This window comes from Curtobacterium flaccumfaciens, from assembly GCF_013359815.1.
Taxonomy (GTDB): domain Bacteria; phylum Actinomycetota; class Actinomycetes; order Actinomycetales; family Microbacteriaceae; genus Curtobacterium; species Curtobacterium flaccumfaciens.
Genome location: NZ_JABMCF010000039.1, coordinates 1 through 54,549 on the forward strand (window position 1 = coordinate 1; position 54,549 = coordinate 54,549).

61 protein-coding genes (1 of these 61 only partly in view) are annotated in these 54,549 nt (G+C 71.7%); 18 read left to right on the top strand and 43 right to left on the bottom strand.

All coding sequences use genetic code 11. From position 1 onward, the window contains the following. Positions 1–318: 318 nt before the first annotated feature. From HP445_RS11475 to HP445_RS11500, 6 genes are all read left to right on the top strand, one after another. Entirely contained in the window at positions 319–2,775 is a 2,457-nt protein-coding gene (locus HP445_RS11475) for a phosphoketolase family protein (RefSeq protein ID WP_128780150.1), read from the top strand. 93 nt (positions 2,776–2,868) lie between these two features. Further along, on the top strand, positions 2,869–3,198 hold the full coding sequence (locus HP445_RS11480) for a hypothetical protein (RefSeq protein WP_111024898.1): 330 nt from the start codon (positions 2,869–2,871) through the stop codon (positions 3,196–3,198). Next, positions 3,179–3,394: a hypothetical protein gene (locus tag HP445_RS11485; protein WP_111047860.1), complete on the top strand. Its 216-nt coding sequence runs from the start codon at positions 3,179–3,181 to the stop codon at positions 3,392–3,394. Before HP445_RS11480 ends, HP445_RS11485 begins: the two co-directional genes overlap by 20 nt. Positions 3,395–3,427: 33 nt before the next feature. After that, entirely contained in the window at positions 3,428–4,111 is a 684-nt protein-coding gene (locus tag HP445_RS11490; protein ID WP_128780151.1) for a fumarylacetoacetate hydrolase family protein, read from the top strand. 153 nt (positions 4,112–4,264) lie between these two features. Beyond that, complete coding sequence (locus HP445_RS11495; protein WP_164941139.1) at positions 4,265–5,239, top strand: sugar phosphate isomerase/epimerase family protein; 975 nt, start codon at positions 4,265–4,267, stop codon at positions 5,237–5,239. A gap of 10 nt (positions 5,240–5,249) precedes the next feature. Further along, positions 5,250–5,426 carry a hypothetical protein gene (locus tag HP445_RS11500; protein ID WP_164941140.1) on the top strand — a complete coding sequence of 59 codons (177 nt, stop codon included), beginning with the start codon at positions 5,250–5,252 and terminating at the stop codon, positions 5,424–5,426. A gap of 289 nt (positions 5,427–5,715) precedes the next feature. On the opposite strand, the gene HP445_RS11505 is transcribed toward HP445_RS11500, so the two are convergent. The 3 genes from HP445_RS11505 to HP445_RS11515 form a co-directional block, all read right to left on the bottom strand. Next, entirely contained in the window at positions 5,716–5,871 is a 156-nt protein-coding gene (locus HP445_RS11505) for a hypothetical protein (RefSeq protein ID WP_164941141.1), read from the bottom strand. A gap of 157 nt (positions 5,872–6,028) precedes the next feature. Continuing rightward, positions 6,029–8,563, bottom strand: a complete 2,535-nt coding sequence (locus tag HP445_RS11510) for an ATP-dependent DNA ligase (protein WP_128780153.1) — start codon at positions 8,561–8,563, stop codon at positions 6,029–6,031. After that, positions 8,560–9,450: an SDR family oxidoreductase gene (locus HP445_RS11515; protein WP_128780154.1), complete on the bottom strand. Its 891-nt coding sequence runs from the start codon at positions 9,448–9,450 to the stop codon at positions 8,560–8,562. Before HP445_RS11515 ends, HP445_RS11510 begins: the two co-directional genes overlap by 4 nt. Before the next feature lie 135 nt (positions 9,451–9,585). Between HP445_RS11515 and ku the strand changes: the two genes are divergently transcribed. Further along, complete coding sequence (ku, locus tag HP445_RS11520) at positions 9,586–10,608, top strand: non-homologous end joining protein Ku (RefSeq protein WP_128780155.1); 1,023 nt, start codon at positions 9,586–9,588, stop codon at positions 10,606–10,608. 4 nt (positions 10,609–10,612) lie between these two features. Here the strand turns inward: ku and HP445_RS11525 are convergent, their stop codons facing one another. Beyond that, positions 10,613–11,425 (bottom strand): cupin domain-containing protein, encoded by an 813-nt coding sequence (locus tag HP445_RS11525; protein ID WP_128780156.1) that lies wholly within the window; start codon positions 11,423–11,425, stop codon positions 10,613–10,615. Between the two features lie 142 nt (positions 11,426–11,567). On the opposite strand from HP445_RS11525, the gene HP445_RS11530 reads away from it, so the two are divergent. Next, on the top strand, positions 11,568–12,179 hold the full coding sequence (locus HP445_RS11530) for an antibiotic biosynthesis monooxygenase (protein WP_111028615.1): 612 nt from the start codon (positions 11,568–11,570) through the stop codon (positions 12,177–12,179). On the opposite strand, the gene HP445_RS11535 is transcribed toward HP445_RS11530, so the two are convergent. The 6 genes from HP445_RS11535 to uriH are packed head-to-tail and all read right to left on the bottom strand — an operon-like array spanning position 12,176 to position 17,814. Next, the gene (locus HP445_RS11535) at positions 12,176–12,787 is read right to left on the bottom strand and encodes a TetR/AcrR family transcriptional regulator (protein ID WP_164941142.1); all 612 of its coding nucleotides are present in this window, start codon (positions 12,785–12,787) and stop codon (positions 12,176–12,178) included. The genes HP445_RS11530 and HP445_RS11535 overlap by 4 nt on opposite strands. Then, positions 12,784–13,494, bottom strand: a complete 711-nt coding sequence (locus tag HP445_RS11540) for a DUF998 domain-containing protein (RefSeq protein ID WP_128780158.1) — start codon at positions 13,492–13,494, stop codon at positions 12,784–12,786. The genes HP445_RS11535 and HP445_RS11540 overlap by 4 nt, the downstream gene beginning before the upstream one ends. A 19-nt stretch (positions 13,495–13,513) precedes the next feature. Beyond that, positions 13,514–14,458: a Ppx/GppA family phosphatase gene (locus HP445_RS11545; RefSeq protein ID WP_111089362.1), complete on the bottom strand. Its 945-nt coding sequence runs from the start codon at positions 14,456–14,458 to the stop codon at positions 13,514–13,516. 31 nt (positions 14,459–14,489) lie between these two features. Next, complete coding sequence (locus HP445_RS11550; protein WP_111089363.1) at positions 14,490–15,350, bottom strand: ribokinase; 861 nt, start codon at positions 15,348–15,350, stop codon at positions 14,490–14,492. Next, positions 15,347–16,777 carry a uridine transporter UriT gene (gene uriT / locus HP445_RS11555; protein WP_111039774.1) on the bottom strand — a complete coding sequence of 477 codons (1,431 nt, stop codon included), beginning with the start codon at positions 16,775–16,777 and terminating at the stop codon, positions 15,347–15,349. The genes HP445_RS11550 and uriT overlap by 4 nt, the downstream gene beginning before the upstream one ends. Positions 16,778–16,782: 5 nt before the next feature. Further along, the gene (gene uriH, locus HP445_RS11560; RefSeq protein ID WP_071251777.1) at positions 16,783–17,814 is read right to left on the bottom strand and encodes a uridine-preferring nucleoside hydrolase UriH; all 1,032 of its coding nucleotides are present in this window, start codon (positions 17,812–17,814) and stop codon (positions 16,783–16,785) included. Positions 17,815–17,976: 162 nt separating this feature from the next. On the opposite strand from uriH, the gene HP445_RS11565 reads away from it, so the two are divergent. Beyond that, positions 17,977–18,975, top strand: coding sequence for a LacI family DNA-binding transcriptional regulator (locus tag HP445_RS11565; RefSeq protein WP_239001389.1), 999 nt, complete (start codon positions 17,977–17,979; stop codon positions 18,973–18,975). A gap of 168 nt (positions 18,976–19,143) precedes the next feature. On the opposite strand, the gene HP445_RS11570 is transcribed toward HP445_RS11565, so the two are convergent. The 9 genes from HP445_RS11570 to HP445_RS11610 form a co-directional block, all read right to left on the bottom strand. After that, a complete protein-coding gene (locus HP445_RS11570; protein WP_128780159.1) occupies positions 19,144–20,829 on the bottom strand; it encodes an MDR family MFS transporter in 1,686 nt (561 codons plus the stop codon). Beyond that, positions 20,826–21,446, bottom strand: coding sequence for a TetR/AcrR family transcriptional regulator (locus HP445_RS11575; protein WP_241660378.1), 621 nt, complete (start codon positions 21,444–21,446; stop codon positions 20,826–20,828). The genes HP445_RS11570 and HP445_RS11575 overlap by 4 nt, the downstream gene beginning before the upstream one ends. Before the next feature lie 51 nt (positions 21,447–21,497). Then, positions 21,498–21,980 (bottom strand): GNAT family N-acetyltransferase, encoded by a 483-nt coding sequence (locus HP445_RS11580; protein WP_241660379.1) that lies wholly within the window; start codon positions 21,978–21,980, stop codon positions 21,498–21,500. Between the two features lie 74 nt (positions 21,981–22,054). Continuing rightward, on the bottom strand, positions 22,055–22,744 hold the full coding sequence (locus tag HP445_RS11585; protein WP_128780160.1) for an HAD family hydrolase: 690 nt from the start codon (positions 22,742–22,744) through the stop codon (positions 22,055–22,057). A 54-nt stretch (positions 22,745–22,798) separates the two neighbouring features. Next, positions 22,799–23,440 carry an MBL fold metallo-hydrolase gene (locus HP445_RS11590; protein ID WP_128780161.1) on the bottom strand — a complete coding sequence of 214 codons (642 nt, stop codon included), beginning with the start codon at positions 23,438–23,440 and terminating at the stop codon, positions 22,799–22,801. Positions 23,441–23,498: 58 nt separating this feature from the next. Continuing rightward, on the bottom strand, positions 23,499–23,924 hold the full coding sequence (locus HP445_RS11595) for a MarR family winged helix-turn-helix transcriptional regulator (protein ID WP_128780162.1): 426 nt from the start codon (positions 23,922–23,924) through the stop codon (positions 23,499–23,501). A 79-nt stretch (positions 23,925–24,003) separates the two neighbouring features. Then, positions 24,004–24,576 carry a DUF3618 domain-containing protein gene (locus HP445_RS11600; RefSeq protein ID WP_027467152.1) on the bottom strand — a complete coding sequence of 191 codons (573 nt, stop codon included), beginning with the start codon at positions 24,574–24,576 and terminating at the stop codon, positions 24,004–24,006. Further along, positions 24,573–25,016: a phage holin family protein gene (locus HP445_RS11605; protein WP_051597109.1), complete on the bottom strand. Its 444-nt coding sequence runs from the start codon at positions 25,014–25,016 to the stop codon at positions 24,573–24,575. The genes HP445_RS11600 and HP445_RS11605 overlap by 4 nt, the downstream gene beginning before the upstream one ends. Continuing rightward, complete coding sequence (locus tag HP445_RS11610; RefSeq protein WP_241660380.1) at positions 25,013–25,852, bottom strand: hypothetical protein; 840 nt, start codon at positions 25,850–25,852, stop codon at positions 25,013–25,015. The genes HP445_RS11605 and HP445_RS11610 overlap by 4 nt, the downstream gene beginning before the upstream one ends. A 146-nt stretch (positions 25,853–25,998) precedes the next feature. Here HP445_RS11610 and HP445_RS18670 point away from each other — a divergent pair, with 146 nt between their 5' ends. Continuing rightward, on the top strand, positions 25,999–26,757 hold the full coding sequence (locus tag HP445_RS18670; protein WP_241660381.1) for a glycosyltransferase family 2 protein: 759 nt from the start codon (positions 25,999–26,001) through the stop codon (positions 26,755–26,757). 111 nt (positions 26,758–26,868) lie between these two features. After that, positions 26,869–27,513, top strand: coding sequence for a hypothetical protein (locus tag HP445_RS11620; protein ID WP_128780165.1), 645 nt, complete (start codon positions 26,869–26,871; stop codon positions 27,511–27,513). 9 nt (positions 27,514–27,522) lie between these two features. On the opposite strand, the gene HP445_RS11625 is transcribed toward HP445_RS11620, so the two are convergent. After that, on the bottom strand, positions 27,523–28,140 hold the full coding sequence (locus tag HP445_RS11625) for a helix-turn-helix domain-containing protein (RefSeq protein WP_111028625.1): 618 nt from the start codon (positions 28,138–28,140) through the stop codon (positions 27,523–27,525). Between the two features lie 58 nt (positions 28,141–28,198). Here HP445_RS11625 and HP445_RS11630 point away from each other — a divergent pair, with 58 nt between their 5' ends. Continuing rightward, positions 28,199–29,206 (top strand): NAD(P)/FAD-dependent oxidoreductase, encoded by a 1,008-nt coding sequence (locus tag HP445_RS11630; RefSeq protein ID WP_128780166.1) that lies wholly within the window; start codon positions 28,199–28,201, stop codon positions 29,204–29,206. 60 nt (positions 29,207–29,266) lie between these two features. On the opposite strand, the gene HP445_RS11635 is transcribed toward HP445_RS11630, so the two are convergent. From HP445_RS11635 to HP445_RS18960, 15 genes are all read right to left on the bottom strand, one after another. Next, entirely contained in the window at positions 29,267–29,932 is a 666-nt protein-coding gene (locus HP445_RS11635; RefSeq protein ID WP_128780167.1) for a pentapeptide repeat-containing protein, read from the bottom strand. 34 nt (positions 29,933–29,966) lie between these two features. Then, positions 29,967–30,377, bottom strand: a complete 411-nt coding sequence (locus HP445_RS11640; RefSeq protein ID WP_128780168.1) for a DUF6314 family protein — start codon at positions 30,375–30,377, stop codon at positions 29,967–29,969. Between the two features lie 9 nt (positions 30,378–30,386). Beyond that, positions 30,387–30,641 (bottom strand): hypothetical protein, encoded by a 255-nt coding sequence (locus HP445_RS11645; RefSeq protein ID WP_128780169.1) that lies wholly within the window; start codon positions 30,639–30,641, stop codon positions 30,387–30,389. Next, positions 30,638–30,994 carry an SHOCT domain-containing protein gene (locus HP445_RS11650; protein WP_128780170.1) on the bottom strand — a complete coding sequence of 119 codons (357 nt, stop codon included), beginning with the start codon at positions 30,992–30,994 and terminating at the stop codon, positions 30,638–30,640. The genes HP445_RS11645 and HP445_RS11650 overlap by 4 nt, the downstream gene beginning before the upstream one ends. A gap of 248 nt (positions 30,995–31,242) precedes the next feature. Further along, positions 31,243–32,328 (bottom strand): NAD-dependent epimerase/dehydratase family protein, encoded by a 1,086-nt coding sequence (locus HP445_RS11655; protein WP_128780171.1) that lies wholly within the window; start codon positions 32,326–32,328, stop codon positions 31,243–31,245. Beyond that, a complete protein-coding gene (locus HP445_RS11660) occupies positions 32,328–33,521 on the bottom strand; it encodes a zinc-dependent alcohol dehydrogenase (protein WP_071404842.1) in 1,194 nt (397 codons plus the stop codon). The genes HP445_RS11655 and HP445_RS11660 overlap by 1 nt, the downstream gene beginning before the upstream one ends. A gap of 144 nt (positions 33,522–33,665) precedes the next feature. Next, positions 33,666–34,565 (bottom strand): aminoglycoside phosphotransferase family protein, encoded by a 900-nt coding sequence (locus HP445_RS11665; RefSeq protein ID WP_128780172.1) that lies wholly within the window; start codon positions 34,563–34,565, stop codon positions 33,666–33,668. A 98-nt stretch (positions 34,566–34,663) separates the two neighbouring features. Next, positions 34,664–35,251 (bottom strand): TetR/AcrR family transcriptional regulator, encoded by a 588-nt coding sequence (locus HP445_RS11670; protein ID WP_051597141.1) that lies wholly within the window; start codon positions 35,249–35,251, stop codon positions 34,664–34,666. After that, on the bottom strand, positions 35,241–36,761 hold the full coding sequence (locus tag HP445_RS11675; protein ID WP_128780173.1) for an MFS transporter: 1,521 nt from the start codon (positions 36,759–36,761) through the stop codon (positions 35,241–35,243). The genes HP445_RS11670 and HP445_RS11675 overlap by 11 nt, the downstream gene beginning before the upstream one ends. A gap of 72 nt (positions 36,762–36,833) precedes the next feature. Next, entirely contained in the window at positions 36,834–37,469 is a 636-nt protein-coding gene (locus tag HP445_RS11680; protein WP_164941144.1) for a DNA alkylation repair protein, read from the bottom strand. Next, entirely contained in the window at positions 37,466–38,269 is an 804-nt protein-coding gene (locus tag HP445_RS11685; RefSeq protein WP_128780175.1) for a sulfite exporter TauE/SafE family protein, read from the bottom strand. The genes HP445_RS11680 and HP445_RS11685 overlap by 4 nt, the downstream gene beginning before the upstream one ends. Positions 38,270–38,391: 122 nt before the next feature. Further along, entirely contained in the window at positions 38,392–39,489 is a 1,098-nt protein-coding gene (locus HP445_RS11690; protein ID WP_128780176.1) for a type I restriction endonuclease, read from the bottom strand. 127 nt (positions 39,490–39,616) lie between these two features. Next, the gene (locus tag HP445_RS11695) at positions 39,617–40,015 is read right to left on the bottom strand and encodes a hypothetical protein (protein WP_128780177.1); all 399 of its coding nucleotides are present in this window, start codon (positions 40,013–40,015) and stop codon (positions 39,617–39,619) included. After that, positions 40,012–40,221: a ribonuclease PH gene (locus HP445_RS11700; protein ID WP_217499911.1), complete on the bottom strand. Its 210-nt coding sequence runs from the start codon at positions 40,219–40,221 to the stop codon at positions 40,012–40,014. Before HP445_RS11700 ends, HP445_RS11695 begins: the two co-directional genes overlap by 4 nt. Positions 40,222–40,460: 239 nt before the next feature. Next, complete coding sequence (locus HP445_RS18960) at positions 40,461–41,657, bottom strand: peptidoglycan DD-metalloendopeptidase family protein (RefSeq protein ID WP_111028636.1); 1,197 nt, start codon at positions 41,655–41,657, stop codon at positions 40,461–40,463. Between the two features lie 159 nt (positions 41,658–41,816). On the opposite strand from HP445_RS18960, the gene HP445_RS11710 reads away from it, so the two are divergent. Further along, positions 41,817–43,697, top strand: a complete 1,881-nt coding sequence (locus tag HP445_RS11710) for a gamma-glutamyltransferase family protein (protein ID WP_128780178.1) — start codon at positions 41,817–41,819, stop codon at positions 43,695–43,697. 125 nt (positions 43,698–43,822) lie between these two features. On the opposite strand, the gene HP445_RS11715 is transcribed toward HP445_RS11710, so the two are convergent. Both HP445_RS11715 and HP445_RS11720 read right to left on the bottom strand, forming a co-directional pair. Beyond that, complete coding sequence (locus tag HP445_RS11715; RefSeq protein ID WP_111024593.1) at positions 43,823–44,866, bottom strand: NAD(P)-dependent alcohol dehydrogenase; 1,044 nt, start codon at positions 44,864–44,866, stop codon at positions 43,823–43,825. 22 nt (positions 44,867–44,888) lie between these two features. Further along, the gene (locus HP445_RS11720; protein WP_128780179.1) at positions 44,889–45,503 is read right to left on the bottom strand and encodes a DUF805 domain-containing protein; all 615 of its coding nucleotides are present in this window, start codon (positions 45,501–45,503) and stop codon (positions 44,889–44,891) included. 123 nt (positions 45,504–45,626) lie between these two features. Between HP445_RS11720 and HP445_RS11725 the strand changes: the two genes are divergently transcribed. The 3 genes from HP445_RS11725 to HP445_RS11735 all read left to right on the top strand — a co-directional run bounded on the left by HP445_RS11725 (position 45,627) and on the right by HP445_RS11735 (position 48,028). Beyond that, on the top strand, positions 45,627–46,067 hold the full coding sequence (locus HP445_RS11725; RefSeq protein WP_027467170.1) for an OsmC family peroxiredoxin: 441 nt from the start codon (positions 45,627–45,629) through the stop codon (positions 46,065–46,067). A gap of 130 nt (positions 46,068–46,197) precedes the next feature. Beyond that, positions 46,198–46,452: a hypothetical protein gene (locus tag HP445_RS11730; protein ID WP_128780180.1), complete on the top strand. Its 255-nt coding sequence runs from the start codon at positions 46,198–46,200 to the stop codon at positions 46,450–46,452. Between the two features lie 58 nt (positions 46,453–46,510). Beyond that, positions 46,511–48,028 carry a threonine/serine exporter family protein gene (locus tag HP445_RS11735; protein ID WP_111040059.1) on the top strand — a complete coding sequence of 506 codons (1,518 nt, stop codon included), beginning with the start codon at positions 46,511–46,513 and terminating at the stop codon, positions 48,026–48,028. A 100-nt stretch (positions 48,029–48,128) separates the two neighbouring features. On the opposite strand, the gene HP445_RS11740 is transcribed toward HP445_RS11735, so the two are convergent. Continuing rightward, the gene (locus HP445_RS11740; RefSeq protein ID WP_027467172.1) at positions 48,129–48,323 is read right to left on the bottom strand and encodes a DUF2795 domain-containing protein; all 195 of its coding nucleotides are present in this window, start codon (positions 48,321–48,323) and stop codon (positions 48,129–48,131) included. A 91-nt stretch (positions 48,324–48,414) separates the two neighbouring features. Further along, positions 48,415–49,098: a TetR/AcrR family transcriptional regulator gene (locus HP445_RS11745; RefSeq protein WP_027467173.1), complete on the bottom strand. Its 684-nt coding sequence runs from the start codon at positions 49,096–49,098 to the stop codon at positions 48,415–48,417. A 169-nt stretch (positions 49,099–49,267) separates the two neighbouring features. Between HP445_RS11745 and HP445_RS11750 the strand changes: the two genes are divergently transcribed. Then, on the top strand, positions 49,268–49,585 hold the full coding sequence (locus HP445_RS11750) for a hypothetical protein (protein ID WP_027467174.1): 318 nt from the start codon (positions 49,268–49,270) through the stop codon (positions 49,583–49,585). A 98-nt stretch (positions 49,586–49,683) separates the two neighbouring features. Here the strand turns inward: HP445_RS11750 and HP445_RS11755 are convergent, their stop codons facing one another. Continuing rightward, positions 49,684–50,610: an SDR family oxidoreductase gene (locus HP445_RS11755; RefSeq protein WP_111024587.1), complete on the bottom strand. Its 927-nt coding sequence runs from the start codon at positions 50,608–50,610 to the stop codon at positions 49,684–49,686. 198 nt (positions 50,611–50,808) lie between these two features. Between HP445_RS11755 and HP445_RS11760 the strand changes: the two genes are divergently transcribed. Continuing rightward, on the top strand, positions 50,809–51,555 hold the full coding sequence (locus HP445_RS11760) for a hypothetical protein (protein WP_128780181.1): 747 nt from the start codon (positions 50,809–50,811) through the stop codon (positions 51,553–51,555). A 50-nt stretch (positions 51,556–51,605) separates the two neighbouring features. Here HP445_RS11760 and HP445_RS11765 read toward each other — a convergent pair whose 3' ends face one another. The 3 genes from HP445_RS11765 to HP445_RS11775 form a co-directional block, all read right to left on the bottom strand. Further along, positions 51,606–52,388 (bottom strand): endonuclease/exonuclease/phosphatase family protein, encoded by a 783-nt coding sequence (locus HP445_RS11765; RefSeq protein ID WP_128780182.1) that lies wholly within the window; start codon positions 52,386–52,388, stop codon positions 51,606–51,608. Positions 52,389–52,426: 38 nt separating this feature from the next. Continuing rightward, positions 52,427–53,929, bottom strand: a complete 1,503-nt coding sequence (locus HP445_RS11770; RefSeq protein WP_128780183.1) for an LCP family protein — start codon at positions 53,927–53,929, stop codon at positions 52,427–52,429. Between the two features lie 146 nt (positions 53,930–54,075). Continuing rightward, positions 54,076–54,549, bottom strand: the 3' portion of a protein-coding gene (locus tag HP445_RS11775; RefSeq protein ID WP_128780184.1) for a GntR family transcriptional regulator. The gene runs 177 nt beyond the window's last position; only the last 474 of its 651 coding nucleotides appear in the window; its start codon lies beyond the right edge, outside the window — the gene reads right to left on this strand; the stop codon is at positions 54,076–54,078.

Genomic DNA, 54,549 nt, shown 5'->3' on the forward strand with positions numbered 1-54,549 from the left:
CGAGGACACCGTGTGCACGTTCGGGGTCGCGGCCTGGGCGGAGGAGATCCCGAACGCGGCGCCGCCGAGGACGAGGGCGCCGGTCGTGGCGAGGGTGATGGAGGTCTTGAGGCTCTTACGCATCGTGATCAGTCCTTTGCTCTGGAGGCGCTCCGGCCGGTGGCCGAATGTGCACTGTGCACATACTGAGTACCGGCCAACTGTGACCGGAGAGCGCCCTGGGCTTTTGCCCTGTGCAAGTCATTCGGCGCCCCCGCCCGAACGGTTTGGGACGAGTTTCCTGAGGTGCCGCAACCCGGTGTTTCGTACCGTGTACCCATGGCTCCAGCACACATCTCCACCACCGACCGGCTCCGGGCGGTCGACGCCTGGTGGCGCGCCGCCAACTACCTGACGGTCGGGCAGATCTACCTGCTGGACAACCCGCTGCTCACCAGGCCGATCGAACCCGACGACGTCAAGCCGCGGCTGCTCGGCCACTGGGGCACCTCCCCCGCACTGAACCTCGTGTACGCGCACTGCAACGCGCTGATCACGGAGACCGGTCGCGAGTTCCTGTACATCTGCGGCCCGGGGCACGGTGGCCCGGCGATGAACGCGAACGCCTGGCTGGACGGCACGTGGAACGAGCTGTACCAGGACGTCGACCTGCAGCGGTTCTTCCGCCAGTTCTCGTTCCCCGGCGGCATCCCGTCGCACGCCGCCCCGGAGACCCCCGGCTCCATCAACGAGGGTGGTGAGCTCGGCTACTCGCTGTCGCACGCCTACGGTGCGGCGCTCGACAACCCGGACCTCGTCGTCGCGTGCGTGGTCGGTGACGGTGAGGCCGAGACCGGTCCGCTCGCCGGGTCGTGGCAGGCGCACACGTTCCTCGACCCGGTCTCCGACGGTGCCGTGCTGCCGATCCTCAACCTCAACGGCTGGAAGATCGCGAACCCGACCGTCCTGGCCCGCATCCCCGACGAGGACCTCACCGCGTACTTCCGCGGGCTCGGCTACGACCCGATCGTGGTCGACTCCCGCCGCGTCGACGACGACCCGTACGCGGTGCACGCCCTGTTCGACGGTGCCCTGCGACGCGCCCTCGCCGGCATCGACGACATCCAGGCCGCTGCCCGCGCCCAGGCCGCCCGTGCCGCCGCGGGGCAGCCCGCCGGCGCCGCGGACCTGCGTCCGCGCTGGCCGATGATCGTGCTGCGCACCCCGAAGGGCTGGACCGGCCCGAAGGAGGTCGACGGCGAGCAGGTCGAGGGGACCTTCCGCGCGCACCAGGTGCCGCTGCCCGCGGTGCGCGAGGACGACGGCCACCGTGCGCAGCTCGAGGAGTGGATGCGCTCGTACCGCCCCGAGGAGCTCTTCGACGAGGACGGCCACCCCGTCGGCATCATGACCACGATCCGTCCGACCGGTGACGAGCGGATGAGTGCCACCCCGCACGGCAACGGCGGTCGGCTGCGGACCGCGCTCGACCGGCCGCCGCTCGAGCCGTACGCGGTCGAGGCCGGTTCCACGGCATCCGCCACGGGCACGCTCGGCCCCTGGCTCGCCGCACTCATCGAGAAGAACGCCTCGACCTTCCGGCTGTTCGGCCCGGACGAGACGATCTCGAACAAGCTCGACGCCGTCTTCGACGTGACCTCGCGCGTCTGGCGGGCCCAGCGCACCGCAGGCGACGAGCACCTCGCCGCACGCGGACGGGTCACCGAGGTCCTGTCCGAGCACCTGCTGGAGGGGATGCTCGAGGGGTACGTGCTGTCCGGTCGGCACGGGATGCTCAACACCTACGAGGCGTTCGCCCACATCATCGACTCGATGGTCGGGCAGTACGCCAAGTGGCTGGAGTCCTCGACCGACATCGACTGGCGGGTGCCGGTGTCCAACCTGTCGCTCCTGCTCTCGTCGCACGTCTGGCGACAGGACCACAACGGGTTCTCCCACCAGGACCCCGGGTTCCTCGACGTCGTCGCGTCGAAGCAGCAGGACCTCGTCCGGATCAAGCTGCCGGCCGACGCCAACACGTTGCTCGCCGTCGCCGCGCACGCGATGGAGACCACGGACCGCATCGAGGTGATCGTCGCGGGCAAGCACCCGGAGCCGGTCTTCCTGTCCCTCGACGACGCGGTCGCGCACGCGCAGGCCGGACTCGGCGTGTGGGACTTCGCCGGCACCGAGCAGGCCGTCGGGAAGGTCGACGTCGTGCTCGCCTGCGCCGGTGACGTCCCCACGGTTGAGGCGATCGCCGCCACCGACATCATCCGGAAGCACGCTCCCGGCGTCGGGGTCCGCGTGCTCAACGTCGTCGACCTGCTCGCGCTCGGCGACCCGCGCAAGCACGAGCACCCGATCCCGGACGAGCAGTACGACGCGCTCTTCCTGCCCGGCACGCCCACGGTCTTCGCGTTCCACGGGTACCCGACCCTCGTGCACCAGCTGACGTACCGCCGGAACGGGCACGACGACCTGCACGTGCACGGGTTCCTCGAGCAGGGCACGACGACCTCGCCGTTCGACATGCTCATGCGCAACGAGATGGACCGCTTCGCCCTGGCCCACGACGCCCTGACGCGGGTGGACGCCGAGGCACACGCCGACCTGCTCACGAAGCTGTCCGAGGCGCGTGACGCCGCGCGGACGTTCGCGTACACGAAGGGTGAGGACCACCCGTCCCTCGCGGGCTGGGAGTTCGCGGGCTGGCCGCAGGACGAGCCCGCCAGCGGCGGGACCGGCGGCGACCCGGGTGCGGGCGAGACCGAGGCGGCCGCGCCCGGGAACTGACGCACTCCTCCACAGGCCTGGAGGCCCGGATCGCCCTCCACAGGACCGGTCACGCCCGCCGCGTGGCCGGTTCCGTGCTGTCAGGGTTCCGGCATGGACATCGGCTGGATCAGCGCGCTCGTGTCGGTCACGAGCGCGTCCGTTGCGCTGGGTGCGCTCGTCGCCTCGGTGCTCGACGGGCGCGCAGGACGGCGAAATGCAGAGTTCTCGGTGCACCGCGACCTGTGGTGGCAGCGTTGGTCGTGGGTCGCCGACCGGGCGACCTCGGACGACGAAGGACAGCGCGCGGCCGCCGGAGTGATGTCCGCTGCGCTGGTGACCCGCAGTTGGACGACCGCGGACGACCGCTGGGTCGGCCAGGCACTCGACGACCTGACCGCAGCGACGATCGAAGGAGCGAACGATGATCTCGAAGCTGAGTGACAAGGACTTCAAGCGCTGGCTCGACGGACGTGAACTGACGACGCCCGCACTGCTGGCGGACCCGCACTACGGGCCCATGATGCGGGCGAAGGGCGCCGAGGAAGAGCTCCGTCAGGCGCGCATCGAATGGCGCGAACGCCAGGAGCGCGCACGGGCGCGGAAGCTCAAGTACGAGGCGTCCTTCGGTGAGAGCTGAACCGATGCCCTGCGAGCCTGCCACGCTGGCACCGTGACCGAACTCGTCATCCCGGCCCCGAGCCTCCCGACCGTGCCCACAACGACGGGCGAGCGTTTCCCCGTCCGCCGTGTGTTCTGCGTCGGCCGGAACTACGCCGCGCACGCCCGCGAGATGGGCCACGACCCGGACCGCGAGCCGCCGTTCTTCTTCACCAAGCCCGCCGACGCGGTCGTGGTCGACGGCGCCGACACCCCGTACCCGCCGCTGACGCAGCAACTGGAGCACGAGGTCGAGCTCGTCGTCGCGATCGGCACCGGCGGCACGGACATCGCGGTCGCCGACGCCCTCGCACACGTCTGGGGGTACGCCGTCGGGATCGACCTCACCCGTCGCGACCTGCAGGCCGAGGCGAAGCGACTCGGGCGCCCGTGGGACACGGCCAAGGGCTTCGACGCCTCGGCACCGATCGGCGTGCTCACCCCGGCGGCCGAGGTCGACCCGACCAGCGGCGCGATCGAGCTGACGGTGGACGGGGAACTCCGGCAGTCGGGCGACCTGACCGACCAGATCTGGTCGGTCGCCGAGACGATCGCGGCGCTGTCACGGTCCGTGGCGCTCGCGCCCGGCGACCTCGTGATGACCGGCACTCCTGACGGTGTCGGCGTGCTCGAACGCGGCGCCGTGCTCGTCGGCACGATCGCCGGCGTCGGCGAGGTCCGGACCCGGATCGTCTGAAGTACGTGTCGGCGATGTGTCGACGGGCTGGGAGCGTTCGCAGGCAGCTCGGGTAGATCTTGGGCATCGTCGCGGGTGGGGCCCGCGGCGGACACGGGGCGGCGCATCGCGACGGGGCGACGCGGACACCTCGGGACTGCCGGAGGTACCACCGTGCTGGAACACGACCTGCTCGCCACGTCCTGGACGTGGGCGGGCGACGAGAGCATCCGCGACCGCGTGCACGCCGTCGGTGCCGCCGGGTTCGCCGGCCTGTCGCTGTCCCTCGACGACCTGCACGAGGTCCGCGCGACGACGGGCTTCGCCGAACTGCGCCGCATGCTCGACGCCGCCGGCATCGTCTGGGTCCAGCTCGGACCACTCGACCGGTGGTGGACGTGCACGAGCCGCACCCAGGACGAGGACGCCGACCGCGGTGTCGTGCTCGAGGCCGCGGCGACACTGAGCGCCTGGCAGGTGGTGGCGCGCGCCGACACTTCGTTGCCCGGAGCCTCCCCCGCGACGATGGCCGACGACTGGGTCGTGCTCGCCGACCAGGCCGAGGCGGTCGGAGCGCAGCTCGTGCTCGAACCGGAACCGTGGTCGAACCTGCCCACGATCGAACGGGCCTCCCGCTTCGTCGCCGCCGCCGGACACCCCAACGGCGGCTTGCTCATCGACGCCATGCACGCACTCCGCGGCGGTTCCACCCTCGCGTCGATCCGGCAGGGCGTCGCACCGGGGGTCCTCGCAGCCGTCGAGCTGAGCGACGGACTGCTGCACACCCCGAGCGGGATGACCCTCGCCGAGGAGTCCCGGACCGCGCGGTACCTGCCCGGCGCCGGAGCGTGGGACCTGCCCGGCTTCGTGCGGACCGTGCGCGAACTCGGGTTCGACGAGCCGTGGGGAGTCGAGGTCCGGACCCCCGCGCACCGGGCGATGCCCGTCCGCGATGCACTCCGGACGGCCGTGGCCGCCACCCGTGCGGTGCTCGACGCCGCCGACGCGTTCGGCTCCCCGGCCGCCCCGGCGATGCCCTCGACGCCCGCACCGACGTCCGCGGTGGACTTCGAGCCACCGCACACCGGCCGGCACGACCCGCCGCACGGAGCCCGCCGTCGGGACGCCGACACAGGGACGCCCGCGTAGGTTGCTGTGCATGACCGATCAGGCAGCACACGACGACGACCTGCTCCGCCGTTCCCAGGAGTCCATCGACGAGGCCAAGGCCGCCGCGGCCGAGGTGGTCGAGCCGGAAGAGGACGAGCTCATCGAGGAAGACGCGCCCGTGGCCGACCACGCGGCGCCCTCCGACGGCCCTGCACCCGCGGCCTGACCCCGTCCTGATCCGACAGGATCCCCCCGGACAGACGAGATCGCCGGGCGACCATCGAGGTCGCCCGGCGATTCTTCTTGCCGCTCGTGTGACGATCCGGTCACTCGGCACGTCTCACCAGTGGACCCACCGGTCGCGCTTCGGCGAGCCCGGTGCGGGGCCTCGTGGTCGGTCTCCCTGAACCGACTGGTCACGTGCCCCGGCGACGGTCCGTGCGCTCCCTGATCCAGCGTGCGGGCCGTCGGGTCTGTCCCGCCCGCCGGGCGGTCAGCCGCTCAGACCGCCCCGGTCAGTCGTCGTCCTCGTCAGCGAGGAAGTCCGCGTACCGGACCTCGGTCTCCGTGGCGCCGCTGCCCGGTTCGACGGTCCGCTGTGACAGGTCGTCCCCCGTGATCGCGACGCGTTCTGCGGCCGTGTAGGGCGGCAGGTACTTGCTCGAGTTCATCTTCGAAGCCCCCTTCGTCCCGGCGAACGTAACAGCCGATGGCCGATCGTGGCCAGCGGTGCCGATACTGTCCCCCACGCAGGCTCGGGACGGGGGACGGATGTTCGCCACCGGCGGACCCCATGCGCACGCATGTGGCAACAGCGAGCGGAGTGCCTCAGGACTCCCGCACGACGTCGTCCGGGTCCTTGTCCACCCGCCACCCGCGCCACGACGGCTGCCGGAGCCGTCCGTCGCCGGTCCACTCGGCGAACTCGACCTCGCCGACGCGCTTCGGCGTGACCCAGTGCGCATCTCGCGCGTCGGGTCGTGGGACGTCGACGAACGGCGGGGTCTTCCGTTCCAGCGGTGCGAGGACACCGGCGATCTCGTCGAGGTCGCGGTCACGGAACCCGGTGCCGACCTTGCCGACGTACTCCAGCCCGTCGGGGCCGGGCACCCCGAGCAACAGCGACCCGATCCCGCCGGCACGTCGACCGCTGCCCGGCTTCCAGCCGCCGACGACGACTTCCTGCGTGGCGTGGTGCTTCAGCTTCAGCCAGGCTTCGGACCGCCGCCCCTCGGCGTACTTCGACGACCGCTTCTTCGCGACCACGCCCTCGAGGCCCTGCTCGCGCGATGCGGTCAACACCACGTCGAGGTCGCCCTGCACCGCCGGCGGCACGTCGATCGCGCCGCCCGGGTCCACGACCGTCTCGAGTGCCTGCCGCCGGGCGTCGTAGCCGAGCCGCGTGAGCTCGTGCCCGTCCGCCTCGAGCACGTCGAACAGCAGGAACCGCACGGGCGTGGTCTCCTGCGCGCTCCGGACCTCGCGCGCCTTCGTCAGGCCCATGCGGTTCTGGAGCAGCTGGAACGAGGGTCGGCCACGATCGTCGACGGCCACGATCTCACCGTCGAACACGCCGTCCACGCCGGCCCGCTCGCCCAGTTCCTGCAGCTCGGGGTACTGGGCCGTCAGGTCGTTGTCGTTGCGGCTGCGCAGGGTCACCGACCCGTCACGGACCGTCGCCAGCGCGCGCACCCCGTCCCACTTCATCTCGAAGGCCCAGTCGGCCGGGTCCAGCCGGGGCTCCCCCTTGGCCAGGGTCGCCTGCATCGTCCGGCGCTCCGACGGCGGGGTCTCAGCGTCCGCGGTCCCGCTGATCCGTCGCTGCCCGGCCCGGTGCGCATCGCCGTGCCCGTCCGACGGCCGGTCCGACCGTCGCGCCACCGTCGGCCCGGCAGAGCCGCTGCCGTCCGCCAGCCGTTCGGGTTGCTCCTTCGTGCGGTGGATGAGCCAGTTCTTCTCGTCCCCGCCGCCACGGCCGCGGGTGTGCAACAGCGCGAGACGGCGAGCGCCGCCGGCCCGACCGTGCAGGGTGACGATGACCTCCTGCCCCTCGCGCCACTTCTCGAGCTCGTAGGTGCCGTCGTCCCAGATCGTGACCGTGCCGCCGCCGTACTCGTCCTTCGGGATCGTGCCCTCGAACGACCCGTACTCGAGCGGGTGGTCCTCGGTCTGCACGGCCAGGTGGTTCTTGCCCGGGTCGGTCGGCTCGCCCTTCGGCAGGGCCCAGCTCACCAGCACCCCGTCGTGCTCGAGCCGGAAGTCGTAGTGGTCGCGGGTGGCGTGGTGCTCCTGGATGACGAAGGTCGGTGTGCCGTCCTTCCGCACGGTGGGCGCTCCCTCGGGCACGGGCTCCGGCGTCTTCGAGGCGTCCCGCTTCGCCCGGTAGGCGGCGAGCCGGTCACGTGCGGGCTGCTCGGCGTCGTTCGCGCGCTCGGTCCGGTCGCTGTCCCAGTGACCGTGGTCGTCGCGCCCGACGGCCAGCGAGGCGGAGGCGACCGGGTGCAGGAAGTCCCCACGGGCCTCCAGGCGTTCGAGGACCTCGTCCAACGTGAGCTGCGCGAGCCCGCGTTCCTCGAGTTCCTTCCAGGTGCGGGGCGCCGCGACCGTCGGTCGCTCGCGGCCGCGCAGCGAGTACGGGGCGATGGTCGTCTTGTTGCCGTTGTTCTGCGACCAGTCGACGAAAACCTTGCCCTTCCGCTCGGCACGGCTCATCGACGACAGCACCAGGTCCGGCAGGTCGGTCTCGAGGGCCTTGGCCAGCTCGTGGGCGACGTCGGAGACCTGCGCCGTCGTCGCCTTGCCGTCGAGCGCCGCGTACAGGTGGATGCCCTTGGAGCCGGACGTCACCGGGTACGGGGCGAGTCCCATGCCGTGCAGGATCTCGCGCGCGGCCACGGCGACCTCGACGCACTCGGGCAGCCCGACGCCGTCACCCGGGTCGAGGTCGAGGACGAGCCGGTCCGGGTTCTGCTGCGCGCCGCGGGGGCCGAACCGCCACTGCGGGACGTGCAGTTCGAGCGCGGCCTGCTGCGCCATCCACACCAGGGTCGGCAGGTCGTCGACGATCGGGTACTCGTTGTCGTGCTCCGAGTGGTGGATGGTGTGGTGCCGCACCCAGTCGGGGGCCGAGTCGGGCAGGTTCTTCTCGAAGAAGACCTTGCCCTCGACACCGTTGGCCCAGCGCTTCCGGGTCACCGGGCGGTCCTTGACGTGCGGGATCATCCACGGCGCGACCCGCTCGTAGTACTCGACCACCCGCCCCTTGGTGGTGCCGGTCTCGGGGTAGAGCACCTTGTCGGTGTTCGTGAGGGCGAGCCGCCGGTCCCCGACCAGGACGACGGTCTTGCGTGAGGCGGGACTCACAGCGCCACCCCGGTCGCTCCCGCCACCGTCAGGGTCGTGCCGGACGTGTACGACGACTCGGGCCCGGCCAGGTAGACGTAGGCGCTGCCGAGCTCGACGGGCTGGGCGGGACGACCGAACGGGGTGTCCTGGCCGTACGCCGCGATCTCGTCGCCCGGGTAGCTGATCGGCTGCAGGGGCGTCCACACCGGCCCGGGCACCACCGTGTTGGCACGGATGCCCTTGCTGGCGAGCTGCCGCCCGAGCCCGTTCGTGTAGGTGATGATCGCGGCCTTCGTCGCGGCGTAGTCGATCATGCGGTCCTGCGGCTGGTACGCGGACACCGAGCTGGTCGTGACGATCGAGCTGCCCGGCGCCATGTGCGGGACCGCGGCACGGACGAGCCAGAACAGCGAGTACAGGTTGACCTTCATCGTGCGGTCGAAGTCCTCGGTGCTCTGCTCGGTGACGTCCTCGTGCACCTGCTGGTGGCCCGCGACCAGCACGAGCGCGTCCAGGCCGCCGAGCTCGCTGACGGCGTCCTGCACCAGGACGTCGCAGAAGGCCTCGTCCGTCAGGTCGCCGGGCAGCAGCACGGCCTTGCGCCCGAGGTCACCGATGACGTCGCGGACCTGTTCGAGGTCCTCGCGCTCTTCGGGCAGGGCGTTCAGGGCGACGTCGGCGCCCTCCTTCGCCATCGCGATCGCCGCAGCGCGCCCGATGCCGGAGTCCGCGCCCGTGACGAGCACCCGGTACCCGCGCATCCGCCCGGTGCCCAGGTAGCTCGTCTCGCCGTGGTCGGGGGCGGGGTCCATCGCACTCGCCAGCCCGGACCCCTGCTGGGTCTGCGCGGGGAACGGCGGACGGGGGAACTGGTCGCGCGGGTCCTGCTTGTCGAGCTGGCTCATGGGCCCATCGTGCTCGCGCCGGCCTCGCGGCGGTCCAGCGAACCGGACATCCGTGGAACGATCCCCCGGACAGCGGACCTGTGGAGGAACCGTCGGCTCCGGGCACGCACGCGTGCGGGCGGGCATCATGTGCGCATGAGGTCGATCTGGAAGGGCTCCATCGCGTTCGGGCTCGTCAACGTGCCCATCAAGGTCTACGCGGCCACCGAGACGCACGACGTGTCCCTGCACCAGGTCCACGACGACGACAAGGGCCGCATCCGGTACAAGCGGGTGTGCGAGTTCGGCCACGAGGTCGAGTACGCGGACATCCAGCGTGCCTACGACGACGGCGACAAGACCGTGGTGCTCACGGCGGACGACTTCAAGCAGCTCCCCGAGGAGCAGTCGCACGAGGTCGAGGTGCTCGAGTTCGTGCCCGTCGAGCAGGTCGACCCGATGATGTTCGAGAAGACCTACTACCTGGAGCCCGATTCGCGCTCGCCGAAGGCGTACGTGCTGCTGCGCGAGACCCTGGCGAAGACCGACCGTCTGGCGATCGTGCAGTTCACCCTGCGGCAGAAGACGCGGCTCGGGGTGCTCCGGGTGCACGACGAGGTCATCCTGCTGCAGGGGCTGCTCTGGGGCGACGAGGTCCGCGCCGCCGACTTCAAGACCCTCGACACGACGGTGAAGGTCAGCGCCAACGAGCTCAAGATGTCGTCCTCGCTCGTCGAGAGCATGTCCACCGACTTCGACCCCGACCGCTACACCGACTCCTACCAGGAGGAACTGCAGCAGCTGATCGACGCCAAGCTCGAGGCGGGCGACGACATCGACACCGAGAAGACCTTCGGCGCGCAGGACGACGAGGACGACGACGAGGGCGGTGACGTGCTCGACCTGATGGCCGCCCTGCGTGCGTCCGTCGACAAGAAGCGGACAGGAGGCTCGGGGTCGCGTTCGTCGTCGACGTCACGGTCGTCGTCCGGTTCCGGCTCGGGCACGTCCGGCTCCGGCACGTCCAGCTCCGGCAGGAAGGCGCCGGCGAAGAAGGCGCCCGCCAAGAAGGCCGCGGAGAGCACGACGGAGAAGGCCACCGCGAAGTCGGCGCCGAAGAAGGCACCGGCGAAGAAGGCCCCGGCCAAGAAGCCCGCCGCCAAGAAGCAGGCGAGCTGACGGCTCAGGCCGCGGTCGACCCGCCGCCCGCCAGGCGCTCGAGCGTGGTGAACACCTCGGCGTACTGCTGGCGGAGCGCTGCCCACCCGGCGCCGGTGTCGATCGACTCCGGGTCCTCGACGGCCGCCGCGTACCCGTACTGCGCCCGCGGGACCGGGTCGCCCGGCAACCGGAGCTCCTGGGTGAACGCACCGCTCGCGGCCTCGAAGGTCAGGGTGTGCGATGCGATGTTCCGGCCCCAGTCCGCGGACGGCCACGACATGAACGCGACGTGCCGCATCCCCTCGGCGGGATCGGTCGCCGAGACGTAGCAGCCGTGGTGGTCCTCACCCGGGGACAGGATCGTGTACGTGCCGTTGTCCCGGTAGACGAGCAGGGCCTCGGCGAAGGGCTTCGGCGCGTACATCGCGGTGTAGCGCAGGGCGTGCACGAACCGCGGCCGGCCCAGCGGGACCGTCACGAGCGCGCTGCGGGCCGGCCCCTCGTTGGCTGGTGGCTCGCCCGGGGTCGACGCCGCTGCACCTGCCGGCAGGTGGGCGACGTAGAGCAGCTCGGCGTCCTCCGTGCCGGTGCTGCGGCCGTCGTGCACGATGCGCGGCTCCTCGACCAGGGCCTGCCCCGGCCCGACGACCCGAGTGGCCTCTTCGGTGACGTGCGTCAGCGCACCGCGCACCACGAGACCCGTCTGGCGTGCGTCGTGCTGGTGCCAGCCGGTCGACGCACCCACCGGGAGCGTCAGCCGCCGCACCTCGTACGTGCCGCCGTCGGGCCCGTCGACGGTGGCGACGAGGGTGGTGGTGGGCTCGGGGTGGGGCATCGGGGTCCTCTCGGTGGTGCGTTCGCCAGATGATCGTCTTGCACCCACCTGGGACGGTGGTCGAAGGACGACGCGGATCCGTTCAGCCGGCGCGCGAGGCACGTGTCACGAGCCGGAAACACGGGTCCGCGACACTGGTCGGATGACTCCACAAGAGCCTGGGAGCCTGCAGTCGTCATCCGAGACCGCAGGCCCGCCCGTCACCGTCTCCGTCACCCGCCTGGTCGAACCCGATCGCATCCCCGAGGTCACCCGCTGGGTGCAGTCCGGGGTGAACCTGGCGAACCGCTACCCCGGCTTCCTCGGCTCGGGGTGGGTGCGTTCCACCGCGCAGTCCCGCGAGTGGCACATGCTCTACCGGTTCGCCGACCACGACTCCCTGGCGACGTGGGAGAACTCCGACGACCGGCTGCGCTGGCTCGACCTGGGCCGTGACCTGGTGGTGGAGTCCCGCGTCGAGAAGCGCACCGGCATCGAGGGGTGGTTCGACGTCCCGCAGGACGCCCCGGCCTCGAGCGCTCCCCCGCGGTGGAAGCAGTCCGTGAGCATCTGGCTCGGCTTCTTCCCGGTGAACCTCGCGTTCACGTACCTGATGGCCTGGCTCGTCCCCGCGTTCGCGCACGTCGCGATCCTGCCCCGGGTGCTCATCACGACCGTCGTGCTCACGCCGATCATGACGTTCTGGGTGCTGCCGTTCGTGACGAAGCTGATCCGTCCGTGGCTGCTCGCTCCACCGAGGTCCGAGCGGGCCTAGCCGACGGCCCCGAGCGGCACGGGCCCGTCGTGGCCGAGGGCGTCCCATCCGATCTGCAGCATGTGCGGCCGGGCCTCCGCCGCGGAAGCCTCGGTCTCGTACGTCAGCGCGAGCATCACGATCGCACCGAACGCCCCGGAGACCCGTGCACGCCGGTCGAGCTGGGTGGCCGCGGCGTCGGCCATGTCGATGCCGAACACGTCGAGGAGCGTCGCTGCGACCGGTTCGAGCCGGACGCCGACGTCGTCCCCGCGTCGCAGGGTGAAGGCCGCGAGCGCGAGCTCAGCCCACCCCGGCCGGACGAGAGCGAGGTCGGCGATGCCCGCGAGCGCCGCGGCGTCGCGGGGCTCCCCCACGGGGGCGGCGGTGGCAGCTGCCCGGATCGCCTCGGTCTGCGCGGTGCACTGCGCGAGCGCGGCCTCGACGAGCAGCTCCTTGCTCGTGAACCGGGCGAGGATGCCCGCCTTCGAGTAGCCGGCCTGGTCGGCGACGGCCTGCACGGCGGTGTCCTTGATGCCGCGTCGGGCGATGAGTCCGGCGGTGATGTCCAGGACGCCGCCGTTGATCTCCTCGGCGGAGGGCCGAGTGCGGCGCGCAGGGCGGGTCACGCGCCGACCGCCGAAGCCCGCGCCGTCCGCAGTCGCCGCGTCCCCGCGACCAGCAGAGTGATCCCGGTCAGGAGCTCCCACGCGACGATCGTGTACACGGACGCACGCTCCCACACGCCGTCGGGGAGCACCTCGATCACCGTCGACGACGAGTCCACGACGAGCATCACGAGGGAGACGAGGCCGACTAGCCCGAGCGTGACGCTCGCGATCTGGTAGGCCGCCGGTGCCCGCAGGGCCCGGGATCCGATGCCCGCGGTGATCGCCACGAGGTTGCCGGTCGTGATCGCTGCCGCGGCGCCGAGCACGTGGAACACGATGGTGCCGCCGTCGGTGCTCGTCTGGCTGCCGTGGAACGAGCCGACCAGGACCATCCCGACCAGGTGGACCACGGCGAGGACCGCGGTCGCCACCCGCGCACGGCGGGACGCGGCGCGGAACACCACGGCGGCGAGCACCGCTGCGATCCCGAACAGGACGCCCTGCCCGATGAACGTCGTGTTCATGAGCACGTGCAGCGGTGAGTCGATCGACCGCCCCTGGAACGTGCCGACGTCGGGGACCCCGAGGTCGGAGATGTAGTTCGTCGCGTAGCTGTAGCCGGGGAACGCCGACGCCGAGACGGCTTCGCCGACGAGCCATCCGACTCCCGCGACCGTCCAGAGTGCGCCGGGGACGAGCGCGCGGGGAGTGTCCGATCTGGTCATGTACTGACCATAACGGTCACTACTGGGAATTGCCCAGCACCGACAGCTGGTCGAGCCGCTCGAGGATCACGCCCTCGCGGAGCGCCCACGGGCAGATCTCCAGCGCCGGCAGGTCGAAGATGTCCAGGCACGCCTCGGCGACGAGCGCGCCCGGCACGACCTGGTGCGCCCGGCTCGGTGAGACGCCGGGCAGCGCCGCGAGCTCCTCGACCGACATCGTCAGCAGCTCCGGCAGACGCTGCCGCAGCACCGCGCCGTCGAGCGCGCGCGGCACCAGGGGCCCGGCGGCCGACGGGGCGGCACCGCAGATGCGGGCGATCGACCGGAACGTCTTCGATGTCGCCACGGCCCGGTCCGAACGCCCCGAACGGAGCAGCCGTCCGGCGTCCCGGGCGATCTCCACACGGATCTCGTGCCGGATGCGGCGGACGTCGTCCTCCGTCGGGGTACCGGCGGCGAAGTAGGAGCGCGCCAGGCGTGCGGCGCCGATCGGCATCGACCACGCGACGTCGGGTGCCTCATCGGCACCACCAGCGATCTCGAGCGAGCCACCGCCGATGTCGAAGACCGCCAGGCGACCGGCGGACCAGCCGAACCAGCGGCGCACGGCCAGGAACGTCAGCCGGGCCTCGTCGGAGCCGGACAGGACTGCCAGTTCGACCCCGGTGGAGGCCTCGACGTGGGCGAGCACGGCCTCGGAGTTGCCGGCGTCGCGCACCGCCGAGGTGGCGAACGCGAGCATGTCCTCGCAACCGCGCTCCTCGGCGACGCGGACGGCGTCGGCGACGAAGGTGGTCAGGGCATCGATCCCCTGCTGGGTCACCGCGCCCGAGTCGTCCAGGTGCTCGGCCAGCCGCAGCGGCTGCTTGAACGAGGACGCCGGCAGCGGCGCGGCGCCGCCGTGGGCGTCCACCACGAGCAGGTGGCCGGTGTTGGACCCGATGTCGAGGACTCCCACGCGCATGGGGACAACGCTAACGGCCTGGAGGCCCGCCCTACGCCCGCAGGAACGCCTCCAGCTCGGCGGCGGTCGGGTACGAGGCCTGTGCGCCCGGCTTGGTCGCGGCGTACGCCCCGACCCCCACCGCGAACCGAGCGGCGTCGACGAGAGTGTCGCCCGCGGCCAGACGCAGCGCCACCGCACCCATGAAGGCGTCACCGCAGCCCGTGGTGTCCACCGGCTCGACCCGCACGGCGTCGATCGGCACCGGCTCGGCGTCCCCGTCGTACACGACGCAGCCGGCACCACCGCGGGTGACGATCGACCGCGCGACGCCGTGGTCCCCGAGCGCCGCGGCCTCGTGCTCGTTCACCAGCAGGACGTCGGTCAGCTCGAGGAGCTCGGCCGGCACGGCGCCGAACGGCGACAGGTTCGTGAGCACCGTGACCCCGGCAGCGTGCGCGGCCCGGGCGGCGGCGAGGACGACGTCGATCGACACCTCGAGGCAGAGCCCCAGCACCGCGGCGCCGGCGAAGACGTCGGTCGGCACGTCGTCCGGCGTCAGCGTGCCGTTCGCCCCGGCGGAGATCACGATGGTGTTCTCGCCTGCGGCGTCGACCGTGATGACGGCGGTGCCGGTCGCGACGCCCTCCCGGACGGCGACGTCCGTCGTGTCGACCCCCGCAGCCGCGACGGAGTCGCGGAGCAGCGCACCGTTCCCGTCGTCGCCGACCGCACCGATCATGCGCACCGTGCCCCCGAGCCTCCCGGCAGCCACCGCCTGGTTGGCGGACTTGCCCCCGGGCAGGATCGCGAGGTCGGAGCCCTGGAGGGTCTCACCGGGCTGGGGGAAGCGCGCGGTGCGGACCACCAGGTCCGCGTTGAGCGACCCGACGACGACGATGCTCTCGGTCAACGGACGGTCTCCTTCTGCGGGGCGACGGACGTGGTCTCGGCACCCTCCGGACGGGGGATGAGGAACGAGATCGCGAGTGCGACGGTCGTGATCGCGGCCCCGAGCAGCATGCCACCGGAGTACCCGGCGGTGCCCGCGGAACCGCCGACGCCGAGCGCGATCTGCAGCGCGGGCAGGACCGCAAAGCTGACCCCGGCGCCGAGGTTGAACGCACCGGCGTTCAGCCCGGGCAGGAACCCGGGGTTCGACTCCGGCGACAGCACGATGCCCAGGCCGTTCAGGATGATGTTCGCGATGCCGGCGTAGGTGATGCCGATCAGCACCGTCGCGGTGACCAGCACCGGCAGCGAGTGCACGCCGACGAGCGCCATCAGGACCGTCGAGACGATGCTGCCGATGAGTCCGAAGCGCAGGACCGCGCGGTACCCGATGGTCGGGGCGAGGCGTCCGGCGAAGGGTCCGACGATCCAGCCGACCAGCGCGTACGGGGTGAGGAACACGAGCGAGGCCAGGTCGGCCTCCATCCCGAAGCCGGCGTCCCCGTTCTGCGCGAGCGACGTGACCAGACCGTTGACGACGGCGAACACGCCCGTCATCGTCAGGAACGTCGTGGCGAGGAGCGCCCAGGTCGCGCGGCGCTTCAGGAACCGGGTCTCGACCAGGGGTTCCCGCACCCGCGACTCGACGGCCCAGAACACGGCGAAGGCGACGAGCGCGACCACGACGCCACCGACCACGAGCACGGGGTTCGCCGCGCCGAGCTTGCCGGCCTCGTTGAACGCCGTGAGCAGCGCACCGACGCTCACCACGAGGGGCACGACGCCGATCCAGTCCATCCGGGTGCCGGCCGAGGGCTTCGACTCGACACCCCAGACGGCGACCAGGAACAGGGCGAGGACGGTGACGACGGCGATGACCCAGAAGATCCCGCGGAACCCGAAGTTCGTCGCGATCCAGCCGCCGGCCAGGGCGTCGACACCCGCGATGCCGCCGTTCACCGCGGTGAGCAGCCCGAGGGCGGCGCCGTAGCGCTTCGGGTCGCTGATCTCGTTGCGCAGGACGAGCAGGCAGATCGGGACGACCGGACCGGTGACGCCCTGGATGATGCGACCGGCGAACAGCATCGGCACGTTCACCGCGAGCGCGGCGACGATGCTGCCGACGAGCATCACGGCGAGCATGCCGATCAGCACGCGCTTGCGGCCGACGATGTCGGACAGCCGCGGCAGGAACAGCGAGAACAGCGCCGCGAGCGTGAAGTACAGGGTCTGCGACAGCCCGATCGTGGCGTCGTCGGTGTTGAGCTCGCGCGCCATCGTGACGAGGGCGGGGCTGAGCATGCTCGCGTTCAGCTGGAACGCGATGCACGCGGCGAGGAGCGCGGCGGTGAGGGCGCCGATCGACTTCTTCGTCGAGGTGGTGGTCATGGGGTTCAGTGCTCCGGGGTCGTGGTGATGCCGGCTTCGACGGCGTCGGCGGCGGCACGTGGGGTCCACCCGGTGTCGGCCGTCTCGCCGATGCGCTCGAGGGCGTCGACGACGAGGTCCCAGAACCGGCCGTGGTCGAGCTCCATCGCGGCGCTCGTGCGGCAGTCCTCGGGCGCGGGGGCGCGGAAGTCGGCGACGGTCATGCCGAGGGTCAGCGCGCCCTGGGTCTCGACGTGGATCGGGACCTTCACGGCGCGGACGATCGTGGGGTCGATCACGTAGGCGACGGCGCAGGGGTCGTGGACCGGCGGGGCGTCGAAGCCCTGGGCGTCCTTGTAGGTCTGGCCGAAGAAGTCGAGCAGCTCACCGACGAACGCGGCGGGGGCGGTGCCGACGCCGGCGATGCGTGCGGCGACCTCGGGGGTGGCGAGGGCCTGGTGCGTCAGGTCGAGGCCGACCATCACGACGTCCCAGCCGGCCTCGAACACGATGGCCGCGGCCTCGGGGTCGATGACGATGTTGAACTCGGCGACCGGGCTCCAGTTGCCGACGTGCACGCCGCCGCCCATGAGCACGACCTGCTTGACGCGCTCGACGATGCGGGGCTCCTTGCGGGCCGCGAGGGCGATGTTCGTCAGGCCCCCGGTCGGCACGAGGGTGACCGTGCCGGGCTCGTGGGCCATCACGGTGTCGATGATCAGGTCGACGGCGTGGCGCTCGTCGAGGTCGAACGACGGCTCGGGGAGCATCGGGCCGTCCAGGCCGCTCTCACCGTGGATGTCCGGTGCGACCTCGATCTGGCGCAGCAGCGGGCGGGCGGCTCCGGCGGCGAACGGCACCCCGGTGATGCCGGCGATGCGGGCGACGGCCAGGGCGTTGCGGGTGACCTTCGGCAGGGTCTGGTTGCCGACGACGGTGGTCACGGCGAGCAGGTCGATGGCCGGGCTGCCGTGGGCGAGCAGGAGCGCCACGGCGTCGTCGTGGCCGGGGTCGCAGTCGAGGATGATCTTCGCGGCGGGCTGGGTCGCATCGGGCACGCTGGGCGCTCCACTTCTTCGGGGAATCGAGGTGAGTGCTCGACGTGGTGGGGATCCACGAGCCGGCAGAGCGCTGGCGACGTGGCGCGTCAAGCGTTTGACATCGAAACACGTCAAACGCTTGACGTCAAGTTCGACCGCCACGCTCGCTAGCATCGACGGGTGCCCTCCCCCGCAGTTCCGAGCCGTCGTGTGACCGCTGCGATGGTGGCCGAGCGTGCGGGCACGAGCATCGCCACGGTCTCCCTCGTCGTGAACGGCAAGGACCGCGGGCGGGTCTCCGCCCCCATCGCCGCACGGGTCCGCGACGCCGTGGACGACCTCGGCTACGTCGTCGACCACGCCGCCAGCTCGTTGGCCCGCGGCAGCGGCGACCTCGTCGTGTTCATCGCCCCCGACCTGTCGAACCCGTTCTTCGCCGAGGTCATCCGTGGCGTCCGCGACACCCTGGGCGACCGGTTCCAGCTCGTGCTCTCCGTCACCGAGCGGGGTGCACAGCCGGTCGCGGCCGACGTCCGGCGCTTCGAACGACTCCGGCCGGCCGGCATCCTGGTCGACGCCCCCGCTGCCGACGAGCCGATGTCGGCGAGCGTCCCCGTGGTGCTGCTCGACGCCCCCGGTGGGCCCGAGGCCGTCAACTACGACCTCTCCACCGGCGTGCACGACCTCGTCGCCCACCTGCACGACCAGGGGCACCGGCACGTGGGCTACCTCGACGGCACCTCGCGGGCGGCGACGTTCGGCGTGCGCCGCGAACTGTTCGAGCAGGCCTGCGCGGACGCCGGCATCACGGTCTCCGAGGTAACCGCCCGTGCCGACCTCACCGTGGAGGCCGCGGCCTCGGCCACCGAGCACGTCATCGAGGCCTGGCAGGACGACGACGTCACCGCCGTCGTCGCGGCAGCCGACACCCTGGCCTACGGAGTCCTGCGGGTCGCCGGCGCGCTCGGCATCGCCGTCCCCGGCGCACTCGCGGTCGCGGGCTTCGACGACCTGCCGTCCTCGTCGGTCACCGCGCCGGCCCTGACGAGCGTGGCGCTGCCCGGCGCCGACCTCGGTCGGGCTGCAGCACTGCGGCTCCTCGCGACGCTCGACGGCACGGCCGCCGAGCCCGCGGCCCTGCCGACGCGGCTCGTGCCGCGCGCGAGCACCGGCGCGTAGCGCCGGGTCACCGCGACCTCACGCGCTCAGCGACACCTCACGCGCGCTGGAACGCGTGAGGTGTCGCTCATCACGAAAGTCCGGCCGCGGCAGTGAACGCAACCGGGCGACGGACGGGAGGCCCGGTGTCAGCTGGCACCGCGCCTCCCGTCCGTCAGTCGGTCGTGTCTACCGGTCGGTGTCCCGCCCTGGTGCGGAACCCTCCGGAGCCGCCGCGTGCTCCGCACGCGCCGCGCGCTGCGCGCGCTCGAGCTCGTCGGCCTCCTCGCCGCCGACGGCCTCGCCACGGGCGACCATGCCGGCCGTGTCGGAGAGCGTGATCTGCGGCAGGAAGAGCGCGAGCAGGAACGCCACCGCGATGAACGGCAGCAGGTACCAGAACACCGGTGCGAGCGAGTCGGCGTAGGCGTTCACGACGCCGTCCTGCACCGCCGGCGGCAAGCCCGCGACGGTCGACGGGTCGATGCTGCCCGCCGACGACGCCGCATCGGTCGCCGACCCACCGGCACCGCGGAACACGTCGGTCAGCGACGTCGTGAGCCGCGCGGTGAAGAGCGCGCCGAAGACGGCGGTGCCGAGGGAGGCGCCGACCTCGCGGAAGTAGTTGTTCGTCGACGTGGCGGTCCCGACCTGCTCGGCGGGCACGGCGTTCTGCGCGACGAGGACGACCACCTGCATGATCAGGCCGAGCCCGGCACCGAAGACGAACAGGTACGCGCAGATCAGCCAGATCGGGGTGTCCGCCGCCAGCTGGGTCATCGCGAGCATCGCGATGGCCACCAGGACCGTGCCGACGATCGGGAACATCCGGTAGCGCCCGGTCTTGGTGATCAGGACACCCGAGGCGATCGAGGTGCCGATCAGGCCGGCCATCATCGGCAGCATCAGCAGGCCGGAGACCGCGGCCGAGGTGCCGGAGGCCATCTGCAGGAACGTCGGGACGAAGCCGATCGCGGCGAACATGCCGATGCCGAGCACCAGGCCGATGCCGGTGGCCAGCAGGAAGGTGCGGTTGCGGAAGAACGACAGCGGGAGCACGGGGTCCTGCGCGCGGGACTCGACGAACACCAGGAGTGCTGCCGAGACGGCGAGACCGGCGAACCAGGCCCAGGTCTCGGGAGCGTCCCAGCCGTGGTCCTTGCTGCCGCCGAACTCCGAGAAGAACACCAGGCACGTGGTCGCGGCGGACATGAACAGCACGCCGAGGACGTCGATGCGCTTCGTCGCCTTCTTGTTCGGCAGGGTCAGCGCGAACCACGCCACGAAGAACGCCGCGATGCCGACCGGGATGTTGATGTAGAACGCCCAGTTCCAGGTGAGGTGGTCCACGAAGAAGCCACCGAGCAGCGGGCCACCGATGGCGGACAGGCCGAAGATCGCACCGAGCGGGCCGAGGTACTTGCCGCGCTGCGAGGCCGGGACGATGTCCGCGATGATCGCCTGCGACAGGATCATCAGGCCACCGCCGCCGAGCCCCTGCATGGCGCGGAACGCCACGAGCTGCGTGAAGTCCGTGGCGAACGCGCACCCGGCCGACGCGATGGTGAACAGCGCGATGGCGATGAGGAACAGGTTGCGGCGACCGAGGACGTCGCCGAACTTGCCGTAGACGGGCATCACGATGGTCGAGGCGAGCAGGTACCCCGTCGTCAGCCAGGCCTGGTGCGCGACGCCACCGAGCTCGCCGACGATGGTCGGCATCGCGGTGGAGACGATGGTCTGGTCGAGGCTGGAGAGCAGCATCCCCGCGATCAGGGCGGAGAAGATGATCCAGATGCGACGCTGCGTCAGGAGCAGCGGGCCGTCGGAGCCTGGGCGGGCACGCTTGGTGGTGCCCGGCGCGGTGGCGCTCATGTGGTGTGTTCCCGTTCGGTCGTGGTGACCGCCCTGAGCAGGCGGAGGTTCTCGGTGAGCAGCGCGTCGAACGTCGGTCCGGTGGATTCGTCGAAGGCGTCGTCGAAGTACGTCTCCGCGGTCACCTTCAGCAGCGCGGCCGCGGCCTCGGTCACCAGGCGCGCCCGACGGTCGCCGGGGTCGTCCCACCCGAACCGACGGCGCACGGCCACGGTGACCCGGGCGAGCTGCACGTCGGTCGCCGACAGGAACCGCGCGACGAGCGCCGGCTCCCGCTCGAAGACCCGACGCATCATGGCCTCGTCGGCACGGACGAACCCGACCCGGCCGAACTGGTCGATCGCCAGCGCGACGATCGACCCGAGGGGGTCGAGCTCGCCGGGGACGATCCCGCCCGCGGCGTAGGCGTCGATCGCTTCGACGTCGGCGTTGAGCTCGATGCCGAGCACGGCGTCGTCCTTCGACCCGAAGTGGTTGAAGAACGTGCGGCGCGACACCCCGACGGTCTCGCAGAGCTGCTCGATCGTGAAGCCGTGCAGCCCGTGTTCGACCGTCGCCCGACGTGCCTCGACGATCATGCGTCGGCGCAGCGCGCGGGTGCGTTCGGTGGTGCTCACCGAGCAAGAATTGCACTCTCGTTTTGAAAGTGCAATCTGGATCGGGTCGAGTCAGAGCGTCTTCTCGAAGCAGAACGACCACGGCATCGTCGCGGCGTAGGGCTCGTAGACGTCGATCTGGTCCCAGCCGGTCTTGCGGTAGAGCGCCACGGCGTCGGGCTGCTTGTCGCCCGTCTGCAGGATGAGCCGCGGGGCGCCGAGTTCACGTCCGACGCGCTCGCACTCGTCGAGCAGTGCGGTGGCCGCACCCTTGCCACGCGCGGAGGCCAGCACGATGAGGCGCTTCAGTTCGACCTCGTCACCCAGGCGCCGGACGGCGATGTGACCGACCGGCTCGCCGGACTCGTCGAGAGCCAGGACCGACGTGACAACGGTCGACGGGTCGACGCTCAGCGCACGACCCCGCTCGGCAGTGACCGCCGGGTCCTCGCCGGCGTTCGCCGACCCGTAGCGCTCGTGCATCTCGTCGTCCATGCGGGCGCGGAGCACCACGCTGCGGGGGTCGTCCCAGGACACGCGTTCGATCGTGATCACGAACGTCGATCCTGGCACGGGCGACCGACGACGCGGAAACCGAGGCGCCCGTCGGGCGCGACCGGCGCCGCCCGTCAGCCGCGCTGGCCGAGTGCCGCGATCGGGCCCTTGCCGGCGCGGAACGCCGCGAGCACGGCCGCCGCGTCGTCGTACACCTCGGCCGCCCCGGCACCGCGGAGCTCGTCACCGCCGATGCCACCGGTCATCACCCCGACGCACTGGACCCCCACCTTGCCGGCGGACTCGACGTCCCACATGGCGTCCCCGACCATCACGGCGTCGTCGGCGGAAACCCCGGCCTTGTCGAGCGCGACCCGGATGATGCCGGGGTCCGGCTTCGCCTGCTCGACGTCCTCGGAGCTGGTCTCGGCGGTGACCCACTCGCCCGCGTCGAGCAGGTCGCGCAGGCGGGCGAGTTCGTGCTCGGGCGCACTGGTCGCCAGGACCACGGCGTGCCCGGCCTCGGCGACGGCCTGCAGGAGCTCGCGTGCACCCGGCAGCAGCCGGAGCCGCGGCATCTGCTCGGCGTAGTAGGCGGTGTGGAACTGCTTCGCGGTGTCGCGGGTCTCCTGGGACGCGTCCGGCAGCAGCGTCTCGAGCAGCTTCGCCGAGTCCATCCCGATCGCACGGTGGATCCGCCAGGCATCGACGGACTCCCCCGCCGCCAGGAACGCTCGCCACCACGCGTCGATGTGCGCGTAGTTCGAGTCGGCGAGGGTGCCGTCGATGTCGAAGAGGACTGCTGTCGTGGGTGCGTCGGCCATCCCTTCATGCTGCTCGGGAGGCCCGGATCGCCTCCCAGGGGCGACCTGCGTCCGTCAGACGGTGATCGTCTCCCCCGCCGGCAGGATCAGGACGGGCACCGGCCCGAGACCGTCCGGGCCGAGGAAGCGCGCGGCGGACTGCTGGCCGAGCTCGCTCAGCATCGCCTCGTGGATCTGCACGGCCCGCTCCGGCGCCACGGCGCGCACGTAGTCGACGGCCTGGGCGGTGTTCGTCCACGGGCCGCTCGTCGGCAGCAGCAGGGTCGGCACCGGGACGCCGGGCTCGAGGTACGCGTCGCCCGGGTGGAACACCGCGCCGTCCACCAGGTAGCCGACGTTCGCGGTCGACGGGATGTCGGGGTGGATGACGGCGTGCTGCTCGCCGAAGACCCGGACGGAGAACGGTCCGACGGTGATCGTGTCGCCGGCGCGCACCGCTCGGACCCGACCGTGGTGTTCGCCGAGCTGCTCCACGACGGTCTCCGGACCGCGGACGACGAGGTCCGGGTTCGCGGCGAGTCCCGCGCGCAGGGCGTCGATGTCGAAGTGGTCGGGGTGGTCGTGCGTGACGAGGACGCCCGCGGCGCCGCGGACGAGGTCGACGGCCTCGGGTGTGAACACCCCGGGATCGATGACGAGGGTGACGCCGTCCTGCTCGAGGACGACGGTGGCGTGGTTGTACTTCGTCAACTCCATGCGCACAACTGTACAGCCGTGTTGTACTTCTGCGATCGCCCAGGAGGTGAGGAGTCGTTCAGTCAGCCCGGCGCGCGACCCGTTCGAACAGCTCGGGCAGACGGCGCAGCAGCGCACGCTCCTCGGCGTCGGTCTCCTCGCGGATCGCGTCGGCCAGCCAGTCGGTGCGGGCGTCCATGTCGCGCTGCAGGGCGGCCCGGCCGGCGTCCGTGATCCGGATCACCGACGCTCGACGGTCGGTGTCCGACGCCGTCCGGTCGACGTAGCCGAGGTCGGCCAGCTCGCCCACCGTGCGGGACTGCCCCTGGTGCTTCACGCCGCGGCGGCGCGCGAGTTCCGCGATCGTCATCGGGCCCTCGCGGTGCAGGAACCCGAGGGTGGTGGTGTGCGTCGCCGGCAGCGCGTCCGCCTCGCGTCGTGCGGCACGCACGACCCGGCCGATGGACTGTCGGAGCTCCGCAGCGAGCTCGTCGATCGGGTCCATGCCCGGAACGCTACCGCGTGACGGACTGGAGGCCCGTGGCGATGTCGCCACGGGCCTCCAGTCCGTCATCGGGTTCCGTTCAGCTGCTGCGGACGTCGTCCGCCGCGCCCTGCGCGTTGTCCTTGACGTCGGACGCGGCCCCCTGCGCCTCGCCCTTGACCGCCTGCGCGGCGTCCTGCGCGGTCCCCTTGAGGTCCTGCGCGTGCTCCTTCGCCACGTCGCCGAGCTGCGAGCCGACGTCCTTCGCCTGCTCCTTGACCTCGTCGACGAGCGGTGCAGCCTTGTCCTTCAGCTCACCGGCGAGCTCTTCTTCCTTCTCGGTGGTCGGCAGGAGCGACGACACGAGCCAACCGGCACCGAACGCGATGAGGCCGACGGCCAGGGGGTTGCCCTTCGCCTTCTCGACGCCCTTCTGCGCGACGTCCTTCGCCTGGCCGGTCGCGCCCGAGGCGGAACCGGAGGCGCTCGAGCGGGCCGACTGGGCCGCGCCCATCACGGACTCACGGACGTCCTGGAACCGGCCCTTCACCTTCTCGCTCTGGCGGTGGGCGATGGACGACGGGCTGACCTTGTCGGCGAGGGCGTCGACGTCGGAGCCGAGTTCGCCGCGGGTGCGCTCGATGTCGGCGCGGATCTCGTCTGGGGTGCTCATGGCTTCCTCCCGGTGTTGGGCTTGAGTGTCTCGGGGACTTCCTTGGCGGTCTCGACCGTCTGCGGGGCGCCCTTGATCTCCTTGATCTCCTTGCGCCCGCGGACGGCCAGGATCGCGGCGACGATCGCGTAGACGACCGCGATGATCAGGGCGGACCAGGCGTTGCCGATCAGGTAACCGAGGCCCCACCACGCGGCGATCGACAGGAACAGCAGGGCGAACACGGCGGTGAGTCCGGCGCCGCCGAACATCCCGCCCGCCTTGCCGGCCTTCTTCGCGGAGTCGGTCAGCTCGGCCTTCGCGAGGGCGACCTCCTGCCGGAACAGGCTGGAGAGGTCACGCGACACGTCGGACAGCAGCTCACCGAGCGGTGTGGTCGCAGCGCGCTCCTCGGGCGTCGGTTCGCCCAGGGGTGTCGCGCCGGGGACGGACTGGCTCATACGCCACTCCCCGATCCGGTGGTGCCGTCGCCGGCCTCCTTCTCGTGCTTGACCTCGGTCGCGAGTGCCTTGGTCAGGCGTCCCGCGAGCAGGCCAGCGCCCGCGGCGATCGCGATGAAGGTGCCGGGGCGCTTCGCGGCGAAGGTCTTCACCTCGTCGAGCAGCGAGCCCGGGTCGCGGTTCTCGAGGAACCCGGCGGCCGAGGTCGCGCGGCCCGACAGGTCGCGGACGACCTTCGAGGCGACGCCCTGCTCGTCGTCGTTCTCGGCCATGCGACCGAGCTGCTCGCCGAGGGAGCGGAGTCCGCCGGCAGCGCGCTGCTGCTGCTCGCCGGCCTGCTGCTTGAGGTTCTCGGACGCCTGGCCGTAGAGCTGCTTGGCGTGGTCGGTCGCCTCGGAGGCGACCTTCGACGCCTGCTCCTTGGCGGTGCCCGCGACGTTCGCGGCCTGCTCCTTGGCGTCGCCGGCGACGTCCTGCGCGGCACCCTTGGCCGCGTCGGCCTTGCCGGAGCCGCTGCCCGAGTCACTGCCGGAGCCGCTGGCGCTGCCGGTGCTGCCGGAGCCGCTGGCGCTGCCGGCGGATGCCGCGGACGGGACGGCGGGGAGCTGCTCGTCGGCCGGGACGGCGTCGAGGGGCGCGTCGAACGGCACCTCGGCGGCGCTGTCGCCGTACGGGTCGTAGGTCTGCGGCGCACCGGGGTCGGTGGGTCGCGCGGCGGGGGTACCGCTGGCGTACGACGGCACGGTCACGCCGGGGGCGACCTCGTGGCCCTCGGAGGCTGCGGTGCGGTCGTGGATGGGGGTCCCGGAGTCGTTCCCGGGTGGGTTCGTGGTCATGGTCGGCCTTCCGGTTGTCGTCGTCCCCGGCGTGCACCGGGGGCGTTTCGCAACGAACTTGCGCCGTGCCCTCTTGGTCCGGTCCCAGGATCACCGGGAAACGCGGTCCGGCAATCCGCACAGGCGACAGCCGGTTGGATCGACGGGTGCTCCGTGTCTCGGTCGTGATCCCCGTGCGGGACGACGCCGTGCACCTGCGGCGGTGCCTCGCCGCACTCGCGACCCAGACCCGGCCCGCCGACGAGGTCGTCGTGGTCGACAACGGCAGCACCGACGACAGCGCGGCGATCGCCCGGGACGCCGGCGCGGTCGTGCTCACGGAGCCGGTGCGCGGGATCGCCCGGGCCTCGGCGCGCGGCTACGACCGTTCGTCCGGCGACGTCGTCGTGCGGCTCGACGCCGACTCCGTCCCACCGCCGTCGTGGATCGCCGACGCGGTCCGGTTGTTGGCCGACCCCGAGGTCGTCGCGGTCACCGGTCCGGGCCGGCCCCGGAACGGTGGCGCCGTGGTGCGCCGACTGTGGAACGCCGTGTACATGGGCCCGTACTTCGTCCTGATGTGGAGCGCGCTCGGGCGTCCGCCGCTGTTCGGGTCCGCCATGGCGATGCGCCGGTCGACCTGGGCCGCGGTCGGTGGGCGAGCGCACCGCGACGACGCCGAGGTGCACGACGACGTCGACCTGAGCATGCAGCTCGACCCGGCCTGGCGGGTGGTGGCCGACCCCGTGCTCACGGTGCAGGTGTCCGCGCGACCGTTGGCGGGCCTCCCGTCCGTCTGGGTGCGGACGCGACGCGCCTTCCACACGTTCCGCGTGAACGGCCGGCGGGCCAACCCGGTGCGCCGGTGGGCGCGACGGCTGCGATCGCAGTCGCGGTCGCGGCGGTGGTGGTGGCGCAGCCGCTGACCGACGGGGTCGGGGGACAACGAATCGGTGACGGTCCCAGCCACCTCGGCCCTCGGTCGGTACGTTCGTGAGCGACGGTCACGACCTGACGCGACCGGACGAAGGGGAACCATGCGCCACACGATCACGCTCGCTGCCCTGGTGGCTGCGGGCCTCGCCCTGACCGGCTGTGCCCAGGCCGGACCGGCCGGACCCGCGAGCGACACCGCGACCACCGCAGCCGACCCGACGACGGCACCGAGCCCGACCGACACCACGACCGCTCCGAGCCCCACCGGCACCGGGGCCCCGAGCGACGACACCGCCACCGTCCCGGCCAGCTGCACCGACCTGATCACCCCTGGCAAGTGGGACAAGGCGTTCGCATCGGCACCGCTCAACGACCCGTCGGTCGTCGGCGACCCGATCGCGATCCCGAAGAGCTCGTTCACCCCGGCGCTGCAGGGCGACGGCAAGCGCCTGTACTGCGTGTGGCGGGAGCCGCAGGCCGACATCTCATACCTGTCCATCGCGGTCGACGCCGTCGACCCGACCGCAGCCCGCGACGCGCTCGAGCAGCTCTCGGCGAAGGGCTACGACTGCGGCGACGAGTCCGACGGGTACCTGTGCCAGAAGGTCTCGAAGAACTCGCAGTACCCGGTCACGGACGGCGACACGTACTTCACGCGGGGTGACCTCGGCATCCACATCCAGCAGTCGAACATCGAGACGACCAATCTGCTCGACGACGTCGTGGCGAACGTCTTCACGGACTGACGCAGCGGGTCACCGGGCGGGTCGAGACCGCACGTGCGCCCGCTCACCCTGCGGCCCGTACAGGCACAGCACCTCGGTGACGGAGTCGGTCACGTTGCCCATCCAGTGCGGAGTGTGGGTGTCGAACTCGGCGACCTCACCGGGTCCGAGGTCGAGGTCGTGCTCCCCCAGCACCAGTCGGAGCCGTCCGGACAGCACGTAGAGCCACTCGTAGCCCTCGTGCGTCTTGAGCGACGGCTCCCCACCCGGGGTGTTCGGCGGGAACAGCTGCTTGAACGAGCGCACCCCGCCGGTCCGCTTCGTCAGCGGCACCACGACGCGGCCGCCGTGCACCTCGGGCTTCATGTGCACGCGCGGGTCGCCGGTCTGCGGTGCGCCGACCAGGTCGTCGAGGGGCACCTGGTACGCCCGCGCGAGGGGCAGCAGCAGTTCCAGCGTGGGCTTCCGCTGGCCGGACTCGAGCCGCGACAGGGTGCTCACCGAGACCCCCGTCTGCTCGGACAGGGCGGCGAGCGTGACGTCGCGGTGGGCACGCAGCGCGCGCAGGCGGGGGCCGACCCCGTCGACGACCTCGGCGGTCGTGCGCGGGGCGGTCGCGTCCTGGCTGCCGTGTCCCATGGCGGACATGTTGCCACAGCGGCAAACTTCGTTGCTGTTCACGCTCGATCCGCCGCATGATCAGCGCATGCCTGCACACTTCGACGTCATCGTCATCGGCGGCTCGGCCGCCGGCCTCTCCGCCGCCCTCATCCTCGGCCGCTCGCGGCGCTCGGTGCTCGTCGTCGACTCCGGCGAGCCCCGCAACGCCCCGGCGGCCGGCGCGCACAACTACCTCGGCCACGAGGGCGTCCCGCCCGCCGAGCTGCTCCGCATCGGTCGCGACGAGGTCGCCGCCTACGGCGTCCAGGTCACGGCCGGGAGGATCGTGGCCACGTCCGCCACGACCGGTGACGGTCACGACCCGGTCGGCTTCTCGGTCACGCTGGACTCGGGCGAAGTCGTCACGGCGCGCAGACTGGTCGTCGCCTCCGGCGCCGTGGACGTCCTGCCGGAGGTCCCGGGCCTGGCCGAGCAGTGGGGGCGCGGGGTCGTGCACTGCCCGTTCTGCCACGGGTGGGAGATCCGCGGCCAGCGGATCGGGGTCCTCGTCACGACGCCGAACGGCGCACACCACGCGCTCATGTTCCGGGCGCTGAGCGATCGGGTGATCGTGTTCCTGACCGAGCCGGCCCTGATGGACGACACCGCCCTGGCCGGTCTGGCGGCCCGTGGCATCTCGGTCATCGAGGGCCCCGTCGCCGCCGTGGTCTCCGAGGGTGACCGGCTGACCGGGGTCCGGCTCGGTGACGGGTCGTTCGTCGAGCTCGATGCCCTGACCACGGCGAGCCGGCCCGAGGCGCGGGTGGCGTTCCTGTCCGGGCTCGGCCTCGCCGCCACCGACCAGTTCATGGGCGACCACCGGTTCGCGACGGCGCTGACCGTGGACGCCGCCGGGCAGACCGCCGTGCGCGGGGTCTACGCGGCCGGCAACGTGACGGCTCCGATGGCGACGGTCATCGCGTCGGCGGCTGCCGGCACCCAGACGGGTGCGGCGGTGCACGGCGACCTGGTGCAGGCCGACCTGGCGGTGGCGCTGGCGGGGGCGGGCGCGGGCGTCGGCGTCGGCGCTGGCTCGGCCGATGTTTCGCGCTGAGCGACAGTTCGCGGGGCCAGGCGGGCGTGGAGTGTCGGTGAGCGCGAAACCCGGGCTCGGTCAGTCGACGCGGTAGCCAGCCTGTGCAGCCAGCAGCGGCGCGAGCGTGTACAGCTGGTCGGCGCCGATCGTGGCCCCGCGGAACCCCTCGAGCCGCTCGACCCGATCGAGGTCCGCTGCGCGCAGGTCCACGTGGTCGATGCGGGTGTTCGACCCCTCGGCAGCGCGGATGCTGCTGCCGTCGAACGACACCCGCAGCAGCTTCGCGTCGGCGATGTCGAGCTCGTCGATGACGCAGTCGCGGAACACCACGTCGGTGATCGTCGAGCCGCGCAGGTTCACGAACCCGAACTTCATGCCGACGAACTCCACGCCGTTCAGCCCGGAGTCGTACAGCTCCGCCGAGCCGACGCGCCCGCCGGAGACCCGGACCTCGCGCCACGTGCTGCTCGATGCCCGCAGGATCGGGGCGTCGAGCGAGTCGATGATCGAGTCACGGACCCGGAGCCCACGGAAGTCCGCGTCGTCGCCCCGGAACGTGTCGATGACGCACTCCTCGATCTCCAGGTCGGGCAGTCGCTCGCCGGCCAGGTCGAGGACGTGGATGCGCTTGCCCTCGATGCGGTCACCCGTCAGGACGTCACCGGGTGCTGGCGCCCAGTCCTCGAGGTTCGTCGGTTCGGTCAGGGTGATGCGCGGGGCGTCGGTGCCGGAGGAGCGTGCCATGACCCCAGTCTGGCGGTGACCGCCGACCCGCGGGTCACGACCCGGGTCGGGTGAGGACGCTGTCCAGCCGGTAGTCCTTCGCCGGTCCGCGCGCTTCCCACCGCACCGTCCAGCGGTCTTCGTCGCCGTCGAAGGCACCCGTGTAGTCGTCCGGGGCGCAGGCGTGGGCGACGCTCGTGCCCCAGACCCAATCGTGGAACACCCGACCGTCGGAGAAGTGCACGGTCCAGCCGCCGGTACTCGTCCGCCGCAGGGCCAGGGTCCGTGACACCGGGGTCGTCCGGCCGTCGAAAGTCATCACGCCCGACTCGTCCCAGCGCACCTCGCCGTCACCGACCCGGGTCAGGGTGGTGGTCCCGGTGACGATCCCCGTGGCACCGGCGCGGTGGTCGCGCACGGAGCGGTGCAGGTCCCACACCCCGAGCAGGTCCATCGGCAGCAGCACCCGACCAGGCTAACCGCGCAGGGCCTCGGCCCGCGCGGCTCGGCGCTCGTCGTCGGTGATGACCCCGCGGGCGTGCAGCTCGTCGAGTTCGAGGAGCCGCTGTTCCGGCGAGCTCCGGCGGGCACTGTGCGGGCGCCGACTGCGGACGACCGCGACGCACACGGCGACGATGACCGCGATGACGATGAGCGCCATGAGCAGGGTCCAGACGAGGTCGTAGACCGGCGGGATCAGGGGGTTGTGCACTTCTTCGGAGGCCGTCATCGTCCGCGCAGCGCTTCGGCTCGGGCGCTGCGGTGCTCCTCGTCGGAGATCACGCCGCGGGCGTGCAGGTCGTCGAGTTCGGCGAGCCGCTGTTCGAGTGGCTTGTCCGGTGCGAACGTGCGGCTCTGCATCGCCTGGTACGCGATGTCCTCCTGCATGGTGAGCGGGTTCTGACCACGGTCGGCCATCCGCTTGCCCCGGTAGAGCGACAGGATGACGATCGTCAGGGTCGTGAGGATCGCCAACGCGGCGACGACCCCGAACGCGATGCCGAGCCAGCCGTCGAACAGGTCGGGCATCCCCGACTCCCCCGGACCCTCGAGCTCACTGAACGCGGACCAACTGAGCACCATCGCGCTTCCCCTTCTCACAACGACGAGCGAAGCGTAGCGCGAGACGGCGAACACGAGCGGGCGTTCCTTCCCAGAACGCCCGCGATGGAATGTGGAAACGGGCGTACCTGGTCAGAAGTTCCGACCCGGTACGCCCGAGATCGCCCGGTACGCCCGATTCGACCAGGCAGCGCGAGCCCCACCCAGCGCAATCCCACCCAGCCCAGCCCAGCCCAGCCCACGCACCACCCCGGCCAAGCCCAGCCCGGTCAGCCGCGCAGCGGCCCCGACCCCGGAACGTTCGCACCGTCCGCGAAGCCGGCCACGAGTGCACGCAACGCTTCTTCGGAGGTGTGTCGGGCCTCCCATCCGAGCACCGACCGGGCACGGTCGGTCCGCATGATCGGCACGCCGGCCGCGATGTCGATCCACCCGGCGTCCGTCGGCTGCAACCGCAGCCGCCACGTCACCGTCACGATCCCGCGCAGCAACCGCAGCGGGATCCGGACGGCACCGAGCATGCCGAAGGCCCGGGCCAGTCTCGGCGGGTTGAGCACGGGCGAGGCCGCGATGTTGAACGCCCCCGCTGCCCGTCGGTCGACCGCTCGCCAGTAGGCGTCGGCGACGTCGTCGGCGTGCACGGCCTGGAACACGAACGGGTACGGCAGCGGCAGCACGAGCCAGCGGATCCACCGCACGATCGACATCGGCACGAGGTGTCCGAGGAACAGCCCCCGGATCTCGGCGGCGGCGTCCCGCTGGAAGATCAGTCCCGGGCGCAGCCGGGTGACGGTCACGGAGGGGTGGGCGGCCTCGAACGCGTCCATCGCGGCCTCGTTGGCGGCCTTGTGGATCGAGTACGTCGCCGTCGGGATCCCGTTTGTCGGCCAGCTCTCGTCCACGGGGGTGCGCTTGCCGTCGACGTCCACCCCGCGGTAGGCACCGACCGAGGACGCGACGACGACCTGGGGCACCTCGGCCTGCGCGACGGCAGCCAGGACGTTCGCCGTCCCGGTCACGTTCGTGCGGTGCTGCGCGGGGATGTCGTGCGTCGGCTGGAGCGCCCACGCCAGGTGGATGACGGCATCGGCGCCCTGGAACACGGCGGCGAGCTGGTCCACGGCGTCCGCGGCACCGACGTCCACGGCGTGCCAGACGGCGGCGGCGTACGGCTCGGCGCGCAGGTCCGGCAGCCGCCGGGCGACGCCGACGATCTGGACGCCGACGGCGTCACGCGCGACGTCACCGGCGGCGTGACGGCCGCTGTCACCGTCGCCGTCGGCGCGCACGGCCGCGAGCCGACGGAGCACCGCCGTCCCCACGTTGCCGGTCGCACCGACGACGACGATGCGCATCAGGCTGCGGCCATCGCGGGGTCGAGCACGACCTTGACGCAGTCGTCCTGCTTCTTCTGGAAGACCTCGTACATGTGCGGAGCATCCTCGAGCGAGACGCGGTGGGTGGTCAGGTCGAGCGTGCCGAGCGGGTCCGACGGGTCGGAGACGAGCGGCATGATGTCGTCGATCCAGCGCTTCACGTTGCACTGGCCCTCGCGGATGGTGATCTGCTTGTCGAACAGCGTCATCATCGGCATCGGGTCGGCCATGCCGCCGTAGACACCGCTCAGCGAGACGGTACCGCCGCGGCGGACCAGGTCGATGGCCGCGTGCACGGCCGCCAGGCGGTCGACGCCGGCGGTCTCGATCGCCTTCTGCGCGAGCTTGTCGGGCAGCAGGCCGGCGGCGCGCTGGGCGAAGCCCGCCATCGGGTTGCCGTGGGCCTCCATGCCGACGGCGTCGACGACCCCGTCGGGGCCACGGCCGTCGGTCAGGTCGACGAGCTCGGGCACCAGGTCCTTCGTCAGGTCGAACACCTCGGCGCCGTGCTTCGCCCCGAGGTCACGGCGGACCTGCTCGGGGTCGACGGCGAGCACGCGGTAGCCGAGGTGCTTGCCGATGCGGGCGGCGAACTGGCCGACCGGGCCGAGGCCGAGCACGGCGAGGGTGCCGCCCTCGGGCACCTGGGCGTACTGCACGGCCTGCCACGCGGTCGGCAGGATGTCGCTCAGGAACAGCCAGCGGTCATCTGGGGTGCCGTCGTCCGGCACGACGATGGGGCCGTAGTCGGCGTGCGGCACGCGCAGGTACTCCGCCTGGCCACCGGGGACCTGGCCGTACATCTTCGTGTAGCCGAACAGCGAGGCGCCGGTGCCGTACTCGGTCACCTGGGTGGTCTCGCACTGCGACTGCAGGCCGTGCTGGCACATCCAGCAGTGGCCGCAGGAGATGTTGAAGGGGATGACGACCCGGTCGCCGACCTTCAGGTTCGTGACGCCGGATCCGACCTCTTCCACGATGCCCATCGGCTCGTGGCCGAGGACGTCGCCGCGGTCGATGTACGGGCCGAGCACGCGGTACAGGTGCAGGTCGGAGCCGCAGATCGCCGTGGAGGTGATCCGCACGATCGCGTCGGTCGGCTCCTGGATGGTCGGGTCGGGGACGGTCTCGACGGACACCTTCTCGGTGCCCTGGTAGGTCAGTGCGCGCACGTTGCGTTCCTCTCGTGGTCGCTTCGAGCCTGCCTGGAGGCACGACTCGCGTTCCCCTCCTCGGTACGCGCCCGCCCCGTGGACGCTCCCAGTCCCGCGTCCCCTCGCGCACGTCGGCGCGGGTGGGCAGCGGTGGTCGCGACCTCAGGCGAGGACGGCTGCGAGGGCCCGCTCGTGCTCGTCGCGACCGCCCGGTCCGGCACTGCCGGCGAGCATGATGAGCGCCTTCCACAGCGCCCATCCCCGGGCGCGCGCCCACGTGTCGTCGTCCAGGTCGACGGCCCGCCGGAACACCCGTCGCGCCGGGCCGTCCAGCATCGTCCACGCGAGCACGAGGTCGCACGCCGGGTCCCCCACGCCGCACGTGCCGAAGTCAATCACCGCGCACAGCCGCCCGGTGTCGTCGACGAGCAGGTTGCCGGGGGCGACGTCGCCGTGGAACCAGACGGCCGGCCCGTCCCAGCGGCTGGCGAGGGCCTCGGCCCAGACCCGTTCGCAGGCGCCGCGGTCGACGACGGTGCCGTCGGTCCCACCCCTGCCGCCGCCGAGCGTGTCGAGCGCCGTCCGCACCTCGGCGTCGTACACGGACGGGTGCTCGCCGCGGTGGAACGAGTGCGCGCCGGCGGTGGGGCCGCCCGTCGCCGGGACGCTCCGGAGCTGCCGGAGCACGGCACCGACCCCGGCCGCGAAGCGCTCGTGGTCGAGGTCGTCGACCTGCACGGCGGGCACCCCGTCGAGCCACCGCCGCACCGACCACGGGAACGGGTACCCCTGGCCCGGTTCCCCGAGCGCCACGGGCTCCGGGACGGCGACGTCCAGCCGTCGGGCGAGGTACGGCAGGACGTCCTGCTCCTTCTCGACCGCGGGCACGTAGCCGGCCGCGCTCGGCATTCGCACCGACAAGGCGTCCCCGAGCCGGTAGGTGCGGTTGTCCCAGCCCTGGTGGTCGACCTCGCGCACGGGCAGGTCGGCCCAGTCGGGGAACTGCTCCGCGACGAGTCGTTCGACGAGTCCGGCGTCGATCCGGGGCACCTCGGTGTGCATGCCCGCAGCCTAGGCGTCGGACCGGGCCAGCGGTGGGGCCGGTGCGCGCGGGCGGCCAGCGGCGGGGCGGACTCGCACCGGGCCTCCCGGCCGTCGCCTCAGGCGGGTTCTGCCAGGGCGAGCAAGGCGTCGCGCGCGACCGCGAGCTCCCGCTCGTCCAGGTAGGGCGGCATGCCGACCGCGGCCGCGAGGCCCTCGGCCGCGTGCCGGACCACCAGTGCGCGGTCCTCGGGCAGGCCGTCGCGTGCGAACAGCGTCCGCCAGTGCTCGGCGTCGGCGGCGACGGCCGCGGCGATCCCCGGGACGGCCATCAGACCGGGCCAGTGCGACGACGGTGCGAACAGGTCCATCGCCTGCTCGCTGCCGCCGCAGAGCGTCCGGACGTAGGCGCGCAGGACCTTGCCCGGTCGGTTCTCGGCGAGGTCCACGTGCTGCATGACCTCGTCCGTGAACGCGGCCAACCCGTGCTCGACGACCGCGAGCAGGAGTTCGTCCTTCGACGGGAAGTGGTGCAGCAGCCCGCTCTTCGAGACGCCGGCTTCGGTCGCGATCTCGGCGACGCTCACCCGCGTACCGCGCTCGGCGAGCAATCGGCGTGCGGACTCGAGCACGGCCTGCCGCGTGCGCTCGCGGTCGCGGGAGCCGTCGGTGCCGGTGCCGGGGCCCGTGCTGCGGTCAGTGGTCATGCGGTCCATCCTGCCGGTTCGGGATGACCCGGAGCGCGACCACGGCGGCGACCGCGAGCAGCACCGCGGCGCAGACGGAGGCGAGTTGCATGCCACCGGTGAACGCTTCACGGGCGTGCTCGAGCACCGGCGACCCCGGTTGCAGTACCTGGCTCGCCGACGCCAACGACTCCCGTACCCGGTCCGCGACCCCCGAACCCAGGCTGTCGCCCGTGAGGTCGAGGTTCGACCGGTAGAACGCGGTCTGCAGCGACCCGAGCACCGCGATGCCGAGCGCGACGCCGAGCTCGTACCCGGTCTCCGAGATCGCCGAGGCGGCGCCCGCACGCTCCCGCGGAGCCGCGGCGACGACCGCGTCCGTCGCCAGCGTCATCGACACCCCGACGCCGAGGCCGACCACGGCGAGCGCGATGGCGATCCCCCAGTACGTCGGCAGCCCCTCGGCGAAGGCGAGTCCGGCCATGCCGACCGCGGCGACCGCCAGCCCGAGGCCGATGGAGCGACCGGGGCCGACGCGACGGGAGAGCAGGCCGATCACGGCGATGACCGCGATGGACGCCAGGGTGGCCGGCAGCTCCGCGGCTCCGGCGAGCAGCGGGGTGAACCCGCGCACCAGCTGCAGGTACTGCGAGAAGAAGAACAGCAGACCGCTCAGCGCGAAGACGGACAGCGAGTTCGCGACCACCGCACCGGAGAACGCCGGGATCCGGAACAGCTGCAGGTCGATGAGCGGCGTGGTCAGGCGTTTCTGCCGCCGGACGAACCACCAGCCCGACGCGAGCCCGAGCAACGCGGTCGCCGGCACCGTCCAGCCGAACCCGTGCCCGGCGACGTGCTTCACGGCGTAGACCAGCGGCACGATCGCGAGCACCGAGAGCACCGCGGAGAGCAGGTCGATCGGGGTCCGGGCGCCGCCGCGGGACTCCGGCAGCAGGAACGCCCCGGCGACGACGATCACCGCGATGACGGGGATGTTGATGAGGAACACCGATCCCCACCAGAAGTGTTCCAGCAGCGCCCCGCCGACGAGTGGTCCGGCCGCGGCACCACCGGTCGCGCCCGCGGACCACACCGCGATGGCGGTGGTGCGCTGCCGCGGGTCGCGGAAGATCGTGCGCACCAGCGACAGCGTCGAGGGCATCAGGGTGGCGCCGGCGACGCCGAGGAGTGCCCGTGCGGCGATGAGCAGCTCCGGGCTCGAGGCGAAGGCCGCAGCGGCCGATGCCAGTCCGAACGCGACGGAGCCGAGGAGCAGCAGGCGCTTCCGACCGATCCGATCGGCGACGTTGCCCATCGTGACGAGCAACCCGGCGAGTGCGAACGAGTAGACGTCGCCGATCCAGAGCACCTGGGTCGCGGTCGGGTCGAGGTCGGCGGTCAGGGACGGCACCGCCAGGGCCAGCACGGTGCCGTCGATCGCCAGGAGCACCACGGCCAGGGTGAGGACGCCGAGGGACGCCCACTCACGGACGGAGGCGCGGTGGGTCGGGGTGGTGCTGGTCGTGGTCATCGGTCGACCGTAACCGACCATTTGGTCGGTTGGGCAGACTGCACAGTCGGTTCACAGCACAGCGCCGCTCGGTCAGCCCCGCAGCCGGTCACGCTCCCCTGGCGGCAGGTGCTCGGTGGCCGTCCGGCGGGCGGCCGGGCTGAGGAACCGGCCGCTCTGCTCGAGGAATGCCACGAGTGCCGGCTCGGACGCCCGCTTCCCCGTCTCGCGCAGGACGAGACCGAGCGCCGACTGCACCGTCTCGCTGCGCTCCCGAACCAGGCGCCCGGCGATCCCGAGCGGCACCTCGGCGTCGCCCTGCTTCGCGAACGCCAGGGTCGCCACGACCGCGATCCGGCGGACCATCGCGACGTCGGACTTCGCCAGCGCGAACAAGGGGCCGGTCGAAGCGCCCAGCAACGGTGCGCCGACGAGTTCCTCGGCGGCCAGGTCGACGAGCGCCGGGTCCTCGAACCGCTCGGCCTTCGCCGCGGACAGGTACTCGTCGGTGAGCTCCGGGTCGGGGTGCGTCCGCATCGCCTGCACGAGCAGCAGGACGGCGACGAGCTTGGCACCGTCGTCCTCGCTCCAGAGCAGCGCCGAACGCTCGCCCCCGTCGAGGTCGTGGAACTGCCGCGCGACCCGGCGGGCCGCGGCGACGTCGCCGGTGGTGCGGGCGAACGCCGCCAGCACGGCCTCAGCGTCGCGGCCTGCCTGGAGGCCCGTCACGCGACCTCCCCCTCGCTCTCGTTGCTCTGTGGTGCCCTCCGACGTCCGCGGCTGAGCACGATGACCGCGACGACCACCAGGAACGCCGCGAACATCCAGGTGCCCACCTGCGGGTCCACCAGGCGCGCCAGCACGGCACCGCCCGGCGAGCACACGGCGGCGGTGACGCCGACCGTCAGCCCGACCCGCAGGTCGACCGCGTGACGCCGGAGGTTCGCGACCGTCCCGGACACCGACGTCGGCACCATCGTGAGCAGCGACGTGCCCTTCGCCAGCAGGTCGCCGGCACCGAGCACGACCTCGAGCCCCGGCACGATGACGACCCCGCCGCCGACGCCGACGAGCCCGGACAGCACACCCGACAGCAGCCCGAGCAGCAGCAGGACGATCGCCTCGACGACCCCGAAGTGCACCTCGCCACCGCGGGTCGGCACCGTGGTGAACAGCGACACGAGCACGACGGCGATGAACCCGACGAAGATCCAGGGCAGCGCGCGGAGTGGCAGGGCACGGAGCAGCCGGGCACCGATCGGGGCGCCGATGACGCTGCCGACCGCCAAGGTCAGGGCCGCGAGCCAGTGCACCTCGCCCTGCACGGCGTAGGTGACCGCACCGACGACGGCCGCGGGGGCGATCGCCACGAGCGAGGTGGCCGAGGCCCGACGCTGGTCCATGTGCGCGAAGGCCATGAGCGCGGGCACCACGATGACCCCTCCGCCGACGCCGAACAGCCCGGACAGGACCCCCGCCAGGACCCCGATCGCCACCAACACGAGCACCGTTCCACCGCGCTTCCTCATCCCGCTCAGGCTATCCGCGCCGCGGGCGCGCTCTCGCACCGTGCGAGGTGGCCCGCACTTGGAGTGCAGAAATGGTCGGGTGCCCGAAGGTGACCCGACCATTTCTGCTCACGAAGCGAACGTCAGCTCGCGAATCGTTGAGTAGCTTCCCGAATCGCTGCAGCGTGCAGGTAGATGTCGTCGAGGTTCTCGATCGGGTGCTTCGTCTCGATCTTGTGCTCGTCGAACAGCCCGAGGTACTTCTGCTTCTTGCCGTTGAACCACAGGCGCGCGATCGGCTTGCGGTTGTTGTCGTCGAGCAGGACGGCGAAGTACGACTTCTGGTCGCGGTGGGCGATGCGATCCGGCTTGACCTCGCTGCAGGCGATCGCCTTGACGATCTGGTAGCCCTCGAGTTCCTCGAGCGTGGTCTCGATTTCGGTGTCGCGATCGAGGTCGTCCTCAGCCACCGCCGCGCTCGTCATCGCCTCAGCCGGGGCTTCGGCGCCGACCGGAGCACTGTACGAAGCGCCGAGCGCCGTCTTCAACCGGTCGTTGACCTGCTCGTTCAAGAACTGCTTCGATGCCTTCGCGACCAGCGTCGTGAACTGGGTACGGGCCTCCTGGGTGAAGCGTCCGTCGTAGACGCGAGTCGTGAAGAGGCGCACGAAGTCCTCTTCCGGCTCACGGAACTGCGCAGCGATGGCTCGCTTGATGGACCCGACGTACTTCAGCTCCTCGGCGGCACTGATGACCGAGTCCAGGTCGAAGACGTCCTTGGTCAGCTTGCTGAGCTCCGGCAGCAACGTCTCGTCGATGTCGGCGAGATCGAGGACGAGGAAAGGACGGTCGTCCATCTTGTTCGGCGCATCGAGGTCCGTGTAGAAGTTGTAGACCTCGCCGTTCGTGAGCACCGCGATGCGGGCGTTCGTGACGGAGAAGTACCGGAACAGCTGCGACGCGTGCTCGATCTTCAGCGGCTCAGTCGACTTCTTGCACTCGATGAGGATCTGCACCTCGCCGTCGCGCATGATCGCGTAGTCGACCTTCTCGCCGCGCTTCACACCCACGTCCGCCGTGAACTCGGGCACGACCTCCAGCGGGTTGAACACGTCGTAGCCGAGGATCGTCGAGATGAACGGCATGACGAACGCGTTCTTCGTCGCTTCCTCGGTCTGGATGGCCTCGCGCTGGTTCTGTACCTTCGTCGCCAGCGCAGCGAGACGCTCTTCGAACTCCATCGTTTCTCCCCTGTGGTCGTTTGCAACGGTAGTTGACGACCCGTCATCAATCGACTGAATGTCCCTCCCCCGTTCGCGGGACCTCCGCCAACGTACTAGATGCGGAACATCAGGAGCGTCCGAGGAGTCAGGAGACGGTGAGCGCCGGCTCGCCCTCGTGCACGAGCTGGTGCACCCGCTGGTACGAGACACCGAGGACGACCGCGATGTCCCGCAGGGTGAGGCCGTCGTCCTTCAGCGAGACAGCGATCGCCCTGCGGAGCGAGAGCGCGCGGGCCTCCTTCACCTCAGCCTCGGCGCGCAGCGCGGTGGCCTCTTCGAGCGAGCGCGCCAGGGCTGGTTCGAGCTCGGCACGGATGACCACGGTGACGTCGTCCTGATCGACCTCGGCGACGAAGGCGATCGCTTCACGCTGGGCATCGGCAGCGAGGTCGAGCCGACGGACCTGCGAGATCGCGCCGGGGAACTGGTCGTTCTGCACGATCCACCAGTTGCCCTCGCGATGCGCACGTGACGTGTAGGTCATCGCCACCACCCCTTCCCGAGCTCCTGCTCGAACTGCTTGAAGAACGCCCGAGCGGTGCCGTCAGCGATCTCGGAGTGCCGTCCGACGGTGCTCCGAGTCGACCCGACGACGATGCCGGTGTGGTTCGTGAGTTCCACTTCGCGGTACTCGAGGCCGGCCGCTCGTGCCGCGATCCTGATGCGCTTGAGCACGGCTTGACGTTTCACAGCCTATGTCTACTGCCCTTGATCCATCAAGGCAAGCAACATAGACAAGCCGGGATACCGTCCCCTCGCACCGTGCGAGGGGGCCCGCACTTGAAGTGCAGAAATGGTCGGGTGCCCGAAGGTGACCCGACCATTTCTGCTCACGAAGCGAACGCCGACCCCCGCGCCCGCCCCGCGCGACCCCGTCCGAACCCCGCGCCCGCCCCGCGCGACCCCGTCCGAACCCCGCGCCCCCCGCCTCAGCGGAAGTGCATGTTCTTCAGCGGGTCGACGAGGGTGCCGTTCCGCCGCGTCTCGACGTGCACGTGCGGCCCCGTGGACTGCCCGGTGTTGCCGGACTTCGCGATCTCGGTGCCGAGCTTCACGATCTGCCCCTGCTTCACCTCGATCTTGCTGAGGTGCGCGACCAGCACCGCCGTCATGCCGTACGTGACGACGATGTAGTTGCCGTAGGCCGCGTCGTTCGCGATGGTCTTGGTGACCGTCCCCGTCCCGGAGCCGTACACGGCCGTCCCCACCGGCACAGGGGCGTCTGTGCCCTGGTGGTAGCGCGGTACGTGCCCGGCGCCGCGGTCGTCGCCGTACCTGCCGGTGATCTTCGTGCCGTTGACGGGCCAGGCCAGGCCGGTGACCGGTCGGCTCGACCAGACCCGGGTGTCCTTCGCGCCGTAGAGCACGACGTTGCCGTCGACCTGGACGAGCAGGTTGCCGGACCCGGCGGTGCTGGTGCGTGAGCTCCAGAGCGCGACCTTCTTGCGCGAGGCGTCACGGGTCCAGATGACGAAGTTGCCCTTGGCCTGCAGCTCGGCCCAGGCGCCCGGGTGTCCGCCGGTGCGCGACTGCCAGACGACGCGGCCGCTGACCTTCTGCACCAGGTTGCCGTCGGTGCGCATGTTGAGGATGCGCGTGTTCGAGGTGTCGGATCGCAGCACGGTGCCGCCCAGGATGGTGTTCCCCGACGGGACCCGGTCCTGGTAGCCGTTCCAGCTCACGACGACGGTCTTGCCGGCGAGCAGCGCCATCGTGCCGTCGGCGCGCACCTTCAGCGCGGTCGAGTTCACGGTGCCGGCCGAGGCCCAGCGGGCCACACGCTTGCCGTTCTTCGTGATGTCGAGGGCGCGGTTCTTGCCGACCACGGCGATCGCGCCGGAGTTGCCGGCGGTGTTCGACGCCCACAGCACGCGGTTGCCGATGCCGTACTCGACCAGGTTGCCGTCGCCCTGCATGATGAGCTTGAACTGGCCGTTCGGCGACGTGACCTGGTCGCCGGGCAGGATCTTGGTGCCGGCCGGGGCCGAGCCGACCCAGACCGCAGAGGCCGCTGCCGGTTCGGCTGTCGCCACGAGCGCCCCCGCCGCCAGGGCCAGTGCCGTCACGGCGCCGGCGATGCGTGGGAGTCGGCGCGCACGTGCGACGGTCGACGGAGTGGTGGTCATGGATCCCCTGCCCTGGAACCGACCGTGCGAGCGCGCGGTCGTTCGGCGCTCGCCCTGCACGAGTCGCCGAACGATGTTCGCTTTTCTGCGCGGGGTGCACAACCCCTTGGACGGGGGGTGTACAGCGCGGAGCCGATCGCCGCGGGACAGGATGGGACCATGTCGACGCCGAACCCCGCCTTCGTCCCGCCCGCTGCGCAGACCACCCGTCCGGACCTGCAGGGCACGTTCGGGATGGCGGCCTCGACGCACTGGATCGCGACGGCGACCGCCCAGTCGGTGCTCGAGCGCGGCGGCAACGCCTTCGACGCCGCCGTCGCCGGGGCCTTCGTCCTGCAGGTCGTGGAGCCCCACCTGAACGGCCCCGGGGGCGACCTGACGGCGGTCTTCGCGACCGCCGCGAACCCCGTGCCGACGGTGCTGGTCGGTCAGGGTCCCGCACCCGAGGGCGCGACCTCGGAGCACTACCGCGCCGAGGGCCTCGACCTGGTCCCCGGCTCCGGCGCGCTGGCCGCGACCGTCCCCGGCGCCGTCGACGCCTGGCTGCTCCTGCTCCGCGACCACGGCACCTGGGATCTGGCCGACGTCCTCGCCCCCGCGATCGGGTACGCCCGCGACGGCCACCCGGTCGCACCTGCGGTGGTCCGGACGATCACCGCCGTGCGCGGCCTGTTCGAGCAGCACTGGCCCACCTCCGCCACGCAGTGGCTGCCGGGAGGCACGGTGCCGGTCCCCGGGGACCTGGTGCGCAACGAGGCACTCGCCGCAGTGCTCGACCGGCTGGTCGAGGCGGGTGCCGGCGCCGGCAGCCGGACCGGCCGCATCGATGCGGCCCGGTCCGAGTGGGCGGAGGGGTACGTCGCCGAGGCGATCGACCGGTTCGTCCGCGAACCGCACCGGCACGCGTCGGGCACCGACCACGCCGGGGTCATCCGGGCCTCCGACCTGGCGGCGTTCCGGGCGTCGTACGAACCCGCGACGACCGCCGAGTTCCGCGGCTGCACGATCGCCAAGACCGGACCGTGGGGCCAGGGTCCGGCGCTCCTCCAGACGCTGCGGCTGCTCGAACCGCTCGACGACGCCCTGCTCGACCCGTCGACCGAGCTCGGCGCGCACACGATCGTCGAGGCGCAGAAGCTCGCCCTCGCCGACCGCGAGGCGTTCTACGGCGACGGCGAGGTCCCGATGGACGTCCTGCTCTCCGACGCGTACGCCGACGAGCGTCGCGCACTGATCGGCGAGCGGGCCTCGGCGGAGCTCCGCCCCGGCACGATTGCGGGGGTCGAGCACGCACTGCCGCCGGTCCGGACGTCGTACGACTCCGCGGGTTCGGTCGGGGTGGGCGAACCGACCGTGCAGGTCGCCCGCGCGGCCGAAGCCGACGCCGAGGTCCCGCCGGCCGCTCCGCTGGAGGACCGCGGCGAGCCGTTCGTCACCCCCGACGGCGAGACCCGTGGCGACACGTGCCACATCGACGTCGTGGACCGCTGGGGCAACATCGTCAGCGCGACGCCTTCCGGCGGGTGGCTGCAGTCGTCGCCGACGATCCCCGAGCTCGGGTTCTGCCTCGGCACCCGCCTGCAGATGACGTGGCTCGAACCGGACACCGCGTCGACCCTGCGGCCCGGCGAGCGCCCCCGCACCACGCTGACCCCGACCGTGGTGCTCCGCGACGGGCAGCCCGTCGCCGCGCTCGGCTCCCCCGGTGGTGACCAGCAGGACCAGTGGCAGCTGCTGTTCCTGCTGCGCTGGATCGTCGGCGGCTACTCCCCGCAGCAGGCCATCGACGCACCGGCGCTGCACACCACGTCGTTCCCGGGGTCGTTCTGGCCGCGCACGTGGGAGCCCGCGGGCCTGGTCGTCGAGGACCGCCTGGGCGACGGGGTCATCGGGGCACTCGAGGCCCGCGGACACGTCGTGACCCGCGGCGGTGACTGGAGCCTGGGCCGGCTGTCGTGCGTCACCCGTGACCCGGACACCGGGATCCTCGGCGCTGCCGCGAACCCCCGCGGCGCGCAGGGGTACGCCGCGGGACGCTAGAGCGTCGGCCGTTCCTTCCCAGAACACCCGCACTGGCAAGTGGAATCGGGCGTACCTGGTCAGAACTTCCGACCAGGTACGCCCGATTCCACCAGGTACGCCCGATTCGACCGGGCACGCCCGGTTCAGAGCGTCGGGACGACCACCGCGCGACCCGAGAGCTCCCCGGCCTCGAGCTTCCGGTACGCCTCGAGCGCGTCGGACAGCGCGTACCGCTCGACGTCGGGCACGATCTGGCCGGCGCGGTACATCGCGACGACCTCGTGCAGGTCCTCGATGGTGCCCCAGTAGGTGTTCGTGATCGTCGACTCGTACGGCGTCGCGAAGAAGTTCCACTCGGTGGTGCCGCCGGCGATCCCGACGACGGTGAACCGACCGCCGACCGCCATCGAGGCCTGCGCGACCTTGATCGTGGGGGTGGCACCGACGAAGTCGAAGGCCGCGTCGACGCCGCGTCCGCCGGTGATCTCGCGGATGCGCTCCGCCTGGTCCGGGCCGCCGGGGACGGTGATCGCGCCCCGGGCGGCGGCGCGGTCCATCGCGTCCTGCTTCATGTCGGTCGCGATGACCGTGGCACCGGTGAGCGCCGTGAGGATCTGCACGGCGATCTGCCCGAGGCCACCGAGCCCGACGACGAGCGCGAAGCGACCGCCGCCAGCCAGGTTCGGCAGGGAGTTCTTGATCGCGTGGTACGGCGTGAGCGCGGCGTCGCTCAGCGGTGCGGCGGCGACCGGGTCGGCGTCGCCGAGCGGCACGAGGTTCCGCGCCGGGACGCTCACGTACTCCGCCATGCCGCCGTCGCGCCCGAGGCCGATCCCCATGTAGGGGTTCGTCGCGGCGTTCTCGCAGTAGGTGTCCTGCCCCTTCGAGCAGTACGAGCAGTGCCCGCAGCCGACCGGCCCGTAGACCAGGTAGGCGTCGCCCTCGGCGAAGCCGGTGACCCCGTCCCCGACGGCCTCGACCCAACCGGAGTTCTCGTGGCCGAGCACGAACGCGGGCGCCTGGGCTCCCGGCTGCCCCTGCTGGAACTCCCGGTACACGGCGACGTCCGAGTGGCAGGCACCGGCGCCGGCGACCTTGAGCAGGACCTCACCCGGCCCGGGTGCGGGCTTCGGGACCTCGGTCAGGGACGGGAAGGTCTGGTACTGCTCGAACACGACGGCGCGCATGGGGTTCTCCTTTGATCACCCTTCACGCTACACCTGTCGTCGAGGACGACATGTGTCGTCCAGTTGCCTCGGGGCCACGCCCTCCCGCGAACAGTCCGCGGTCGAACCGTGCCCCACCGGGACGCGACGACCGCGCCACCATGACACCCAGCACGACCGCACCGAGCGGTCCGGTGAACACGAGGAGCAGGATCCACAGCCCGCTGTGGTCCCGGTCGTGCAGTCGCCGCACGAGCAGCGACCACCGGGGCACGATGGTCAGGATCGTCGGGACGAGGATCGCCAGGTCCCACGCGTCCGGCCAGACGTCCCGCCCACCGCTGCCCCAGCCGAACCACGCCCCCTGCCCGCGGTCGATCAGGTGGAACGAGACCCGCGGCGAGGGGACGACCCCGAACGGGTCGACGTACATCTCCCACCGCCCTGCGGTCCCGTGCACGCCGACGACCCAGAGCGCGACCCCGACCAGCGCGAGCTCGAGCGCGATCACCCACCAGAACTCCGAGCGACTCGCCCGCCCGTGGAACCGCCACCCCTGCGTCCAGAACCGGAGCCAGGCGACCACCGGGTTCGTCACGTCGGCCGGCCCCTGCTCGAGTACGGACTCGCGGAAGCCTGTCTTGTCGCTGTCCCCCATGTGCGAGATCGTAGGGCAGACCTGCGTCTTCGCCGTGAGCCCGTTGCGAGAACGCTCGTTCTCCGATTGACTCAGGAGCGGTGGTCCCGTTCGGGGCCGCTCCCCCACACGAAAGGAGCGGGCATGCCCACTCGCACCGCACGCACTGCCTGGAACGGCGGCCTCGAGGACGGTTCCGGCCAGGTCGAACTCTCGAGCTCGAAGGTCGGCACGTACGACGTCTCGTTCCCGAAGCGCACCGCCGAGGACGCCGGGGGCACCACGAGCCCCGAGGAGCTCATCGCCGCCGCACACTCGGCCTGCTACGCCATGCAGTTCTCCGCGGTCCTCGGCGAGGCCGGCGGCACGGTCGAGGCCCTCGACGTCAAGGCCGACGTCTCGCTCGGCCCGGACCCGGCCGGCGGCTTCCGCCTCACCGGCATCGTCCTGACCGTCAGCGGCGAGGTCTCCGGCATCGACGAGGCGGCCTTCCTCAAGGCCGCCGAGGACGCCAAGGCGACCTGCCCCGTCAGCAAGGCGCTGACCGGCGTCGAGATCACGCTGCACGCGACCTTCGAGCAGTAGCGAACGCAGCGCAGTAGCGAACGCAGCGCAGTAGGCGCGCGAAGCAGGAACCGTCACCACGCGACGGACGGGAGGCCCGGTGCCAGCTGGCACCGGGCCTCCCGTCCGTCGTCCACCTACGCTGGGTGCCGTGCCCCGTTTCTTCGCCACCCCGACCCTCGTCGCCCTCTGGCTCGGCCTGCTGGCCGTCGTCGTCGGGATCGTGTTGGTGCTGACGGCTCCGACGTTCACGTTCGGCTTCGCCGCCTTCGCGCCGGAGGCCGACTACGCCTTCGTCGCGGGGAGCCGCCCCTGGCAAGTGACGGTCGGACCGGTCCTCGTGCTGGTGGGCGCGGTCGTCGCGGCCTTCGCCCTCGGTCGTCTGAGCACGCGCCGCCGGGGCTGATCCGAAGGCGTCCAGCGGACGTCCGGACTCGGCCGCCGTCGACTGGCACCATGGCGTGATGGCCGAGCAGCACCCCCCGGGCCCGCACAAGCCGGGCCGCCCACCCCGGCCACGACGCCGCAGCCTCGCGCAGCACGACCTGCGCGACGCACGAGCCCGCCTGCGCGGGACGATCTACGAGCACGTCGAGCCCGACGCCAAGGGGCGCGACCAGTACACGGCGACCCAGATCGTCGACTTCTGCCTCGACCTGGCCGAGGTCATGCTCGCCTCGGGTGCCGACACCCGCAGCGTCGAGACGGCCGTCGTCGCGGTCTCGACGAAGTGGAACCTCGCGCCGCTCGACCTCGACTTCTCCGGCAGCTCGGTGACCATCCAGTACGCCCCGGCCGACGTCCCGCCGCTCGTCAAGGTCCGCACCGTGCGGTCGGACGGCTCCGACCTCGACAAGCTCGCGCGTGCGAACCAGATCGTCGACGACCTGATCCACGACGACCGCGACATGACCTCGGCGGTGAGCGCCCTGGTCGCCGTGCTGCGACTCCCGCCGCGATGGCCGATGTGGCTGTCCGACGTCGGCCTGTCGATCCTCGGCATCTCGATCGCCGTGCAGGCCGGAGGCGGGTGGCGGGCCGGACTCGGGGCGTTCGTGCTGATGCTCGGGATCATCGTCTCCGGGCGCTGGCTGACCGACCGGGGGTACCCGCAGTTCTTCGTGTCCGGGGCGCAGGGCGCGGTGGCGTCGGCGATCGGCACGCTGGCCATCTGGGCCGGGGTGCTGAACGCGAACGGTGCGGCGACGATGGTGGCGGCACTCGTGGTGCTCCTGCTGCCGCACCCGTCCCTGGTGACCTGGGCGCAGGACGCCATCTCGGGGTTCCGGGCGATGGCCGTGGCCCGGGCGTTCTACATCGGGCTGGTCATCGCGGCGATCGTGGTCGGGGTGCCGGCCGGGATCGCGATGACGCACTGGCTGCGGATCGAGGTCGACCCGTCCGGCATCGTGACGCAGACCCTGCCGCTCTGGGCGTCACTGTCGCTGACCGTGGTGTCGGCGGGCGCGAACTGCTTCGTGCAGCAGGCGAGCGCCCGCGTGATCCCCGTCGCCGTGGTGTTCTCGGTCGCCGCCGGTGCCGCGCTGTGGGCACTGCGGCAGGCCGGGCTGCCGCTCCTCGGGGCGACGTTCCTGGCGGCGGTGCTGCTCGGGGTGCTCTCGACCTACGCGGCCGTCCGGATGCGCACGGCCGTGGCGGCGATCGCGGTGCCGGCGTTCTGCGGGGCGCTGCTGCCCGGTGTCGCCGTGTCGAACGCCCTGCTGAACTTCATGTCCGGCTCCTCGAGCGCCGCACTCGACTTCGTGGCGGCGGTGTCCGTGGCACTCGGGATCGGCGCGGGCCTGGTGCTCGGCGGGCTCTTCGCGACGCCCGGTGCCCGTCGAGCGCTGCGCCGGACGCGTCGGGTCGTCGTGCACTCGGTCCACAACGACACCACGGCGCTGCGCGTCATCCGTGACACCGGGTACGACCCCGGCGACGGTTCGGTGCCCCGCGGGTCGCGCTCGAACGGCGCTTCGTGAGCTGCGCGGGCGGCGCTTCGTAAGGCGCTTCGTGAGCAGAAGAGGTCGAGTGCGACGCACGCACCCGACCTCTTCTGCTCACCAAGTGGGCGTACCGCGCTCAGCCGGCGTCGGACACCGCGCTCGACACCGCGGTCGGGGCGTCGTACTCGCCGTCCGGGATCGCGCGGAGCGCCTCGAGGACGTCGTCCGGGGCGCCCTCCTGCTCGGCCGTCGAGACCACGTCGTCCTTGGACGCCGGGTAGTCGATGCCGCTCAGGTACTTCTGGACCTGGATGGGGTTCGGTGCTGCCATGTCGGTTCCTTCCGTCAGGTTGCGACTCCCGGAGTACCCGCGGGGCGCTGCACGACGGCGCGGGGAACGCGCTCGGCGGACGAACCGCCGGTCAGATCTCCCAGCTGCCCGAGTCGTCGTCGTCCCACATCGCCAGACGGCGGGCGGCCTGCGGCTCGTACCGCTCCATCCAGCCGCGCTCGAGCCGGGCGACCGCGCGGTCGAACGCCGCCACCAGGTCGAGCTCGGCGCGCAGCAGGGCCTGCAGCTGCAGCCCCTCGTACAGGGCGATGAGCTGCTCGGCACCGCGGCGGGGGTCCATCGTGTGCGGGGCACGGCCGATCGCGACGTCGTGCTCCAGGCCGCGCTTGATCTGCGCGAAGAAGAGCTGGTACCGCGACCGCAGGTAGGTCGCCATCGGGTGCGCCGGGTTGCCCGCGACGGACAGCAGGGCGACGAGCAGGCGCATCAGGGCCGGGTCCTCGGCGTTCGAGGCGACGATGGCGCGGAGCAGGTCCACGGTCGAGCCGTCACCGACCTCGTGCGTGACCTCGTCCATCCGGGCACCGTTCCAGCGGTCCAGTGCGGCGAGGACCAGGCCGTCCCACGACGGGAAGTGCTGCTCCAGCTCGGCGACGCTGATGCCCATCCGCTCGGCGACCTGCACGGGCCGGGCTTCGTGGAAGGGGACGTCCCGGAGCAGGTCGACGGTGGCACCCACGATCGTGATCCGCAGGTGCAGCGTGGCCGCCGCGGCCGCAGCGGCCTGCGTGTCGGCGCTGGTGTGTTCGAGCATCGTGCCCTCCGTCGTCCCCGGACGTCCTGTCCGTGTCACCCCGGGTCCGGGGTACCTCCATCCAAACGCAGAACGGGGGACACCAGAATCCCCGGTACGGGTGTCGGCACAAGGGGGGACAGACCCCGACGTCGAGCCGGTTCGCGGCCGTCCGTGCGACCATGCGGGCATGACCCCGAACGACCCCACAGCGCAGGGACTCGCGACCATGGCTTCGACCGGCTTCGAGTTCGGCGGCGACCCCGACCAGGTGGCGCACGACGTCCGGGCCATGTGGGAACAGCTCGGACGCCCTGCCGGTGCGTTCGAGGCGGCGGCCCGGGCCATCGCCGTGCTGCCCCAGCGCCCCGAGGTGCCGATCGCCGACCAGGCCCGCCGTCGCGCGTTCGAGCAGGCGATCGGCATCAACCCCGTCGAGGTCGAGCTGGCCGCCGCGATGTCGGCGCGCGAGCTCCTCGAGCGGATGGCGCGCTCCGTCAGCTGCTGACGCGACCAGGCGCCCTGGACCCGACCACACGGACGACGGGAGGCCCGGTACCCACCGGCACCGCGCCTCCCGTCAGAGCCCCGTCAGGAGCAGGCGCCCTACGGCGTCGGCATCCCACCGTCGACGTGCAGCGTCTCGCCCACGACGTACGACGACTCACCGCTCGCCAGGAACACGTAGGCCGGTGCGAGCTCGGCCGGCTGGCCCCAGCGGCCCAGGTAGGTCTGCTCGCCCGCGCTCGGCAGCGCCTCCGGCGGCTGACCGCCGGCCGGCTGCAGCGGCGTCCAGATCGGGCCAGGAGCGACCGCGTTGACGCGGATCCCCTTCGGCGCGAGCTGCGCGGCCAGGCCCTTCGCCATGTTGTTCACGGTCGCCTTCGTGGCCGCGTAGTGCACCAGGTGCGGCGACGGGGCGTACGCCTGGATCGACGTCGTGTTGATGATCGTGGAGCCGGGCTGCAGGTGCGGCACGGCGGCCTTCGTGATCCGGAACGTCGCGTACGCGTTGGTCTTGAAGGTTTCGTCGAACTCCTCGTCGGAGATCTTGGTGATGTCGTCGACGTTCTGCTGCTTGCCGGCGTTGTTCACCAGGATGTCGAGGCCACCGAGCTGCTCGACCGCGTCGGCGACGAGCTGCTCGCAGACCTGGAGCGAGGTGATGTCGCCCGGCAGTGCGACGGCCTTGCGTCCGGCGGCCTCGATGAGCCCGACGATGCGGTCGGCGTCCTCCTGCTCCTCGGGCAGGTACGAGATCGCGACGTCCGCACCCTCGCGGGCGTAGGCGATGGCCACGGCGGCGCCGATGCCGGAGTCGCCACCGGTGACGAGTGCCTTGCGGCCGGTCAGACGACCCGAACCGCGGTAGGTGTCCTCACCGTGGTCGGCGGGGACGTTCTGCGCCATCTCCGCGTCGGTGCCGGCACCCTCGAGGTACTGCTCGTCGGGCTTCTTGTCGGCGTACATCTTCGTGGGGTCCTGCATCACGTACTGGTCAGGCCCGGTCTGGTCGTTCTGCTGGTCCGTCATGCCGCCGACGGTACGCAGGGGGTCGCTGCGGGCCGTCCAGGAGGCTGTCCCCCGTTGCGCGGAGCGGCCTGCGCCCGTCGACCGCACCGCTCCAGGGCCGCAGGTGCGTGATCCTCGTTTGTCACGGTCCGGTGACGGGCAGGCTCCGATTCGGTAACACCTGTCGTTCTGTTCCGATCGAGGCCCTACCGTCGAACGGTGACTCCTCGGACCCTGCTGGCGCTCGGCGCCGCCGTGCTGGCCTTCTCGGCCGGTGCGCTCGCGTTCGACGGCACCGCCGGGCTCGGGGCAGACGTGGCCGTGGCCGCCGAGACCTCGCACGACGCCGCTCCGGTGCACGTGACGAAGGCGGAACTCCGACGGGTGGACTCGATCGAGCTCGACGCCGAGGCCCTGGTGCTCCGGGACGGCGACGACACCGTGGTCAAGTCCTCGATGCGCGACTCCGGTCTGACCGTGAGCGTCCTGAACCGTCTGCTCGGCACACCGTCCCGCACGCAGACGGCCGAGGGCGACGGCGGGGCGTGCTTCCCCGCAGGCACCACCTACACCTGGAGCGGTGCCATCCGCGTCGCAGCCCTGACGACCGACGCGGCGGCCGGCAACGCCGTCGAGATCCGGGTGCTGCGCGACTCGGTCCGCAGCGTGCTCGGCCGGCAGATCGAGCTGACCGGCCCGGGCGGTGTCCGGGTGGGCGACGACATCGCGGACGAGATCGCCGATGCTCCCCGCTCGGAGCGGGTGTCCTACGGCTCGGACGACTCACGTGCCTGGCAGCTCCTGCTCCGCGAGGGCTGGGCCGACCGGCACGACGATGACGACGACGACGAGTCGAGCGAGCACTCCGACGACGCCGGCACCAACGGGGTCTCCGCCCTGACGAACGAGACGACCGTCACGGTGCTCGGTTCGCCGATGCCCGTCCACGCGCAGCGCAGCTGCTGACAGCGAGCAGAGCGCGCAGCTGCTGACAGCTCCCTGGCCTGTCCGGGACGTCAGACCCGCAGTGTCGCGATCACCGGGAAGTGGTCGCTGGCGAACCAGGTCTCGGGGCCGTCGTGGTCGATCACGATGCGGTCCACGGCGCTCACGTCGCGGGTGAGCACCCAGTCGATCCGCTCGCCCGAGTCGACCGGCGGCTGCCAGTCGTTGAACGTGGCGGTGCGGTCGGCGGGGTCTCCCGCGGCGAGCCAGGCGTCGGCGAACCCGGCCTCGGCGAACACCCGCGAGGCCGTCCCGCTGCCCGCGGGTTCGTTGCAGTCCCCCGCGAACACGACCGGGCCGGTGGTGCCCGCCAGTCGTTCGGCGATGAGCGCGGCACTCCGGCCGCGGACCTCGTCGCCGTGCGCACCGGGCTCGTGGTCCAGGTGCGTGGTGAGCAGCGTGAACGCGGGCCCCTCGGCGTCGAGGAACCGGGCGTGGTTCGCGATCCGCGGGTACAGGCTGCCCCAGGTGTTCGAGACGGGCTCGTCCGGGGTGTCCGACAGCCAGAACGACCCCTCGTCGGACGGCCGGAACCGGTGCCGGCGGTAGAAGACGGCCGCGTGTTCGCCGGCGTCACCGCCCTCGCGCCCCTGTCCGACGTCGGCGTGGTCCGGCAGGCCGGCACGCAGGTCGTCCATCTGGTGCGCGAAGGCCTCCTGCACGCACAGCAGGTCGGGGTCGTGCCGGCGGATCAGGTCGAGCACGACCGGCAGGCGGGCCGGCCAGTCGTGCGCGGGGTCCGGGTTCTTGATGTTGTAGGTCATCAGGACGATCGGGCGTGCGGCGCTGGTCACACCGTGAACCTACCGATCGGTTGCCCGGCGGGTTCCCATCAGTTGATGCAGGTGCCCTCGGTGCCGTAGTTGTGCACGTCGGTCGACTTGGGCGTCGGCTCCTTCGCGGGCTTCTTCGTCGGCTTCGAGCCGGTGCTCGAACCGCCGGTCGACGGCGTCGAGGCCCCGGCGCTCGGCTCGGTCGCGACCGGCTTCGCGGTCTTGCCGTCGGTGCCGAGCACGAGCGTGACACCGGTGACCGCACTGGTGCGGACGGCGACGGCACCGGGCACCACGGATGCGATGGCCTTCGCCTGCGACTCCTGACCGGCGGGGTACTGCACCTGGGTGGTCTTCGTCGTCGCGGACGAGCCGGCCGGGGCGACCTGGAAGCCGCGGGCGGTCAGGACCTGCCCCGCAGCCGTCGCGGCACCCTCGACCCCGCTGCCGTTCAGCACGGTGACCGAGGTGTTCGCCGGCTGTGCGCGGCCGGCCTTCGTGTACGCCTCGGGTTCGCCGACCAGGCCCTGCACGAACGCGGGCAGGCCGACGGTGTCGACCTCGACGATCGACAGGGCGGACCCGTTCACGTAGATCGTCGGCGTGCCGAGCGTCGGGATCGTGGCGGACTGGATGTTGCCGGGCCGCAGGTTGCGCATCTGTGACGCCAGGTCGATGAGGTCGGTGTCTGTCTGGATCGATCCGCCGACGGCCTTGAGGATGTTGCCCATCTTCACCGGGTTGAGCAGCGTCCCCGCCGACGTGACCTTCCGGGCCTCCTGCGACAGGAAGTACTGCTGGCGGACGTTACGGTCGAGGTCGCCGTTGGGCAGGCCGTGGCGCTGTCGCACGAAGGACAGCGCCTCCTTCGCGTTGAGCGAGGACTTGCCTGCCGGCAGGTCGACGCCGGAGTACGGGTCGCTGGTGGCCTGGTTGAGGCAGACGTCGACCGGGCCGAGTTCCTTGACGACCTGGTAGAAGCCGAGCAGCGAGACGCGGACGTAGTGGTCGATCTGCAGACCGCTCAGGTTCTCGATCGTCTTGATGAGCATCTTCGCACCGCCGGTGTCGCCACCGCCGTTGAGCGTGCCGTAGTAGAAGGCGCTGTTGAGCTTGCCCTTGCCGACGTCCGGGATGTCGACGTACGAGTCGCGGGGGAACGAGATCATCGTCGCCTGGCTGCCGTCGGCGTTGATGTGCAGGACGATCATCGTGTCGGTGTTCGTCGCACCGCCGTCCGACGTCGTGCTGAGTTCCGCCATCTGCTCGGGGGTGGCGTTCTCCGGCCGGTGGTCGTCCCCGACGAGCAGGATGTTCTGCGCCTTGCCGTCGACGTCGTCCTTCGTGTCCTTCTTGCCGGTGATCGCGTTGACGATCGTGACGCCGTCGGACAGCTGGTTGTACGCGTACCCCGCGTACCCGACGCCCAGCAGGAGGGCCATCGTGAGCACCCCCGCGACGGCCGGGAACACGACGCCTGCGCGTCGCTTCTGGCGCCCGTGGCGCGGCGTCGCAGCACCGCGGTGTGCGGGCTCGGTCGTCTGCTCGGGTTCGTTGCTCACCGGGAAACCATAACCGCCGCGCGGGGAACGGACATGGGATGCGCCTGGAAGGTCACCCCGTACTCGCCGTCACCCCGTGACGGACTGGAGGCCCGTGGCGGCGTCGCCACGGGCCTCCAGTCCGTCTCCTGGTCGCGCTCGGCGCGCTAGTCGCGCGACGGGAGCAGGTGGATCGCCTCCATGGCGAGTTCGGCAGCGATGGGGTCCTTCGCGACGACGGCGTCCTTGAGCTTCGTCAGCTCGGGCAGGATCACGTCGGCCGGCAGGAGCTCGGCGAGCTCCGGCACGCGGAGCTTGAAGGACAGCCCGTCCGTCGTCGAGTTGCAGAGCTGCACGAGCGACGGGTTGCCGCACGCATCCGCCCACATGGCGTAGATGCCGGCTCCGTCGCGCGCCACCTGGTCCTGCTCGTCGGCGCTCACCCGCGCGTGCACGTCGTCGAGCATCTTCACGATCTTCTTGCGGTGCGCGTCCGTGAACCGGGGCACCGCGAGCCGCACGACGCCGCCGTAGATCACGCCGAGGGTGCGGTACGCGTCGAGGAGTTCCCCCTTCGTCGGGGCCGCAACCCGGGTGTAGCGGTTCGGCGCCATCTCGATGAGGCCAGCCCGGGCGAGCTC

Excerpts from the sequence above, each read along its gene's own strand:
- HP445_RS11475 (WP_128780150.1), top strand. The coding sequence starts at position 319 with ATGGCTCCAGCACACATCTCCACCACCGACCGGCTCCGGGCGGTCGAC.
- HP445_RS11480 (WP_111024898.1), top strand. The coding sequence starts at position 2,869 with ATGGACATCGGCTGGATCAGCGCGCTCGTGTCGGTCACGAGCGCGTCC.
- HP445_RS11485 (WP_111047860.1), top strand. The coding sequence starts at position 3,179 with ATGATCTCGAAGCTGAGTGACAAGGACTTCAAGCGCTGGCTCGACGGA.
- HP445_RS11500 (WP_164941140.1), top strand. The coding sequence starts at position 5,250 with ATGACCGATCAGGCAGCACACGACGACGACCTGCTCCGCCGTTCCCAG.
- HP445_RS11505 (WP_164941141.1), bottom strand. The coding sequence starts at position 5,871 with ATGAACTCGAGCAAGTACCTGCCGCCCTACACGGCCGCAGAACGCGTC.
- HP445_RS11515 (WP_128780154.1), bottom strand. The coding sequence starts at position 9,450 with ATGAGCCAGCTCGACAAGCAGGACCCGCGCGACCAGTTCCCCCGTCCG.
- ku (WP_128780155.1), top strand. The coding sequence starts at position 9,586 with ATGAGGTCGATCTGGAAGGGCTCCATCGCGTTCGGGCTCGTCAACGTG.
- HP445_RS11525 (WP_128780156.1), bottom strand. The coding sequence starts at position 11,425 with ATGCCCCACCCCGAGCCCACCACCACCCTCGTCGCCACCGTCGACGGG.
- HP445_RS11530 (WP_111028615.1), top strand. The coding sequence starts at position 11,568 with ATGACTCCACAAGAGCCTGGGAGCCTGCAGTCGTCATCCGAGACCGCA.
- HP445_RS11540 (WP_128780158.1), bottom strand. The coding sequence starts at position 13,494 with ATGACCAGATCGGACACTCCCCGCGCGCTCGTCCCCGGCGCACTCTGG.
- HP445_RS11545 (WP_111089362.1), bottom strand. The coding sequence starts at position 14,458 with ATGCGCGTGGGAGTCCTCGACATCGGGTCCAACACCGGCCACCTGCTC.
- uriT (WP_111039774.1), bottom strand. The coding sequence starts at position 16,777 with ATGACCACCACCTCGACGAAGAAGTCGATCGGCGCCCTCACCGCCGCG.
- HP445_RS11570 (WP_128780159.1), bottom strand. The coding sequence starts at position 20,829 with ATGAGCGCCACCGCGCCGGGCACCACCAAGCGTGCCCGCCCAGGCTCC.
- HP445_RS11585 (WP_128780160.1), bottom strand. The coding sequence starts at position 22,744 with ATGGCCGACGCACCCACGACAGCAGTCCTCTTCGACATCGACGGCACC.
- HP445_RS11590 (WP_128780161.1), bottom strand. The coding sequence starts at position 23,440 with ATGGAGTTGACGAAGTACAACCACGCCACCGTCGTCCTCGAGCAGGAC.
- HP445_RS11595 (WP_128780162.1), bottom strand. The coding sequence starts at position 23,924 with ATGGACCCGATCGACGAGCTCGCTGCGGAGCTCCGACAGTCCATCGGC.
- HP445_RS11600 (WP_027467152.1), bottom strand. The coding sequence starts at position 24,576 with ATGAGCACCCCAGACGAGATCCGCGCCGACATCGAGCGCACCCGCGGC.
- HP445_RS11605 (WP_051597109.1), bottom strand. The coding sequence starts at position 25,016 with ATGAGCCAGTCCGTCCCCGGCGCGACACCCCTGGGCGAACCGACGCCC.
- HP445_RS11610 (WP_241660380.1), bottom strand. The coding sequence starts at position 25,852 with ATGACCACGAACCCACCCGGGAACGACTCCGGGACCCCCATCCACGAC.
- HP445_RS11620 (WP_128780165.1), top strand. The coding sequence starts at position 26,869 with ATGCGCCACACGATCACGCTCGCTGCCCTGGTGGCTGCGGGCCTCGCC.
- HP445_RS11625 (WP_111028625.1), bottom strand. The coding sequence starts at position 28,140 with ATGTCCGCCATGGGACACGGCAGCCAGGACGCGACCGCCCCGCGCACG.
- HP445_RS11630 (WP_128780166.1), top strand. The coding sequence starts at position 28,199 with ATGCCTGCACACTTCGACGTCATCGTCATCGGCGGCTCGGCCGCCGGC.
- HP445_RS11635 (WP_128780167.1), bottom strand. The coding sequence starts at position 29,932 with ATGGCACGCTCCTCCGGCACCGACGCCCCGCGCATCACCCTGACCGAA.
- HP445_RS11645 (WP_128780169.1), bottom strand. The coding sequence starts at position 30,641 with ATGACGGCCTCCGAAGAAGTGCACAACCCCCTGATCCCGCCGGTCTAC.
- HP445_RS11650 (WP_128780170.1), bottom strand. The coding sequence starts at position 30,994 with ATGGTGCTCAGTTGGTCCGCGTTCAGTGAGCTCGAGGGTCCGGGGGAG.
- HP445_RS11655 (WP_128780171.1), bottom strand. The coding sequence starts at position 32,328 with ATGCGCATCGTCGTCGTCGGTGCGACCGGCAACGTGGGGACGGCGGTG.
- HP445_RS11665 (WP_128780172.1), bottom strand. The coding sequence starts at position 34,565 with ATGCACACCGAGGTGCCCCGGATCGACGCCGGACTCGTCGAACGACTC.
- HP445_RS11670 (WP_051597141.1), bottom strand. The coding sequence starts at position 35,251 with ATGACCACTGACCGCAGCACGGGCCCCGGCACCGGCACCGACGGCTCC.
- HP445_RS11675 (WP_128780173.1), bottom strand. The coding sequence starts at position 36,761 with ATGACCACGACCAGCACCACCCCGACCCACCGCGCCTCCGTCCGTGAG.
- HP445_RS11685 (WP_128780175.1), bottom strand. The coding sequence starts at position 38,269 with ATGAGGAAGCGCGGTGGAACGGTGCTCGTGTTGGTGGCGATCGGGGTC.
- HP445_RS11690 (WP_128780176.1), bottom strand. The coding sequence starts at position 39,489 with ATGGAGTTCGAAGAGCGTCTCGCTGCGCTGGCGACGAAGGTACAGAAC.
- HP445_RS11695 (WP_128780177.1), bottom strand. The coding sequence starts at position 40,015 with ATGACCTACACGTCACGTGCGCATCGCGAGGGCAACTGGTGGATCGTG.
- HP445_RS18960 (WP_111028636.1), bottom strand. The coding sequence starts at position 41,657 with ATGACCACCACTCCGTCGACCGTCGCACGTGCGCGCCGACTCCCACGC.
- HP445_RS11710 (WP_128780178.1), top strand. The coding sequence starts at position 41,817 with ATGTCGACGCCGAACCCCGCCTTCGTCCCGCCCGCTGCGCAGACCACC.
- HP445_RS11715 (WP_111024593.1), bottom strand. The coding sequence starts at position 44,866 with ATGCGCGCCGTCGTGTTCGAGCAGTACCAGACCTTCCCGTCCCTGACC.
- HP445_RS11720 (WP_128780179.1), bottom strand. The coding sequence starts at position 45,503 with ATGGGGGACAGCGACAAGACAGGCTTCCGCGAGTCCGTACTCGAGCAG.
- HP445_RS11725 (WP_027467170.1), top strand. The coding sequence starts at position 45,627 with ATGCCCACTCGCACCGCACGCACTGCCTGGAACGGCGGCCTCGAGGAC.
- HP445_RS11735 (WP_111040059.1), top strand. The coding sequence starts at position 46,511 with ATGGCCGAGCAGCACCCCCCGGGCCCGCACAAGCCGGGCCGCCCACCC.
- HP445_RS11740 (WP_027467172.1), bottom strand. The coding sequence starts at position 48,323 with ATGGCAGCACCGAACCCCATCCAGGTCCAGAAGTACCTGAGCGGCATC.
- HP445_RS11745 (WP_027467173.1), bottom strand. The coding sequence starts at position 49,098 with ATGCTCGAACACACCAGCGCCGACACGCAGGCCGCTGCGGCCGCGGCG.
- HP445_RS11750 (WP_027467174.1), top strand. The coding sequence starts at position 49,268 with ATGACCCCGAACGACCCCACAGCGCAGGGACTCGCGACCATGGCTTCG.
- HP445_RS11755 (WP_111024587.1), bottom strand. The coding sequence starts at position 50,610 with ATGACGGACCAGCAGAACGACCAGACCGGGCCTGACCAGTACGTGATG.